Raw genomic sequence first — 57,671 nt, forward strand, 5'->3', positions numbered from 1 at the left:
GTACAGAATGTAGTTGCTGTTGCAGCAGTGATCGTTGCTGTTGGGGCCGGATTTACAGCTACAGTAGTTGCAGTAGAAGTAGAAGAGCAGCTGCCGTTAGAAACAGTTACAGTGTAAGACCCCGCAGCAGTTGCGGTATAAGAAGCATTCGTTGCACCGGTAATATTCGTACCATTCGACCATTGGTAAGTCAAACCTGTGCCGGTATTCGCATTCAGCACTACTGAGCTGCCTGCACAGAATGTTGTAGGACCAGCCGGTGTAATCGTTGCACCAGTGCCGTTCAGTACATTTACCGTAGTCGCAGCGGAAGTTGCCGTACAAGTACCGTTTGAAACTACTACTGTATAACTGCCCGCAGCGTTTGCTGTATAAGAAGCCGTAGAAGCGCCATTAATAGCATTAGCGCCGTTCATCCATTGATACGTAAGACCAGTACCAGTATTGGCATTCAATACTACAGAACCACCGGTACACAAATTCGTAGAACCAGCAGCCGTAATCGTTGCGGTTGGTGCCGGATTAACAGTGATGACTGTCGCAGCAGAAGTAGCAGAACAAGTACCGTTAGAAACTACAACCGTAAGCGTTGCTGCTGCACTGGCTGTAAAAGAAGCATTAGTTGCGCCTGTGATGTTCGTACCATTTTTCCATTGATAAGTAAGACCAGTACCGGTGTTCGCATTCAACACTACTGAGCTGCCTGCACAGATGGCAGTCGGACCTGCAGCATTGATCGTAGCGGCTGGCAGTGGATTTACCGTTACCGTTGTTGCCGTAGAAGTTGCGGAACATGTACCGTTTGAAACAGTTACCGTGTAGGTACCCGCTGCGTTTGCTGTATAAGAAGCGTTAGTCGCGCCGGTAATGTTGGTACCGTTTGACCATTGATAAGTAAGACCCGTTCCTGTATTGGCATTCAGAACAACCGAACCACCTGTGCAGAAAGTAGTAGTACTTGCTGCAGTAATCGTTGCTGTCGGTGCCGCTACTGTGAGCGCTACCGGAGTAGTCGTAGTGCTGCTGCAGGATGTAACCGCAACGGAATAGTTACCCGCATCGGTTGTTGCAGCACCAGTGATAGTATAAGAATTGGTATTGGCGCCTGTAATGGCGTTGCCATCTTTCATCCACTGATAAGTAAGATTACTGCCGGATGCCGCTACTGTAAAAGTTGCGTTACCGCCCACACAAGTTGATTGTGCTGTAGGCGCGGTATTAATCGTTGGTGCTGCACAGTTTGGCGCAAATGCAATGCCGCGGAACACTTTATTAGCACTCACCGTTGCAAGTGTCGTCACAGTTGTATTTGATGACGAGATAGCCGTATTAAGACCGTTGCCATCCACAATCGCTACCATTTTGGTACCGGAGGTGGCATATAAAAACACACTGTCGTTTCTGACATAACAAGTAACACCTCTGTAAGCATCAGAACTGCTGCCTACGCTGCCCTTTGCTGTCCAGGTACCCGAAATGTTCGAATATTTCATGATACCCACACCGTCGTCCGCTATGTAAATAATGGAACTGCCATTGCTTAATGTAGCCATTGTCGATTCATTTGGGCTACCACCGGAAATTGGCATACCTGTCAGGTTTACTATCGTCTGCCCGGCAGTAGTAGGAAGTCCTGTACCAACAGCAGCCATACGAATCGCCCCCGATGAAGATGTAGTGTAAAGCTGACCGTTAAATATATTTACGCAACGAACGTTATTAGATGTAGTACTGAGATTAACTGCTGTCGCAGATGCGGCAGTGCCATAATACACTCCCCCGCTTCCGCCGCCACCTATCCAGATATTGATGCTGTCGGTGGTAATCGCACTCCGGGTATTGGCGCCGGAAGCAATATTATTAAATGCAGCAGTCGTAGACACAACACCCTGACTATTTACAATACCCACCACACGCGCAACGCTTGCACTGGTTGTACTGGCAACCCCCGTAGTACCTACGGTTGCATCATAACCCGGAATAGCCAAATATTTACCGTCTGGGGATAAATGGAGAAAACCATCGCTGGTAGCACTTCCGCTTTCCGTCAGCATATGGTTGTTACCTGAAGTTGCCGTTGGCATGGCGATCGACTGAACTAGCATCCCTGCAGGTGTATACTCATCCAGAAAAACAGGGGCAGCAATCCCACTCAATGCAGTGGAGCCATCTCCTACACGTTCGATCACCAGGTTGCCGGCACCGAATGGCTGCTGGGCTTTCGTCACTAAAGAGCTAAGTATTAAGCATGGAAGCAGCCATTGCTTGATACGGGTAGTTTTAATATTCATAAAAGAGAAAATTCCGTCAAAACTATCCTCCCAGCATAACCATATTATTATTTGTGCGTTAACTTAAGGTTTCCAAAACAGGCTGTTATCGCTTGATCCGAACGCTTTTTTCACTATCGGCAAGCATCTGATCATTAAAATCAATAGAATGTCTCTCTAACAAATTACCTTTGCACCACTGTTTATAAGCATATAATACAAATGTCTGTCATTCAACCATTCCTTCGGCTAAGCGGGCTGGAACCGCTGGTTGTGCGTCCGGAAACGAATTTTGTCAACGTAGGGGAACGAACCAACGTAACTGGCTCCAAGAAATTCGCTCGTCTGATTCGTGAAAATAAATATGAAGAAGCCCTCTCTGTTGCTCGTCAACAAGTAGAAAATGGCGCCCAGATCCTGGATATCAACATGGACGATGCGCTGCTCGACGGCGTTCAGGCCATGACCACTTATGTGAATCTCCTGCAGAGCGAACCGGATATCGCACGTATTCCGATCATGCTCGATTCTTCGAAATTCGAAATCATTGAAGCGGGGCTCAAATGTGTACAAGGGAAATGTATCGTGAACTCTATTTCGCTGAAAGAAGGCGAAGAGAAATTCATCGACCAGGCATTTATCTGTAAAAGCTACGGCGCATCTGTTATTGTAATGGCCTTCGACGAAAACGGTCAGGCTGATACATTACAACGTCGGGTAGATATTTGTCAGCGTGCTTATGATATCCTCACACAAAAAGTAGGATATCATCCTGAAGACATCATTTTCGATCCAAACATATTTGCGATAGCGACCGGTATCGAAGAGCATAACAACTATGCGATCGACTTTATCGAAGCTACGCGCCAGATCAAACAACGCATGCCGCTCACCAAAATAAGCGGTGGCGTGAGTAACGTTTCTTTCTCCTTCCGGGGAAATGATGCGGTGCGTGAAGCCATTCACAGCGTATTCCTCCTGCATGCTATTAAAGCCGGTATGGATATGGGTATCGTGAATGCAGGTCAACTTCAGGTTTACGATGAAATCGAACCACAACTCCGCGAACTCTGCGAAGATGTGATCATGAATAAACATCCGGATGCTACGGAGCGACTGGTGACATTCGCAGAAACCGTAAAAGCAAAAGGCAAAGAAGAGAAGAAAGATGATGTATGGCGCAGCAATTCTGTAGAAGAACGTCTGAAACATGCATTGGTAAATGGTATCACAGAATTCATTGAGGCCGACACAGAAGAAGCACGTCAAAAATATCCGAAACCACTCGATGTGATCGAAGGCCCGTTGATGGCCGGCATGGATGTGGTCGGTGACTTATTTGGCAGTGGCAAAATGTTTCTGCCACAGGTGGTAAAAAGTGCACGCGTTATGAAGAAAAGCGTAGCCGTGCTGACTCCTTTTATCGAAGAAGAAAAGAAAAATAATCCGAATGCACAGGCCGGCGGCGCTGCCAAAATATTGATGGCGACTGTAAAAGGCGATGTGCATGATATCGGTAAAAATATTGTGGGTGTAGTTTTAGGCTGTAACGGTTATGATGTGATTGATCTCGGCGTAATGGTTCCGGCAGATAAAATCCTGGATACTGCACAAAAAGAAAACGTAGACATCATTGGTCTGAGCGGGTTGATCACACCATCGCTCGATGAAATGGTACACGTGGCCAAAGAAATGAAGCGTCGTAAAATGACGCAACCATTGCTGATTGGCGGCGCGACTACTTCCCGTACGCACACCGCAGTTAAGATTGCACCTGAGTATGAAAACGGCGTAGTATATGTATTGGATGCAAGTCGCAGTGTTACTGTTGCGGGTAGTCTTTTGAGTAAAGAACAAAAACCTGGGTTCCTTACCGGCATTGCAACGGAATACACAAAACTCCGTGAAGATTTCGCCAGCAAGAAAACCATCAAACAATATCTGAGCTTTGCGGATGCACAAAAAAATCCGGTAAAAGTTGACTGGAATAATTACACGCCACCGGTTCCAAATCTGAAAGGCACGAAAGTGTTCGCAGATTATGATCTGGCTGAGATCCGTCAATATATCGACTGGGGACCGTTTTTCATTGCATGGGAAATGCGCGGAAAATTCCCGGATATCCTGAAAGATGAAAAAGTAGGTACAGAAGCAACAAAACTTTTCAACGATGCCAATGCGATGATCGATAAAATCATTGCTGAAAAATGGTTAACCGCAAAAGGTGTAGTTGGTTTCTGGGCTGCTGAAAAAATTGCAGCGGATACCGTAGTGGTAAAAGACGAAGCAGGCAACGAACTGTATCATCTGGAATCATTGCGCCAGCAAATTAAGAAAGCAGCTGATCAACCAAATTTCTCACTCGCAGATTTCGTGAAGCCAACCAGCAATCCTGCAAAAGGCGAAGCACCGACAGATCACATGGGCGCATTTGCAGTGAGCATTCACGGCATCGAGCCACATCTGCAACGTTTCATTGCTGATCATGATGATTATAATAAAATCATGCTCCAGGCAATCGCAGATCGTTTTGCAGAAGCATTTGCTGAAGTATTGCATTTGCGTACACGTAAAGAGTTCTGGGGTTACATGAAAGATGAAAACATGCCGATCCGCGAACTGGTAAAAGAAGAATATCAGGGAATTCGCCCGGCACCAGGCTACCCTGCTTGTCCGGATCATACCGAAAAGATCAAATTATTTGAATTGCTGGGCGCCAATGAAAATGCAGGCATTGAGCTGACGGAATCTTTAGCGATGTACCCTGCAGCATCGGTTTGTGGCTGGTATTTCAGTCATCCGCAAAGCGTGTATTTCGGTGTGGGTAAAATCACAGAAGATCAACTTGTCGATTATGCGCAGCGCAAAAACATGTCGGTTGAAGAAATCGGCAAATGGCTCTCTCCAAATTTAGAAGGATAATTATTTATGTTTCCAGAACAACAAGAAGAACGCGTATATACAGCACCCGTTTCTACACAGCCGAAAGCAGTGCAGCTATTCGCAAAGATCATTTCTGTGGTACTGCACCCGGTGTTTATGCCAACCTTGCTGGCACTGATGCTTTACAAATTGGCACCAGTGAGCTTTGCAGGTATCACGCCAAAGGAATTCAACATGTGGTTGCTAAGCATCGGCATCACGACAATCTTTTTCCCATTACTGAGCGTGTTGCTGATGAAGGGCCTTGGCTTCATCAAGAGCATTCATATGTACGATCCGAAAGACCGTATCATTCCGCTCATCACTACCATGATTTTTTACTTCTGGGCCAGTCACGTATTTCAGAATTTACCGAAAGTGCCGATCATCATGAAAGTGCTGATGCTTGGCGCATTCTGGAATGTGATTGTGTTATTTATGGTCAGTATTTTCTTTAAGATCAGCATGCACGCATCGGCCGCTGGCAGTATGATCGGTATCATTATCGTACACATGATGATCAGCCCGATCAATATGAAAATACCATTGTTCATCGCTATTGGCGTTGCCGGATTAATGGGCACCGCACGTCTGCTGCTTAATGCACATAAACAAAGTGAAATCTGGCTGGGTTACGTGCTGGGGATATTGGTGCAGATTGCTGCGTATTGGTATTTGAAGTAACGCGGAAGGCTTAAGGCAGAAAGCTTAAAGCTGTATTATTAAATACAACCGTTTTATAAAAGCAAAGCCTCCACAATCCGTGGGGGCTTTTTACTTGGTTCTCGTATAAACTATGCTTTTTTTCACCTAAGAGCAGCAATTTGCACCTTTGAGCTAGCTTTTTTCACCTCAGAGCAGCAATGTTTCACCTTTGAGCTACCTTTTTCGAGCTCAGAGCACAAATGTTCCACCTCTGAGCTAGCTTTTTCTACCTTAAAGGTGCAATGTTTCACCTTCGAGCTGCATTTTTCCAGCTCAGAGCTGCAATGTTTCACCTCTGAGCTAGCTTTTCTTCCCTCAAAGGTGCAATTGGCAGTACACCATAAAAAAAATCCCGGCGCAAGGGCCGGGATGATCTGAAAATCTGTCTATTTGAAAATCGGTATAGATGGCTTCTGATTTTTGCCCCTTCTACTGCATCCAGGATGACAAAAAATCAGACATCTGCGATTAATTCGTCAAAATATCACCTGTCATTTCTTTCGGTATCGGCAGGCCCATATATTTCAGAATCGTTGGTGCGATGTCGCCCAGCTTGCCTGAATGTAATTCACCATGATAATCATTTGAAATCAGGAACAAGGGCACAGGATTCAGTGTGTGCGCCGTGTTTGGCGTTCCGTCAGCGTTTATCAAATAATCAGAGTTGCCATGGTCTGCCGTCAGGAAAATTGCATAACCGTTTTCCAGCGCTACCGGCACAATTTCAGAAACGCATTTGTCTACCGTCTCTACTGCTTTGATAGCCGCTTCCCAAACACCGGTATGCCCCACCATGTCTGCATTTGCGAAATTGAGGCAAATAAAATCAGCACTTTGTTTTTTGATTTCCGGCAAAATATCTTCGGTCAATTGGAAAGCACTCATCTCTGGTTTCAGATCATAAGTCGCAACGTCTTTGGGAGACGGCGCCATGATACGACGCTCGCCCTCAAATGGAGTTTCACGGCCACCTGAGAAGAAGAACGTTACGTGTGGATATTTTTCAGTTTCCGCAATACGGATCTGTGTTTTACCATCGTTGGCCAAAACTTCGCCCAGTGTATTTTTCAGATTGTCATTGTCGAAAATGATATCCACATTTTTATAGGTCTTATCATATTCGGTCATCGTTATATAATGCAGCGAAAGCGGATGCATGTTCTGATCCGGGAATGCTTCCTGGGTCAATACCTGCGTAATTTCACGGCAACGATCAGTACGGAAGTTGAAACAAACTACCACGTCGCCATCTTTGATCGTCGCCAGAGGTTTGTTTTCACCATCGCACAAAATAATCGGCTTGATGAATTCATCGGTTTCGCCTGCTGCGTAAGATTCTTTGATCGCAGCCTGCGCATCCGTCGCGTGGCGACCTGTACCTTGTGTCAATGCGTCGTAAGCCAATTTTACACGGCCCCAGCGTTTATCGCGGTCCATCGCATAGTAGCGTCCGGTAATGGATGCCAGAAATGCATCGGTGTTTTTAATATGATTTTGCAGGTCTGTGATAAAACCCAAGCCGCTTTTCGGGTCTGTATCACGACCATCGGTAAAAGCGTGAATCGCCACCTTTGGCACGCCGTGGCTTTGCGCCAGATCGCACAATGCCTTCAGATGATTAATATGCGAATGCACACCGCCATCACTCACAAGACCAATAAAATGCAATGTTTTACCCGCATTTTTTGCATCGTCCAATGCATTCATCAAATGAGCATTCTTTGCGAGCTCGCCGTTGCGGATAGCTACGTTAATGCGCTGAAGTTCCTGATAAACAATACGTCCGGCACCGATATTCAGGTGTCCAACTTCAGAATTACCCATCTGGCCGTCCGGTAAACCGACAGCTTCGCCGCAAGTAACCAGTTCAGAATTCGGGTATTTAGAATATAAAGATTTAACAAATGGAGCGTTTGCATGTGCAATAGCGTCTGCAGACGGTACCTGGCCTTTTCCCCAGCCATCCATAATGATAAGCATTACTTTCTTTGACATGGCCGCAAAGGTACATAAATATGCCCCGGGTCGATTTTTAATATTTCGAAATACGTGTGTACTTAATCTATTACTTATCTTTGCCCTGAGCAAGAATAATTTTTGGCACAGTTTTCGATAGCCTTATTTGTAGAGAAAACTTTGTGCCCGTTTTACGAATGAAAAAAATAGTCACTGCAGCTATCTTTATGGTAGTCGTATTTTTTGTATCACTGGTGTCCAGCTACGCGCAGGCCAATCAGTTTGCCAGCATCGCCACAGCTATTCGAAGCGGTGACGCTGTAGCGATTACAAAACATATGGACAACATGATAGACATTACGATCAATAACAGCCAGACTACCTACAGCCGCTCACAGGCTGAAATGGTGTTGCGCAATTTTTTCAGTAAAAACAAACCGAAAAATTTTGAAGTAGAACGCGCGGGCGCCAGCGGACAGACATCTGGTCATTTTAATATTGGCTCGCTCATCACCGAAAACAATGGAAAATATACAGTCTACCTGCTTCTAAAGGAAAAAAACAATGATTTTTACCTACAGGAAATAAGGTTTGTAAAATAAAAATTGATAAACGACTCCGAAACGGGTCGTTTCTTTTTTAGCTTCTATTCCATTTCGATCCTATTCGTTGGTAATTTCGTTTGCTGCATCAGTACTGGAAAAATATCGTTCACTGGCTGGAATCACATCTGCTCTCCTGCCCTTTCCGGCGGCTTACCGGCATTGACTGCCCCGGTTGCGGTTTACAGCGTTCAGTCATTAGCTTGCTGAAAGGTGATATCGCGGTTTCATTGCACCAGTATCCTGCCGGCATTTTTATCGTCACACTATTTCTTTTTCTCTTTTTACATCTATATTTCGACTTCAGGCATGGTGCACTGATTCTGAAAATTTTATTTCTGATTGTTGTAGCACTCATTATCGCTAACTATTTTTATAAAATATTTACACACCAACTGTTCTGACTATGGAAAATCAACACAACCAGACTAATATCTTTAATTCATCGCCACAGCCGCTGCCAAATGCAGTTGCCGTACTGATACTCGGCGTTATTTCTATTATCAGCGCCTGCTGTTACGGTATCGTCGGACTTATTTGTGGTATTATAGCCGTAGTGCTGGGAAGCAAGGATATGCGCCTATACCGTGGTAATCCGCAGGCTTATACGCTCAGTTCCTATAATAATCTACAGGCAGGCCGTATTTGTGGCATCATCGGTCTGATATTGTCTGTGCTCGTAATGGTCTTCTTCATTTATATTATTGCCGCAGTAGGCATCGAAAACCTACAGGACCCGGAAAAAGCACGGATGATTATTCAACAGAAATTTGGCTAACGATAGTTAAAATAAGACGGGACAACACCCGTCTTATTTTTTTATAGGCAGTGTGGTACGATTTTGTAAGCATCATTAGGAAAGAGATATTTTCCATAGATTACATAAATCGATCAATTAACTGTACTATGAATAAAGACAAAATCCAGGAACTCCCGTTTTACGCACGACTGGCATTCACTCTTATTTCAGTGGTGCTCATTCTGTTTTTATTAAAAGAAGGCAAAGGGATTTTAATTCCATTGTTTTTTGCACTCCTGGCTTCTTTGTTGCTATATCCCGTTACCCGCCGTCTGGAAAAATTACATATCGGCAAGGGTCTCGCGTCTATCCTTTCTGTGTTGCTTTTTCTGCTTTGCATCGGTGGATTTATTTTCTTCTTCAGTTTGCAGATTATCGGTTTTTCAAAAGATATTCCCATCCTTGAAACTAAAATCCAGGAACTGCTGCAACATGTCCAGCAGACAATTTCATGGCGCTATCATATCGATAGCACCCAACAAATGGAATACCTCACCAAATCCGCCAATAGCTTTCTTTCCGGCGCAGCCAATTCCATAGGCAATATATTCCTGAATGTGATCGGCATTGTCATCTGGACTGTCTTCATGTTTATCTACACGTATTTCATGCTCTACCACAAAGGCTTGCTGGTGCGCTTTTCACTTGCGTTATTCCGTCCGCATCACCGTGCCAAAGTATACAATGTGCTGACGCAAACACGTGCTGTGATCAATAGCTATGTGATGGGTCTATTGATAGAGATGGCTACTGTAGCCATTCTGAATACCGCCGGATTCCTGATACTCGGAATTAAATACGCGGTGTTGCTTGGATTATTGACTGCGGTACTTAATATCATTCCCTATCTCGGGATTTATACGGGTATGGCGATCTGTGCCTTGCTCACCTTTGCGAACGGCACACCACTGCAGGCGCTGGAGGTAGTAATTATGCTCGTCTTCATCCATTTCCTGGATGCTAATATTTTATTGCCGCGCATTGTGGGCGCCAAAGTCAATATGAATCCGTTCATTACCATTGTCGTAGTGCTGATAGGGCATGCTATATGGGGAATTCCCGGCATGTTTCTTTTTATTCCGCTTACCGCAATGATTAAAATTATCTGTGAACAGGTAGATGCACTGAAACCATGGGCAATACTGATCGGCACTGAAGAAAAAATCACAAACAAGTCCGATTTACCCGATGGAAAGAGCCAATTGGAGGAAGAAGGCAAAGCATAACAGATTTTTCAGCTATTATGACCGCTTTATCGATAAATATTGCCGGTTTATCTAAATGACTTTTCCCGAAAGCCGCTCCCACGTAATTTCACCGTGGGCTTCAATTCATAGGATTGACATCGCGCAGCAGCTTCTTTATTGGGCTGCTGCGTTTGTTTTATATATGCACTATTCCTACTACATACTGTTAATGCCGTTAAAATGGTCACAGTGTAGTAATTTCGCGGCAATATTCGATTATGAAGATAGTTCCAGGAGAAATAAAAACCGCTCAGCTGCATGCGTTACTGCTGGGTTCTGTAGCACCACGTCCTATTTGTTTTGCCAGCACAATTGATGAAGATGGTAATCCGAATTTGTCGCCATTCAGCTTTTTCAATGTATTCGGCAGCAAACCGCCAATCCTGATTTTCTCGCCTGCGCGCCGTGTTCGTGATAATACGATTAAGCACACGCTCGAAAATATTTACGCTACAAAAGAAGTGGTGATCAATATTGTTAACTATGACATTGTGCAACAAACCAGTTTGGCTAGTTGCGAATATCCAAAAGGAACAGATGAGTTTACGAAAGCAGGCTTTACGCCAATCGCTTCTGATCTGGTAAAACCATTTCGTGTAAAAGAATCTCCTGTACAGCTGGAATGTAAAGTGACGCAGGTAATTGAAACCGGTACAGAAGGCGGCGCAGGTAATTTAGTAATCTGTGAAGTCGTTTGTATGCACGTGAACGATGATGTTTTAGATGAAGACGGAAAAATCAATCCGCATAAAATAGATCTCGTAGCCCGCATGGGCGGCGATTATTATTGCCGTGCTTCCGGAAGCGCTGTGTTTGAAGTTCCGAAGCCAAATACTCAACTCGGCGTAGGTATCGACGTACTGCCGGAAAGAATCCGCACCAGCCGCGTTCTTACAGGTAATCATCTTGGCATTCTGGGTAACAGCACGTCTATTCCCGTGGTTGCCGAAATGCTGTATGATGACCGCCTGTCGCAGATTGTACGCGACTACAATAATGACGATAGCGCTAAACGCAATGCATTGCACGAATATGCTAAAGAACTGCTTGATTCTGGAAATGTGGAGAAAGCATGGCAGGTACTGCTGGCCGGGGAATAGTTTCAATTGACAGTGGACAGTTGACAATCGGTAACTGGACACAACGAATAACAAACTGAAATCTCGTTCTGACTGTGTTGGGACGAGATTTTAATTTTGAACAGATAAGCAAGCGAGTAAATCTCTTGCGCCATACAGATTTTCAAATTAAAAAACATTGAACTAATACTAAATTTGCTTTACAAAAATTAATTAGATGATCAAAAAGCTACTCTTTACTCTTTCTATCGGATTGTTTACCCAAGCAGTCTCTACTAAGGCCCAAATTATCAACACCATTGCTGGAAATACTACTATGGCGGGTTATTCAGGAGATGGCGGGCCATCTACATCAGCTGTACTCTACTATCCGACAGCAATCACTATCGACAAAAACGGAAACATCTATATTATTGATCAGGGACTCGGTGCTCAGAAATTGCGTAAGATCGATGCCAATGGTATTATTACTACAATAGCGGGGAACGACACGCTTACTACTTTCAGTGGCGATGGTGGACCTGCTATCAATGCGGGCTTTCAGACGATGGGAGCTTTGGCGGTAGATACATTTGGAAACGTATTTATTTCTGACCCTTACGACAACCGCATCCGTAAAATAAATACGGCCGGCATCATCAGCACAGTTGCTGGCAACGGTACCACAGGATTTAGCGGAGACGGTAACGCTGCGGTTAACGCAAATATCAGTTACCCGCTTGCCATGACAACAGATCTCGCCGGCAATTTATACTTCGCGGACCGCGGCAACCACAGAATCCGCAAGGTCACTACTTCTGGTACCATTTCTACATTTGCGGGAGATGGCAACATCGGCGTCTATCCGAATGTTGGCGATGGTGGACAAGCAACGGCAGCAAAAATGACACAGGTAACCGGACTCGTAATGTCGCCCTCCGGCACGATGTATGTTGCCGATGAAATATTGTACACAATCAGAAAAATCGCCTCGAACGGTATCGTGAGCACCATAGTTGGCGCAAGCGGCAGCCAGCAATTCGGTGCGCCGCGCGGCCTTGCTCTGGACAATAGAGGTAACTTGTATATTGATGATTACTCTTGTCATAAAATCCGCATATTCACACCTTCTGGCATTCTTTCCGATTTCGCAGGCTCCGGAAACTGTAACGGCGGTAGCTGGGGAGATGGCGGCATTGCTACAAATGCAGCACTTTGGGAACCAAATGGCGTAGCGCTGATTCAGATTGCTCCAAGTTGTGTTGCTGTTTGCATCGCCGATAGCCGTAACAACCGCATCCGCGTAGTGGTGGCCAACAATTCCAAACCGACCGTTCACATCAGCGCGTCACAAACGACGGTGACGACCGGTACATCTGTAACGCTCACCGCAACGCCGACCGATGCTGGTGCAGCCCCAACCTATCAGTGGTATAACTGGGGCACTCCTGTAGGATCACAGGCGTCAACTTACACTTATGTTCCGCAGGACGGCGACCAGATCACTTGTAAAGTGACGAACACGGATTGTAATAACGGAGTAGAATCAGTAGAAAGTAATTACGTAACGCTGAATGTAACACCAACACCATCATCAGTGACCGAGCAAGCAATGCAAAATACTGCCTTTGTATTGTATCCAAATCCAAACAATGGCGTAATGTCAATTTCGGGCAATTGGTTTTCCACCGGCGATAAAAAAGTCTCTCTAAAGATTTTCAATGCACTCGGTCAAAAAGTTTTCGAAGAAAGCGTATCCGTGGATAACAGTGTGAAAACGCACGCCGTTAATCTCAATGGTCAATTAGCACCAGGCACTTATCAATTGATCATTTCCGGAGCACAAGTAAAATCAACTCGATTCACTGTTTCGGGCAACCAATAATAGCTAATTATTGATTTATATAATCTCATCTCGATAGCAATATTGAGATGAGATTTTTCTTTTATTACTCGCGTCACTGTGGGGAAACCTTAAGCTAAAATTACCAAGCCGTTGCGACGACGTGAGAGAAAAAAAGCGCCTCTTTTGAGACGCTCTTCAGATAATATGACCACAGAACTTATTATTTATAAACCTGCACTACGCAAGTATAAGATTCCATTTTCTTGATTTGATTTTCGCGGGAAAGATTGTTCAGTTTATTCGCCTTCGGCAAATGAATCACATCTTGTTTTGGCAGTGAACGGATCAGCTGCATCATTGCTTTGCTTGACACCGCATAAGTAGTTCCCTCGCTTGCAGATTCTTTGCTGGTAACAATACCGAGTACGTTACCATCTTCATCCATTACGGGAGCACCGCTCTGACCTGGGGCAGCAGGCAGTTCCAGACGATATTGTACTGAGTCACCGCGCAGGCCGTTTTTAGCGCTGATATAACCTTCGCTATAAACGATTTCATCACCTGGGAAGCCCAATGTATAGACACGTGTACCTAAACCAGCTTTAACATTGGCAAATGTGTAAGGCACATCAGTTTTAGAGAAACGGAAATTTTTGTCTTCGATTTTCAGGATCGCCACATCGTTCTTCTCATCGTAAGCTTCAATGTATGCTTTATAATATTGGCCATCGTGTACCTGCACATACAAAGAATCAGCTTCTTTGGCAACGTGGTAACTGGTGGCTATATAACCGTTATTGGTAACTGCAAAACCCGTCCCGCTTACATTACCGGGCGCTGGCGGATTTGCTTTAATAGCGTCGATTTTCTGATTGAGCTGATGCTGATTGGTTTTAATAGCCTCCACCTCATTGTGCAACTTCCCTAATTGTACCACATCAGCTTTATGACTGTGATCAGCCTGGCGATAAATAGCCACCGAGGCGAAAGAAGTAACGAGTGCTATACCCGCTGCCACTGCTGCTGTGCGTAAATAATGAGTACGTAGGGGAATAGTGCGGGTTTTTGTTTCTTGTTTGGCTGTTTCCTGCTGGCTGATATCAGCGAGCATTGAGCGGAAGTTGGCCTGTTTTCCACTGTTTTGCAGGGAAGACAGCAAACTGACACATTCCTGAAAGGCCGCTGCAAACGCCGGATCTGCGTGTTGACGCTGTTCCAGCATTGCGACCTCCTGTTCCTGCATACTGCCGGAGAGGAATGATTCCGCTAATTGCCATATATGATTGTCTGTAGACATATTCTTTATTCTCTATTTCGACTGAACTCCGTAAAACAGTTTGCGGAGCCGGGTCAGGCATTTATATTTCTGCGTCTTGGCGTTGTCGGGATTGGTATATCCAAACTCACTGGCGATCTGCTGCATGCTTTTATCCTGCGTATAGAAAGCCCTCAACAACGAAGCACAAGGCTCACCCAACTGATTCAGCGCCTGATTTAACTGGCTGTAATGCGATTCCCTTTCTTCATGCACTTTAATCTCGTCTTCGTAAATCCAGTCTCGTCCTTCTTCACTGCCGGTATTTTCCGGGAGGTAACCCGGTTGGCGCTGCATTTGCTGCAACCGCTTATACCAGAGGTGTTTACTGATGGCAAACAAATAAGTACCGATTTTGCAGGTCAGCCGGAAATCTTCGCTTTGAGACTTCTCATATAGTATGACCATTGCTTCCTGATAAATATCCTCTGCATCACTTTCCGAGCCACCATTATTAATGATCCAGTGCACAACGGTAGGATGATGCTGCCGGTAAACCCTTTCCGCTGCAGGTCTGTTTCCTGCGGCCAGTTCTGCCAGTAATTGTTGTTCCGTATTTATTGGGTTGTACACTATTTATCCGTTTTTCTGCAAAAAGTAACCCTTGGGGTAAAAAAATACTTTTCAGCCCTAAAATTAAGCCAAGTAACCCTGGTTTTTTAAAACTTTATTTTTCGTCTAAACAATTGATATTGAATGAAAATTGACCGATACTCAAAAAAAAGAAAAAATTTTTCTGCTACCGCGGGTTACCTTTTTCTGTTTTGGGTATAAATGATAAATAACAAACAAAAAAAATCAAGTCATGAAATTTGCAAAATTAAGCATCTTCGCTCTGGCAATGGGTCTGTTCGTAGCTTCTTGCGGTAACTCAGAAACTAAAACTGAAACTACTACAACTGATACAACTGCTGTAGCTCCAGCAACTCCTGCTGTTGATACAACTGCTGCTGCTGCAACTACAGTTGACACTGCTGCTAAAATGGCTCCAGCTGCTGACACTACTGCTAAAACAACTACAACTACTACAACTGAAAAACACTAATTTTCAGCTTTAGTTAAGTTATAAAGTAAAACCACTCGAAAGAGTGGTTTTCTTTTTTTATGCTATTAAGACTGAAAGCCTTAAGTGCAAAGCTTAAAACGGTGTCATCTCTAGCGAAGGCGAAGGATTATGCGACTGCGCTAAGGGTTACAACCGCTTAAAGTTTTTAGGCTTTAAGCAAAAAAAGATCGCTTTTGGGCGATCTTTTTTATTATTCTTTTCCGGCAATGACCATTACAATTTCTCCTTTAGGCGGATTAGCTTCGTAATGTGCGGCCAGCGTTGTTAGACTTTCTACTCTGGTTTCTTCAAACATTTTGGTGAGCTCACGACATACTGCACCTTGGCGTTCGGGACCTAAAAAAGTAGCCAGCTCCTGCAGCGTTTTCACCAACCGGTGTGGCGATTCATACAGAATAATGGTACGTTCTTCTTCTGCCAATTTTTTCATGGCCGTCTGCCTGCCTTTTTTCACCGGAAGAAATCCTTCAAAAACAAAGCGGTTGGACGGAATACCCGACTGAACCAGTGCAGGAACAAATGCGGTAGCACCCGGCAAGCATTCCACCGGAATGCCATTACGCATGCATTCTCTTATCAATAAAAAGCCCGGATCTGAAATCCCCGGAGTTCCGGCATCGGTAAGTAATGCAAATGTTTTGCCTGCTTGCAGCTGCGATACTAAATGAGCTAAAACCTTATGTTCGTTATGCTGATGATACGGAGTCAGCGGTTTCTGAATATCATAATGTTTCAGCAGAAAACCACTGGTACGTGTGTCTTCACAGAGTATCACATCCGCCTGTTTCAAAACTTCTACGGCACGGTAGGTAATATCCCCCAGGTTGCCAATAGGTGAAGGAATGAGATAAAGGCGCATAATGATACAATATTAGATAGACAAACCGTTTGGAAACAGCAAATTAACCTTCGATGACGGATACTTCGAAAGCTTCCATTACCTGGTTAGCCAGCAATTTTTTGCAAGCGTCTTCAGCCAGTTGAGCTGCTGCTTCTTTGGTACCAGCTTCGATATTTAATGTAATGTGTTTGCCGATACGTACATCCTGAATCTGAGACAGGCCCAGGTTGTGAAGGCTGTTGTTTACTGCTTTACCCTGAGGATCCAACAGCTCTTTGTGCGGCATTACATTGATATGTGCTATGTATTTCATCGAAAAGAAAATTTTAAAAAGAAGTGCAAAGGTAAGTTACAAACTGGCTTCTGCGGTAGTTTTCTCTACAGGTTGTTTGTAAAACAGTGATAAAAGGATGTATAAAATAAATGCAAATGGAATAGCAGCACTTTTAACTGCAAAGAATAAAGCCACAGTGGCCACTATTAAAATCAGCTGCGGCCATGTATGCGCCATATCCCATTTCGCTGGCATCAGCTTGATGAAGCGAATCTTCGAAACCATCAGCCATGACAGCAACGCAATAATTAAATAAATCACCCATTTATTATACAGGAATTCGCCGATGCCATATGGATTATACCATAAAAGCAAAGGGAATGATGCTACAAAAATTCCGGCGGCGGGAATTGGCATACCAGTAAAACCACCTTTTTGCGGAGCAGAAACATTAAACCTTGCGAGACGCAGCGCACCAAAACATGCCAGCAAAAATGCAGGAGCCGTGGTAAGCATGCTTGCATTGAGCGCACCTGGTTCTTTCATTTCGGCAGCCCATAGCAATTTAAAAAGAATCATCGCCGGTGCTACACCAAATGAAACAAGGTCTGCCAGAGAATCAAGATCTTTTCCTATAGGAGAAAAAAGCTGCAGCGAGCGAGCTACGAAACCATCAAGAATATCACAGATCGCTGCAATACCGATCAGCAGGCTGCCCCAGTATAATTGTTCTACGCCCCAAACCGGCAGTGAGATACCGCCTTGTGCAATGTAAAAAGGCTGTGCATTTAATATAAAAGCAATGGCACTACAACCACAAAAAAGGTTTGCCAAAGTCAACAGATTCGGTAAATGCTTCATGAGGCACCAAATGTAATAAAAAAGCGTAAAGCTCATAGCCTAAAGCTTATGACCGAAAGCTCCCGCTCCGCTCACCAGACAAAATGAGCAGCTTTCTCCTTTTGAGCCTTCAGCGTTGAGCTTGCTTAACATCCGTGAAACGAGCTGATAACATTGCTTAACAAACGCCGGAGGTAGCTTTACATTGTAAAAAGAAACAAACAGATTGCAGTCTGTTATACAATACTCCAAGTGGAAAGGGGAGTTACAAAGCAAGAGCCGGGTTCGCCCCGGCTTTTTCGTTTTAGCCGATGTTCCATTCTCTCGTTACGATGTTTAATTACACAACCTGCCATCTGAAAGTGAACAAATGCAGTTACACATCAGCATTTGAGTACAAAAATTAATAATATATAGTATAACATTTGTAACAGTTAACAGCCCCCTTTCACAAGTTTAGTCGCCACAAATAAGTCCGGCCTTCCGGCACATTAAGAGAAGAGAAATTCATCCTCCGTGATCCCCTTTTGATTTTCCGTGAGATTCGCGGACCGGAGCTTCTTTGCGAAACCTAAACTTCAAATATGAAACAACCACTTACCAGCTGGCTGTTGATGATTTGTTGCCTGATGCTTCCCTGGTCCGTCCGGGCGCAGCAAAGCTCCAACGTCACCGTCAGCTCTATCCAAACGCCCGCGCTTACACCATGTTCCGGTCAGGGTACGTTTATTCTGCGGCTCACCAACATCAGCGCTTCGCCAATCAGCAACATTGTAATACGCGACTCCATGCCACCAGGCATCAGTTACGTAACCGGTTCCGTTTCCGGCACCAATGTTACCTTTGGCAGTACGATTGCCTCGAACGTGGTTACATTTAACGTCTCCAGCCTTCCTGCAAGCGGAACTGTTGACATCTCATTTACAGCTGCAGCCAGCTGTTCTGTATCAAACGTCGCAGCCAATATCAGCAATACGTACAAAGTAAGCTGGAGCACATTTTTCGCAGCACCATTGCAAACATCCAACTACAGCATTTTATTCCCTTCACTATCGATTACACCCGGCTCAACGGGCACTTACAATGCCAGTTGCCTGACACCTTTCGTAAGAGATATCACCATTTGTAACGGCGGTTTTGGCTCGGTAGACTCTGTAACATTTACTGATGCAGAAAGTAACAGCAGTCTGGTAGTTCAGGGTTTCAGTAACGGTGTTACAACAGGGCTGGGCACCAATAATGCGAAAACGGTTCTGAAAGCCGCAGATTTTGCAACAGTGGGTAATCACGATGGCAAGTTGGACCAGAACGAGTGTATTGTGCTGCACGATACAATGATGGTGGTAGGCAGCACCAGCCCTATTGCGGGAACATTAACAGCAAACTGGGGCTGTAACGGCAGCAACTGCAGCAACCCTACGAGTAATTCTACAACATTAAATACAACGATCAATGCGGCAAGCCCGCTTGCCCCGGCCCTGACCCGGACATTGTCTGTGCTCAGCCCGCCTGATAGTCCGAATCATATTTATGATCGACCAGTAACCTATATGGAAGTCGTAAAAAATAACTCCTCAGTTACCGCCCAAAGCGCTTTTATCAGGCCGTCGGTATATGGTCTCCGATATATCAACACAGATTCGATCTGGGCATCAAAAAATGGAGGTGCGAGATTTCACCCTGTTTTTTCTTCCACAGGCGGTTCACCTTATTGGAACACAGGCACACCTGCCGACTATGCTAATTCATTGACACCTTTTGCCAATTCATCGAAGCCTAATAACGCGTTGATCAGTCTGGGAAATCTTCTTCCGGGCGACAGTGTAGTCGTAACATTTGAAGTCCGAACAGCTGGCCCTCTATCCCGGATCAACGTAAGCATATTTGATCACTGTTTTTCCGAAGCGTCTTGTGGCGCTTGTTACCGGGCCTTGTACGGCCCTGCAATTTCGGGCGCGGTAGATGCAAATATGAGTTGGCAGGGCTGCCCTTCGGGAACTTATAATTCCTGTGCATTAAGCTTTCAGCAGAAATTATTTAACGGAACTAGTGCCGCGCTGATCAACGAATACAATCCAGTATCTGGTTATGGCAATATGATTGGGCGCTTCAACGGCTACAGCGGTTTTACGGACAGTACTAACCTTGATGGCCGACGCTGTGCTTATTTTGACAACGACACGCTGCGAATATTGATGCATGTCGACAATCTGGATCTTCCGTTCTACACAAACAAAAGTCAATTTTACATAAAGATCTATACCAATGGCGGCTCTAAATGGGATGGCAATTTAGCCCGCACATTTGGCCGGATTACCAGCTGGTCTGCTGCTCCATGGTATGCCGATCATGTGGTGGATAGTTCTGCCATTGACAGCACCATCAGGGTTTATTTCCGAAGGGGCAATTGTCCCATACCGGATTTTACAACTAAAGATGCGTCCAACAGTTATGGCGGTGGTGGCTGGGATTTAAACATAGGTTTCGTCAATACCTGTCCGGGGTCGGCGCAAAAAAGAGTGTACATGACTCGTGTCTACACCATTGACACAACTAGTGGTGAACCAGCGATCGAATCCGGAACGAATACTTTTCCATCTAACTATACCTGGAACAGTAAATGTGCAGGACCTTGTGCTGATGGCGTTTCTGTACTCGCCTACAATCAGGCCAGAACTACTTTCGGTGCACCAGATAACAATCAGGATGGTCTGCCTGATGCGACAGGAACTATTGACATGACCAAGGTAAAAACCAACATGATTACCTGGGGTGACACTATGCAATTGAAATTCCAACTAGTGGTGCATACGACCAATCCTGGTGGTGTGCCTTCGCTATATGTGAACAGTTCGATTAATTATTCTCCTACCAGCAATGCTATTATCTGCAATGGCTTTTTAAATAAAGATTTTCCAAAAATCACTTTGATAAGGCCCGGCGTTGGCACATTCACCGGCACTTCCAGTTCTATTCCGGTAAGTACAAATAATTTCTTCCTGTCAAACCTTTCGCTGCAGGGCACAGGCGGCGTCACCATTCCGGGCGTCACTACCTATCAGGAGGGTGATACCGTAATCATGACAGAGAATATATTTTACAATGAAGCGCACGGCGGCTGGGGCGACATAACCTGGAGTTTTTTGCATGTACCATATACCGCTACGGTGATAAACCCTACTGCGGCACAACAGATAAAATGCGACTCTGTAATCTGTAACTTTCATACAGTAGATTTTGATGTTGCCAGCAATACATCAAGAATAACGGCTAATTCCTGCAGTGATTCTGTCACCTTCCGATGGGGTATCCGCACCCAGGTATCTGGATCTGGCTGCGGCACTAATTATTTCCCTTATGAATCGCGCAATATTTACACACCGGCCTCAATTAAAATCAATATCCCTGCCGCCAGCAATTTTACATTCAGAAGTGTCAAACTTTATTGGACCCGGATTATTACCGGTTCGGGTAATCAATGCGGCACACCAATAAATGGAGTAACGCTTACGCCTGGCCAATATAATCTGGTCGGCGACACACTCTATCTTGATTTTCGCCAGCTGGTTAGCGCATTTGGGTTGGATTTCACGCAGAACAATATGTATTCTATCTTCCAAGTAGATGTAACCGTGAAATATAATCTTGCAGCAGCCGGTTGTACTAAAGATCATCTGAGTCCAGGCTATACATTTCCTGTTGTATACCGTTGTATCACCTCACGCCCAATGGATACAACGATAAACCCAACCAATTATAACGGCACAGGCAGTTCAGTAAATTCCGCCGTTTTAGGCTGGGCAGGCGCCAACGCCAATACTCCGGTACTTTACGCAGGCAGCACCATTACAGTCACTCAAAACAAAGTAATTGTGCCAGTGCGCTATACCGTCAACAACAACACCGGCCTCAACACCAATTGCTGGATGGCAATACCAGGTACAGCCGGTGTGAGCGTAGATAGTGTAAAAGAGCATGCGACCGGTATTCTGGTACCACAAACACCAGCCGGCAGCAACATCTATCAGCTAGGAACTGTAGGCGGCAACGGAGCTACTAAGGATTACGATGTGTACACACATGTTATTCTCTGTAACAACGGCAGCTTGACCATTTACACAGACCGTACACCTTGCACCGGATACCCTGCAAGCTGGGCCAGTTATGCCTGTCAGGCCAATGCACAGCAATCAACATTTAATTATGTAACGTTTGCCGGTGAACTGCAAATGGTAGATAGTTTGTTCTCTACATCCAAGGATATCTGTACCAATGACACGGTGCAATTTAAAGTCGTCAACAGCCAGACCCAAACCGCAAACACGCTGCGGGTCTCATTCACACTTCCGACGGCAATGTCACTCGTGTCGGGAGCAACTTATCTGAAATACGGCACTGGCAGTTTTGCATTGACGCAAGACCCCGTTTACAATGCAGGCATCTATACCTGGACCCAACCCGTAGGTGACACATTAGCGCCAATCAACACAGCTCCAAACAACCTGATGTATCTGCAGGTTGCACTTACAACGGATTGCGGATTTACTTCAGGCTCACAAATCAAAAGCGCTATTAACGGTAACGTAGCCTGCGGCGCCATCTCCAGCCTGTATAATACGAATCCGCCTGCGCTCAATATCAATGGCGCACCGTCACTCAGCTACTTCACCAATCCACAAGCAACTATTGAACAGCTGAGCTCTTGTGGTACAAGCAACGATAAGAACATCTATGTTGTACTACACATAAGCGGTGGCGCCACCAGAACGGGCGATACTGTAAAAGCAACGTTGCCGAAGGGTTATTATTTTACTTCCTATAATGCTGCCGCAACCGGCGCGCACAACGCACCTTCTGCTCAGCCGATACAAACGCTGATGCCGGACAGCACTACAGTGCTTAGCTGGTCTTACCCAGGTGGTGTAGCCGCGGGTGACAGTATTGTATTCAGCTTTAGGTACAATGAAATCAACAGAAGCAATAAATGCACGCCAAACCCTACCCGACTGGGTTATCTATCTACCTATATCAGCAGCGGCGTATTCTGTGTGAAAACCGGTGGCACCTGCGCCGTATCGATTGCGAACGGCACAGATACCAGTGTTCAGTTTCAGACGCAGCGACCTACGCTTTCAACCCGCATTGATAGCGTATTCTACGGACCAGGCGCAGCTCCTACAAGCCAACGCATCTATGCCAGCCAGCTCCATATCAGGGGAGTAATCAAAAATGCAGGTCCGGCAGCGGTTCCTGCGGGTACCCCAATCGATATGGAAACGTTTATCGACGTGGATAATAATGGTGTGATCAGCGCTGGCGACACGCAATACAACTCGTATATCTATACCGGCGGGCTTGCAGCGGGCGACAGCGTTACATTTGATTTCCTTGATACAACCAGTCACCGTTATTGCCTGCCTTGTTATCAGAAAAATGTGCTGATACGCTTCGCGGATTTGCCATCGCAACCATCGGGTATGTCTCAATGTCTCTGCGATTCCGTAACAGCAGTAATGCAACCGCAGGCGCTCGTTGTACTGCCGTTAAGTCTATCGATCGACGACTTCTCCATTACCCAGAAGAATTGTAATACGGCTGTGGTGCACTGGCGAAATCTGGAAACCCCTGCCCCTGGCGAGGCCTACAGCATTGAGCTTAGCAATGACGGATACCGTTTCAATTCGGTTCAGATGATTCCGGCAGTTGATCCGGCAGGCACGGCCTATACAAGAAATGTAGCGCTGCCGTCTGGCATTTCCTACATAAGACTGACGCAGATGCTCTCCAACAGAACTGTTTACAGTCCTGTATCAATGCTGCAAAATACCTGTGGCGGTGCTAAAGATGAATTCAGTGTTTATCCAAATCCTTATTACGATAATATACCGTTGATCGTGAAAGTGCAGGAAATTACCGCTGGAGTCATTCACCTGGAAGAAGTCAACGCAGCAGGTGTTGTATTAAGAACACTCGATAAAAATGTAACTGCAGGCAACACCGAGTTTGAGTTCCCTGGTTTTGGCGATCTGCCACCGGGCAACTATATCATTCGTGCAGTACATGCAGATGGAAATTTCGACAGCCAGAAAATCGTGAAAAAATAACGGGGATAGTAAGAAAGAATAAGCCCCTCAACATTGCGTTGAGGGGCTTTCTTTTTGCTTGTCTAAAAGTATTTTCTATATTACGGGTTGTACATTTTTAGTAGTACGTTATAAGTGACATCTTATAAGAGGTACTTATCACTCACAACTTATAACTTACTCAGGTACTACGAGACGGAAACCGTTACCGTGAATGTTTACGATCTCAACGGCAGAATCTTCTTTCAGATACTTACGCAGCTTGGCGATGTAAACATCCATACTACGCCCGTTGAAATAAGTATCACTACCCCAGATGCGCTTCAGCGCCGTTTCACGTGGCAACAGATCATTTTTATATTCACACAGCATCAGCAGCAGTTCGTTTTCTTTTGGAGAAAGTGTCTGCGTCTGGCCATCATGCTGCAGCGTACGAAGTTTGCTGTTGAAATGGTAGCTGGCAATATGAAATTCTACCTGAGAGTGTTGCTTCTCCTGCAGTTCCTGATTGCGTTTCAGCACCGCCTTGATTTTATGCAACAAAACCTCACTGTCGAAAGGTTTTGTGATATAATCATCTGCACCCAGTTTGTATCCGTTCAGGATATCTTCTTTCATGCTTTTCGCAGAAAGGAAGAACAAAGGTACATCCGGGTCTACATTACGGATTTCTTCAGCCAGCGTGAAGCCATCCATATTCGGCATCATTACGTCAAGCAGACAAATGTCAAATTTCTCACGACGGAAAGCGGCAAGGCCTAAAATACCATCGCGGGCCAGTTCTACTACAAAGTCATTCAATTCTAAATAATTCTTCAGCACCTGACCAAAGTTGGTATCGTCTTCTACCAACAATATTTTATACTTTTCTTTTTCCATAGTCTGTTAAATAACGTTTCCAAAAATAATGCGGTATTCTGAGTAAAGGTTCAATCTTTTGTTAAAAGAATCGTGGACAGTTATATAGTTTGCGTGCACTGCCGCCGCTTGTATAATGACCTTTATACACGATTCCGAATTCCAATGCGCCATTGCTCTGATTGTACGGAGCAAGTTTTGAGATGGTGAAATCATAGCTCACCATGGCACGCATCCCGCCCCATTCGTAGCCAAAGGTACCAATTACAGCCTCATTCCAGCGGTTAAACAAACCAAAGATCAATTGGCTGGCATCTTTTCCTTCGCCGCCGATATATACATCTGCGAGTGTTCCGTACACAAACTCGTAAGCTTTACTCTGGGTGGAAAAATACATGGACGGATTCAGCATAAATGAATTGCCCATCTTGAAAGTCGCATCCACATTGGCTGTTGGACGCATACCCAATTGATTATTCTGGCCGTAAAAACTTTCTTTCGGCTGATTAATCTGATCTACACCGGCGCCTATTTTGATGTACACATTATCGTTAGGGAAATAAGCATAGTTCAAACCAGCACCCACTTCCATATAATTAGTCTTCGCAACCCCTGCCTGTTCGCCATTCGGCAAAGAACCATTAAATGCAAAACCGTCCCACTGCATGTCAAAAGTGAGCTTGGTAAAGTCTACGCTTCGTTGCGCATAACTTCCGGAAAGCCCCATTGAAAGCATGCTGGAATTGCCCATTTGCAGGTGATAGGCAACATTACCCACTACCCGGTTAAGCGACAGGTTGCCATCGCCGGCCTTATCATTGAAAAATGCGACTCCGAATCCAAGCCAGTTACTTAACTGATCGGTATGCAGTGCCTGAAAATCAGCGTAAGCAGAAAACGTTTTATAAGGCACCGGAACAGAAGACCATTGATTACGGTAGTTGACGCCAACACGAAAATCGTTGTCGGGCATAAGTCCTGTATTCGCAGGATTGGTGAGCATCGGCGCATTATAATACTGCGAAAAATGAATGCCTTGTGCCATCGCATTTTGACCCAACATCAGACAAAGTACAGCAGGCAATATTCTTTGCTTTGCAAAACGAAACGTGCTTTGCAAACGGGCGGAGGTAATAATATTTTGAATGCTTTTCTTCATGATATTGTCTTATCGCAATAATGTAACATTTCCTTTTTTCTGCATTGAAGTGCCATCCACGAATGTAACGTTCAGCACGAAGGCGTAGGCATCTATTGGTTGTGGTTTACCCTGATAGGTACCATCCCAGCCTCTTTCCAGATCTGTACTTTCGAAAATCAGCTGTCCCCAGCGATTAAATATTTTCAGATCCATCGTTTCAATGGCGCCGCCGCGAACGTACAAAACATCATTGTTACCGTCACCGTTTGGACTAAAACCAGTAGGAATATCAGCTGCTGTATAAATTTCAGCGTCTACATATTTACAGACACTATCGGCACAGCCGTCGTTATTGCGCGCTACCAGGCAAACCTGATACTCGCCTGTCTTGCGGTAGAAATGGCTTGGATTTACCTCACCGCTTACTTTACCATCGCCAAAGTTCCAGGCATATATATCCGCATCTTTAGAAAGATTGGTAAACTGCACAGGTGTGTTCGGTATCGGTATCACCGGCGCAAAACTAAAGTCGGCGGTCGGCAAGGTTTTTATCGTCACCGTTTTCGTTACAGAATCCACTTTGTTACATGTAGCCGGATTGCTGGCAATAAGCGTTACGGTATAAGTTCCGGATGTAGCATACGTGTGTGAAAACGAAGTCAGTGCAGAAGTGCTGTCGTCACCGAGTTCCCACAACAAACTGCTCGCGTTGGTGGACGTGCTGGTAAATATTAATCCCGATTTCAAACAAACAGAATCTGGCACATCAATACCAGCTTTCACCAATGGATTATTAATCACAATAGTTCTGCTCATTGTATCCGGGCTGTTACACGCAGTAGTATCAATCATCACCAGCTGCACGGTGTAAGTACCCGCAGACGAATACGAATGCGTCGCTGGATTAAGACCATTGAACGAAGTGCCGTCACCGAAATACCAGATGAACTTCGTGAATGAAGCGGCACCTGGTGTGGTTCCATAAGTAGAATTATTCGTCAGCGCAATATTGAACGGATTACAGCTATCTGTCACTACTGCTGTAAAATCACTTTTCACAGAGTTAGTGTCTACAACAATTGTCAGATAAGCGGTATCACGTGTTTTACAGGCATTCGGATTGTAAATAGAAAGATAAGCATGGTAAACGCCGGCAGCATAGTATGTATGCGATGGAGAGAACGTTGTATCAACTGGTGTGTTGTCTCCAAAATGCCATGCGTAAGAGGTAGCGTTCAATGAACTATCTACAAAATGTACCGTAAACGGCGGACAACCTTTTGCATTCGGATTAGCACCTGCTTTTGCGTCTACCGCGCCGAGCTGAAATGCAATTTTCAGTGCGGCTTCGTTACAATTGAAACTACCATCAGTCGGGGCATAAACACCTGGTGTTGTCGGAAACGCCGGACCGGCACTGCCGCCACAATTAGCACAGATCGCCTGATACACTACACCGCTTTTATCAAATCGGCTGGTACCACCATCTACGTGTTCGCCATAACCTGCGTTCAAACTATATCTTCCATAATAAGTACCGTATAATAATGACTGCACGTTTTTGCTGAGTACAATAAAATAGAAATCGTACCCATCAGTTGTGCTTTGAGCAGCATTCGAAGTTATCGGCATACCAGTTGTAGTACCTATCGTGGCCGGCATCTGCGTAATCGCCAGATTACCGCCCCAGCCTGAGATATAGATATTCTGACAGGTATCAACCAGGAAAGCTACCGGAGAAATATTGGTATGGCTCGGATCGCCAGAGCCGTAAACAGTTGAGAATATATTGGTAGAAAGATTCTTATCCATTTTGATCACAAACTGCGAAGAGTTTGGATTGGAATAACCGGCATTCACCACCGGAAAAACACCACCGAGCGATTGTCCCATGGCATATAGATTGTCTTCCATATCCATTTGCAGACCATATACCTGGTCATAATTCGCAGTACCGATAGCAGTACATTTTTCCAGCGTATAACTACCGCTATTCAGGAAACGAGCGATGTAACCATCGGTACCACCGATATAGCTGCTATGATAAGTTCCGGTTGTAAATGGAAAACCTGTTGCACTCATTGTTCCGCCACCTACAAACAAATGCGTCTGTGCCGAATCGAGCGCCAGCACATAACCTGCATCATCAGAAGTACCACCGAGGTAAGTACCCCAAATCATGGACGTAAGCGTTGGATTCATTTTTATAACCACTCCGTCTTGCCCACCCTGCAAAGTTGTTTGCGTCGCGTTCACTGTCGGAAAATCGGTAGAATTCGTAGACGTTGTCACATACACATTGCCTTGCTTATCGAGGATCACTTCGCTACGTGCATCATCGCCATAGTTATGCTTCAGATTACCATACACATATTCGCTCGGGTCAAAATTCATACAGTCATTACCAGAACCGCCCACATAAGTAGAACCGATCAATGCGGTTGCAGTAGTATTGAGTTTTATAATTACTATATCTGCGTTGCCATTCATGCTGGTATCATACGCAGTAGCCGTAACAGGGAAGTTATGCGAATAAGTACGACCAGCGATCACCAGATTATTACTGGCATCCACCATCATACTCTGCGGCTGCTCGTTACTATTGCCACCAAGGTAAGTAGCCCATATTTTTGTTGTGCCTGTCGGGTTAAATTTCATGATACCCATATCACATGCGTATTCGCTGCCTGTGATATAATCACCACCACCATAGCTGATCTGAAAAGCCCCTGTCGAAACCGGATAGCCGGTACCGTTCACTAGCCCTCCTGCATAGAAATTACCTGCATTGTCGTACGTAGCTGTAAAACCCCAGTTATCAGCTGTAGAGCCCGTAAACGTACAAAACACAACAGTGGGATCGATGATTAATGGTTTGGTATGATCATAATCTCCGGTAACATCATAAGTAATCACATCGTTTTTCAATACATAACGACAAGCGATTTCTTTACGGCCACCATCTGTGTATTGATAAGTATATGGCTTCATTTCCTGTACCTCACCAACAGAAGTACCAATTACCAGATTGCCATTTTTGATTGTCAGTTTATCGGCGCCTTCATAACGCAGACGAATGATGTTTGTATTAGTCCCCGGCTGAATAATGAAATCGTATTTAAGGTTATTATTTTCCGAAGAAACGTGCATATCTACGCCCGGATAAAGACCCGTATAGTCCAGCATCAATGCAGGATGAATACCTGTTTTCCAGCGCGTGCTGTCATTACCCAGAAAATAATTGTAGTACCAGCTTTGCTCTTTACCCGGTTTGATCGCAGGTTTGGCAGCACCATCAAAATACATGCGGTATGCATGAAATTTCAGCATTTCAGGACCTTTCACCTGCCCATGCTTCACGGCATCTGCACGATCTTTATTAGAGGGATCGCCGATGAGATAAGTAAAATTATTTTCAGCAAGATAAACGTCACCTTTACCGGTAACCGATTTATAACGAAACGGACCATCCCATTGCCCACGGTTTTCGATAAACTCCAACGGCGTGTTTACAGCAGGTACTGCCTGCAATAGGGATGGAATGCAAAACAGTAAGGAAAATAAAAAGTAGATTTTCTTCATCGGAAAAAATAAATGTCTGAAGTGGCCAGAGTAGTAAATTTAATATTTTTCTGTCTTAATATAGAAGACAGATTTCCAGCCCGGAAAGTCAGGTTAATACATTCTACAAAAAGAATATATCTTATCGAAAAGGGGTAAAAATCCCGAAGGCAATGCAATTGCCTTAAAAAATGAAGGAAAAAGGGCAACAGGTTTAGTTTACCACCTTGTCTGCACAGCAGCTGCTGGCAAATGCCTCCGGTTTGGCCTTGAACGCAAAACCCATTCCGAGAATGTAGCCCATCGCTTCACGCAGGGCTTCATTGCTCTTAAACTGTGGATTAGTATTGATATCGGCATGGACCTCCATATCTACATCAAACTCATTAAATAAATCACACAGTTCGTAAGCGATTTCAATGCTTTTTGCCACCTCTACAAGCATTCTCTCTTTGATGGAATACGGCTGTTTCGTTTTTTCGTTGTGAATAAACATGAACCCTCCATGTTTCTCCCGCAGAAATACGATCACCGTCGCAAATTCCGTCTCTTCACCACGTACCTGAGAATCAGTCCCGATACACACCTTCAGATGAAAACCTGCATTTCGTTCTTTAATAATTGCTTCTTTTACCGCCGTCTTGATCGGCAAGTGGATGCTTTGTCCACTAAATGTCCGCCATTGCATGGGCATAAGTTTTTGCTTTTATTAAAGTTAAATACAATATTGTTACGAAATCATTAAGGAAAACAACAAATATTATAGAAATAAACAGTTTATCAACATTTTATATTCTAGCTGAAAGCCCAATGCTAAAAACCTAAAGCTTGCGCATGTTTTCACAATTTTAGGCGTTAGGCGTTGAGCTTTAGGCTAAAAAAAAACCGGAACACTGTTGCGTTCCGGTTTTTCTATGTAAACTGACCGTTGAACAGTCAGGAAATGTACAGCTACTAGTAGTCCATACCCATTCCACCACCGCCTGGCATTGCAGGTGCAGCAGATTTTGGTTCTGGTTTGTCAGCAATCACACATTCAGTAGTCAACAGCATACTTGCGATTGAAGCAGCGTTTTCCAATGCTACGCGGCTTACTTTAGTTGGATCGATAACACCTGCAGCCAGCATGTTTTCGTAAACTTCAGTACGAGCGTTAAAGCCGAAATCTGCACTACCTTCTTTCACTTTCTGAACGATGATAGAACCTTCGATACCTGCGTTTTCAACAATCGTGCGGAGCGGAGCTTCGAGTGCACGGCGGATGATAGCGATACCTGTGTTTTCATCGTTGTTATCACCTTTCAGTTCAGCCAGTGCATCGATAGCACGGATGAATGCTGTACCACCACCAGGAACGATACCTTCTTCTACAGCAGCGCGTGTAGCGTGCAGCGCATCGTCAACGCGGTCTTTTTTCTCTTTCATTTCTACTTCAGTAGAAGCACCTACGTACAGAACAGCAACACCGCCGCTCAGTTTCGCCAGACGCTCCTGAAGTTTTTCACGATCATAGTCAGAAGTAGTTACTTCCATCTGAGCTTTGATCTGATTTACGCGAGCTACGATATTTTCTTTTTCACCTTTACCGTTTACGATCGTAGTGTTGTCTTTATCGATAGTAATGCTTTCTGCCTGACCGAGGTAAGCCATAGAAGCATTTTCCAGTTTGTAACCCTGTTCTTCACTGATTACAGTACCGCCAGTCAATACAGCGATATCCTGCAGCATTTCTTTACGACGGTCACCGAAACCTGGAGCTTTTACAGCAGCGATTTTCAGAGAACCACGCAGTTTGTTTACTACCAGTGTAGCCAGTGCTTCACCGTCTACATCTTCAGCGATGATCAACAGCGGACGACCACTTTGAACTACGCTTTCCAGAATAGGAAGAATATCTTTCAGTGTGCTTACTTTCTTCTCATAAATCAAGATGAAAGGATTTGACAGTTCTACCTGCATTTTCTCTGTGTTAGTCACAAAGTACGGGCTCAGGTAGCCACGGTCAAACTGCATACCTTCTACTACTTCTACAGTAGTGTCAGTACCTTTTGCTTCTTCTACAGTGATAACACCTTCGTTACCTACTTTAGCCATTGCTTCAGCGATCAGTTTACCGATAGTACCGTCGTTGTTTGCAGAGATGGTAGCAACCTGCTCAATTTTCTGATTGTCGTTACCTACAGTCTGGCTTTGTTTTTTCAGGTTTTCAACTACAGAAGCAACTGCTTTGTCGATACCACGTTTCAGATCCATTGGATTAGCACCAGCAGCAACGTTTTTCAAACCTTCGCCGATGATAGCCTGAGCCAGTACAGTTGCAGTTGTAGTACCGTCACCTGCTACGTCAGCAGTTTTAGAAGCTACTTCTTTCACCATTTGTGCACCGATGTTCTCGATTGCATCTTCCAGTTCAATTTCTTTAGCTACAGAAACACCATCTTTAGTGATTCCGGGAGCACCGAATTTTTTTTCGATCACTACGTTACGACCTTTAGGACCGAGTGTTACTTTCACTGCATCAGCAAGCACGTCAACGCCTTTTTTCATTTTGTTGCGGGCGTCTGTATTAAAGAAAAGTTGTTTTGCCATTGTAATTAATTTGAGAATCCGACAATTTGCCTATTCGACAATTTGTCGATTTGTAAATGAAACTTGATTTTAAATAAGAGGCCGAATTGCCTCACTTGCGAATTGATTAAACGATCGCGAGGATATCGCTTTCACGCATGATCAGCAGATCTTCACCTTCAATGCTGATCTCTGTACCTGCATATTTACCATACAGAACAGTATCGCCCGATTTTACGGTCATTGGTTCATCTTTTTTACCAGGACCAGCCGCTACTACGGTGCCACGTTGTGGTTTTTCTTTTGCTGTATCAGGGATGATGATACCGCCGGCAGTTTTTTCTTCAGCAGCTGCAGGTTTTACGATTACACGGTCGTGAAGTGGTGTAATGTTTGCCATAGTTGTTCTTTATTTTTAAGATGATTAAATACTAAGTATAATAAAAGACTCATCATCTTTTATGCCAAAGCAAATGTCAGTCAATTTTGCAGCAAAACGGGGCGCCATTTATTATTTTATGGAAAAAAATTGGACAAAATTTCATACTCGGCTGAAATCCACCTGTTCATTTTGTCAGCAATCATCTGTCAGCTATTTTTGTCAAAAATTTCATTATGGCATTACCAATAGGACAACCAGCTCCGGATTTCAAACTTTTCGACAGTGAAAAAAATGAGGTAAAACTTTCTGACCTCCAAGGCAACAACGTAGTACTGTTGTTCTTCCCGCTGGCATTTACCGGCACTTGCACCACAGAACTGTGCTCTATCCGTGATAGCTACAATATTTACGAAGGCCTGAACGCGAAAGTACTCGGCATTTCTGTTGATTCGCTGTTTTCTCTGGACAAGTTCAAAAAAGAACAAAACCTGAACTTCCCGCTCCTGAGCGATTTCAACAAAGAAGCATCTGTTGCTTACAACTCTCTGTATGAAGATTTCGCTTTCGGCATGAAAGGTGTTTCTAAACGTGCAGCATTCGTTATCGACAAAGCTGGTAACGTTCAGTACTCAGAGGTATTAGATAAGGCATCCGATCTGCCGAATTTCGACGCAATCAAAGAAACACTGGCTACACTGAACTAATCGCCGGTGAAACGTCAAACGTCAGTGGGCCTATCGTAACAATCTCAAGTCGACGCAAGAAGACACTCATAAACGGTCGGGCGACTCTACGTTGTCTGACCGTTTTCCTTTTGATAACCACAAATCGACCTTGACGTTTCACATCTGATTTCAACCTAAAAACGAAAAAGCTGCCCTGGGGCAGCTTTTTCTGTTTATAACTAAACAATTCTCTATTTCTTCGGAGCTGGTTTGCTCATGATACCTTTCATCTGCTGAACGAAGCTGTTTGTCGGCTCAATAGCAGCAACTTTATCCAAATAAGACTGAGCAGTCGCTTTATCACCTTTATTGTAGTAATACAAAGTCAGGTATTGATAAGCTTGCATCAGATCCGCCTTTTTATCGTAAGTAGGACCTACTTTTTCCAGCCATTTTGTGTAGAATGGAGCAGCAACACCTGTTTTACCTTCGTTGTCTACCGCAGCAGCAACGCGGCCACGCCAGTAAGTGGCTGACGGCTGATCAGGATATTTAGTTTCCATTTGTTCAAATGCTTTGGCTGCTACATCGTAATTTTTAGAGTAGTATGCCATCGCCCCCCACCAGAAATAATCCAACGGTTGTGTTTCCGGATAAGTTGTTACGAGTTTACCATACCATTCTGCAGATTTTGCGTAGTCTTTAGCATCTTTAAAGCTTTCCGCGATCTGACGTTCCACATCAGACTTGTTGCTTGCAGTATCTGCCTGATCGGCTTTATTATAATAATAGTTAGCGGAGTCAGGCATATTGCTCTGGTTCATGATTTTTGCGTAGTACAGATAGTCCGAGTAAATAATTTTAGACGGTTCCTGCTTCGCAAAGAAAGTTCTCATGTTCTGCAGCGCATTTGGATAATCTTTAGTTTCATATTGACTGTAACCAAGAATACGATACAGATACGCTTTGTTTGCACCGCCATTGATCAGCTCCTGCAGTTTGCTGATTGCAGCAGGGTAATCTTTTGACAAGTACAAAATATTAGCGTATTGCATCTGATCTTCGATAGATTTATCAGACAGTTGCAGGTATTGCTCAATGTTTTGTTTTGCGAGATCGTATTTACCTACCCAGAAGTAAGCATTCGCGAGATCACGGTAAGGCAGTGGGTTAGACGGATCAGCATCTTTTGCTTTACCATAGCTTTCCAGCGCCAGTTTGTAGTTTTTCGCAGCATACCAGAGTGCACCGATACGAGAGAAAGCCAATGAGTTTTTAGGATCTTTACTGGTTACGCTTTCCCAGTTGTTCATGGCTTCACCACCGCCACCTTGTACTTGTTGGTAAGCATCGCCTAAAGCGATATGTAAGTCTGCGTTGTCATTTTTTGCCAGAGCAGCTTTGTACCAGGTAATCGCCTGTTGCTTGTCGCCGCCTTCTGTATAAGTGATCGCATCAGCAGCATATTTCAGCGGCTCCCATTCTTTCTTCTTCGTAGCATCTGCCACTTCTTTAGCAATACGGGACCCCTCTGCAACATTCTTTTCTGTAAATGCTACACGTGCCATACCGGCTTTGTTTGCCAGATCTTCCGGAAATTTCGCGAAATCGGCTTTAGCGGCAGCAGGGTTATCGAGTCCCAGCTCGGCGATACCTAAATAATAGTTTGCAGTAGCATTGCTTCCGGCCAATGGAGCGAGAATCTTTTTGGCTGATTCATAACGCTCGTACTTAATCATTTTAATGCCGTCTTCAAGAGATTGTGCCTGTGCGCTGAAACCAAATGCAACAGCAGCTACAATAGCAATCGATTGTTTCATCATTTTCATTATGTTTTTCATTGCAGGGCAGGTTTATCGCTACCCTTTACATGTACATTTTATTCTATAGAACTAATTTTTATGTCGGTTATTGCCCACTGTTCACCGTAGCTTCCCTTATGACAATATTCATACGAAGCGGAAATAAGTGAGAATGCGCAAAGATAAGTTGTCCACGCTCTTTACTTAAAAAGTTAGCAAATCCCGTGCCTAAACCCGGATAAGTCTCACTAGTGATAAAATAAAGATTGCGGGTTAATGGGTATAATTTCATTGCGATCCAGGCCTGATATGGCTGATAAAACCGCTGTGTACTATCGTTTTGTATAGATGCAACTTTTATCTTTTTCATAAAGGATTCGGTAGCCGAATCGTCTGCACCACTTACATAACTCAAACCAATGAAGCCGATCGCATCGGGATTTTTTGCCACATAGTCCACAACCTGACTGTTGCTTTTTGCCGCAAAAACGTTGGCACCGAGCTTATCCGACTTCAGCAGGGAATCTGTCATATAACGTACCGTGCTGGAACCCTGATTATCAAATACCACTGTATACTTCTTCTTATACTGACCAGTCAGAATGCCTTTTATCTGTTCTACACTTAACAGACTGTCGGGAGAAGAAGGATTTATGATGACTGCCACAGCATCTTTTGCCAGCGCCATTGAAGTTGGTACAAGTTTATTCTGCTCGCAGATCTGTTTTTCACCGCCGTTCAGCTCGCGCGTTACGAGAATGAGTCTTGATTTACGATCAAGCAGGTCTTTGAAACATTCTGATTCGGGCTTGTAATGTGCAGTGATATGCGCATCCGGAAAACTACTGTCGAATACCCGGAGTTGCTCGGCAATAATTGGCTGATATGTTTCATCTACCGAAATATCAATATTACCGCTTGTAGTTGTGTCAGTCGGCTTTTTAGTATCATCCTGGCAGGACGAAAAAAATAAACCGGCGGCCAGAGCCAGTGATATGGTCTTAAACCATTGCATGGGCGCAATTTTAGTTATTATTTAAAAGAAAAGCATGACCTCACATTCTGTTCTAACAATAATTTAACAGCAGATCAAAAAGTTATGTCAAATTATCTTTTGTTGATGTCATCAAATTGTTTGCGGACTTTATCCAGCCGCGATCTTCTGATATCCATAAAACCTCTCCACAGCCGAAATACACCATAAACAATCATAAGTCCGCCCAATGTATAAGCCAGGCCGGGCCCTAATGGCACCTGACCATAAACTTTCATATACACGATGGTAATACCAACAAGCAGGTAGACCAAACCCATGCCAATATTGAGCGTTGACTGGAAACGGCTGTAAGTACCATTACTATTTTGCTGACGCTCTTCGTAGCTCATCTGTTGCATAAATTTTTGCGATTTAAAATTAGGCATTAATACAGAAATCTGCCAGAAAGGATGAAATTAAAAACAGTACATATTAAGCAAATACTGTTCGTTTTCTGAAGAATCCGTTTTTGTTTTATAAGACACAAACGGCCGGGAAATGCATAATCTTAAAAGTCAATTCTTTGGTAAAATAAAAAAAGAGACTGCGGGTTAATACAGTCTCTTTTTTAAATACGCTAAAAATTAAAAACTTATTTCTTAGCGGCTGCCTTTTTAGGCGCAGCGTTTTTAGCAGGAGCAGCTTTTTTAGCTACTGCTTTCTTTGGTGCTGCAGCCTTTTTAGCTGCTGCTTTTTTAGCAGGAGCAGCTTTCTTAGCTACTGCTTTTTTAGCAGGAGCAGCTTTCTTGGCAGCTGCTTTCTTAGCAGGTGCGGCTTTTTTAGCTACTGCTTTTTTAGCCGGAGCTGCTTTTTTTGCTACAGCTTTCTTAGGAGCTGCTGCTTTTTTTGCTGGCGCCGCTTTTTTTGCTGCGGCTTTTTTTGCTGTTGCCATAACCTTTGTGAATTTAAGGGTTAAAAAAAAAATCTTTATGGCAAAACAGCCGAGCGGGTTAGGCTTCGGCTGTAGCTGTTACTGTTTTTACAGAAATCAATGTTTTTGTACGTGTTTTGCGGAACTCGACGATACCGTCAGCCAGCGCAAAAATGGTAAAATCTTTACCTACACCTACATTTGTACCAGGATGGTAAACAGTACCACGCTGACGTACGATGATGTTACCAGCAACGGCAGGCTGACCACCATAGATTTTCACTCCAAGACGCTTACTACGCGAGTCCCGGCCGTTCTTTACACTACCTTCACCTTTTTTATGTGCCATTTTTTATTATCTCTTTACGAATTTACAAAAATAAAATTAATAAATCAATGATTAAGCAATTTCACTGATCTTGATCTTTGTCAGATACTGACGGTGACCATTGCTCTTCTGATAACCTTTACGGCGCTTTTTCTTAAACACGATAACTTTATCGCCTTTGAGGTGATCAATGATTTCAGCCTGTACTTTGGCAGTACCACCGAGAGTGACGTTACCTTCTGCACTGGTCATCAGTACATCAGAAAACTCAACCTTATCGCCTACGTTTCCTGACAGGCGGTGAACAAACAGTTCCTGGTCCTTTTGAACTTTAAATTGCTGACCAGCTATAGATACAATCGCAAACATGACGCTCCTAAAATATTTCGCGCAAAGTTAATACTCTTTCGGTTTTAGACAAATTAATTTTTCTACTTTAGTCAATTCGCCCTGTAAAATACCAGTTATAACATTTCTTCCTCACAAGTTTCTGGTTCAGAATTGTACATTTGCCGTCCACGTTTTAAGAGAGAGATGAAGATAAAATCTTTTCTGGCCAAGCCGTATGCCGCCATCATTCATGGCAAAATACGCAAGGGAATGGCCACTGCAGTTGCCGATCAGCAATCGATTTTACAAAATCTGCTGAAAATAGGCAGCGGCACTACCTTCGGGAAAGACCATCATTTACAGGAAGTCAAAACCTATGATGCCTATAAAAATGCTGTGCCGGTTCGCGATTACGAAACCTTCAAACCATATATTGAACAAATAAAAGCTGGAGGCCAAAACATACTCTGGAAGGGCAAACCAATCTATTTTGCCAAAACTTCCGGCACTACCAGTGGTGCCAAATACATTCCGATTACAAAAGAGTCGATTCCCAATCATATCAATACAGCCAAAAACGCGCTGCTCTGCTATATGGTGGAAAGTGGCAACACTTCTTTCGCCGACGGCAAAATGATTTTTTTATCAGGATCCCCTGAACTGGAGCGTGTGGGCGGCATTCCAACCGGACGACTCAGCGGCATTGTAAACCATTTTGTACCAGGCTACCTGCGCACGAATCAGCTTCCTTCTTACGAAACCAATTGTATCGAAGACTGGGAAACCAAGCTGGACCGTATCGTCAATGAAACGATGAACCAGAATATGAGTCTCATCAGCGGTATTCCACCATGGATGCAGATGTATTTTGACTGGCTGAGCGAAAGAAGCGGTGGTAAAAAAATCAAACAATTATTCCCCAACCTGCAGGTAATTGTGCATGGCGGCGTAAACTTTGAACCTTATAAGGCCAAATTATTTGACAGCTTGGGTGGGAAAGTAGATGCCATTGAAACTTTCCCTGCTTCGGAAGGCTTTTTCGCCTTTCAGGATACACTGGAGAACGAGGGTTTGCTGCTGAATACTAATTCCGGCATCTTCTACGAATTTATTCCTGCAGGAGAAGTTTTCAACGAAAATCCAACACGTCTTTCACTGGCAGATGTGAAACTCGGTGAAAATTATGCACTGATTGTAAACAGCAATGCCGGCCTTTGGGGCTACAATATCGGCGACACCGTACGTTTCGTAAGTCTGAATCCTTACCGTATTCTGGTAACAGGTCGTATTAAACATTTTATCTCTGCCTTCGGCGAACACGTCATTGGCGAGGAAGTAGAACAAGCCTTACTGGCAGCTGCAAAAGAACAACATGCGCACATTATAGAATTCACGGTAGCGCCACAAATTCAGACCTCAGGTGAATTGCCATACCACGAATGGTTTATTTCTTTTGAGAAAGCTCCTGACAATCTGGAAGCCTTTGCCAAAGCGATCGACAATCATCTGCGCAGCAAAAATATTTATTACGACGACCTGATTACGGGCAGTATTCTACAACCGCTGAAGATTCGCGAAATGCAGCCGGACGCGTTTATTGAATACATGAAATCGATCGGAAAACTGGGCGGGCAAAATAAAGTGCCGCGCCTCAGCAATGACCGAAAACTGGCGGATGCACTGCAACCCTGGAGAAAATAAATGATTTTTTAAGCGGGAAGTTTCGAAAGAGCTTCCCGTTTTTTATTTCGGTTTCTTCTTTCAAATTTTACCTTTGTCGCCAGAAATAGATTGTTTTGTTAAAGGCATATTTTCAAAAGACGATTGTGGAAGCAGGCTGTGATGAGGCCGGACGCGGCTGTTTGGCCGGTCCTGTATTTGCAGCAGCGGTAATTCTTCCCAAAAACTTTCGTCATCCTTTGCTCAACGACAGTAAACAGCTGAAAGAATCGGACCGTGAATTATTGCGCCCGATTATTGAGAAAAAAGCAATCGCGTGGTCGGTACAGCAGGTAGATCATGAAGAAATAGACCGAATTAATATTCTGAAAGCTTCATTCAAAGCCATGCACCTGGCAATCGATGAATTGATGGTTCGCCCCGAATTACTATTGATCGATGGTAACCGTTTTTCTCCTTATTTCGGCATTCCGCATCAATGTTTCGTAAAAGGCGATGGCAGATTTGCCTCTATTGCAGCAGCAAGTATTCTGGCCAAAACCCACCGTGACGAGTACATGCAGCAACTGCACACACAGTTTCCAGATTATGGCTGGGATGCCAATAAAGGCTACGGCACATTAGCGCACCGTCGTAAGATCGTGGAGATCGGCTTTTCACCATTTCACCGTAAAACTTTTAAAGTGGATCTCAATTTTGAGAACGCTGCAGCAGAAGAAATTGCGGAAGATTAGCCATACAGGCATTAAGCCAGCAACAAATTGATCTCGAAAATTGTCCCCACCGGATCGTTATCTTTTACACCAATACTTCCCTTATGCTGTTTTACAATTTTTCGGGTAAGATATAAGCCCAGACCAGTTCCTTTACTTTTTCGCGTGCTTTCATTACCGATGCGGTAGAATTTATTGAAGATTTTTTTCTTCTCGTTATCGGGAATTCCCTGCCCTTCATCTGCCACTTGAAACGCAAGCTGATTGCCATTCTTTTTCAGATAAACGGTAATCAGCGTTTTAGAAGGCGTGTATTTGATGGCGTTTTCCAGCAAATTATTGATGGCCATTTGCAGCAGCAAACGATCACCATTTACTTGCAAGTTTTCATCCATTTCGGATTCGAATCTGCCCTGATAGCGGATATTATATTCTTTTACCGATTGCAGCAAAAGTTCAGAGAAATCAAATTTTTCACGCGCGGCTACGTACTGGTGCCCTTCCATCTGCGAAGCAATGAGCATATTATTGCAGAGATCGTTCAGCCGGTTAGATTCGGTAATACACCGTTCCAGTAGCTTGGCTTTTTTATCTTCGTCAAGCGCATATTTCTCCAACGTCTGTAAATTCAGTTTCATGGCCGCAATTGGAGATTTTAACTCATGAGTCACGGAAAGCATGAAATTATTTTGCTGCCGCGAAAGACGGATACTGCGACGAAAGGAAGTATACACTACAGCAGCGCCGATAAAGATTACCACCAAAAAGGTGAAGCCTTCACCGAAATACTGCGCTCTCCTGCTTTCTCTTTTTTTGTTGAGTACTGCCAGATTGGCTGCGAATACCTCAGGATTGCTCACACTATCTATGTGTTCTTTTAATGCGAAACGCTCCTGCTGATATATAATCTGGCTCTGGTGCTCCAGGCTGAATCCCCAAAACACAAGCGCCGCAATGATATAGGCCAGCAACAAAAGGTATACAGTATTAAAAAAACGCATGCTAATTAAAAGTCAAAGGTCAAAAGGAGCTTAATGCTCAAAGCCTAAAGGCTTGTCCCCTTCGACTCCGATCAGGGTGACAAGCCTTTATTATGTTTTAATTTCGTGCAACATTGCGATCCGCGCCTCTTTCCACGCGCAGGCCTACCTGCAATACTTCAGACAATGGATTGACGCGCATATTTTGCTGCAATTTTATTTCGTAGGTTCCCTTTTTTCGCAAAATAGAACGATCGCCCGGTTCCGTAAGCGGAATACGCTGTTCCCAGATTTCACCCATGCCACGGCCCATCCATTGGCCGGTACTAGCGGCCAGTGTCACCTCAATTGGCATTTTAGAAAATGAAGTATCACCCGGCTGCTTCATATAAATGTTCATCCAGATATTTGAAAACTGGTAAGCATCGGTATGACGAATGATAAAATACATATCATACAGTGACGTCGTGTCTGTCACATCAATCTTAAATGTTGGCTGATAACTGAACTGCCAGGCATTTTGCGGAATGGTGTATGACTTTTGATAATAGGGCGATGGCATACATCCTGCCAGCATTAAAAAAGAGATAAATATTAAAGCGTAGAATTTCATTTAAGTTTTTATGATTTTCGGAGCAGCCCCGCTATAATTTAGTTTGCCTAAACGAACAAACTACAAAATATTCAATACTTGTTCTTTTGCTTTTTCCAGTTCGTCCTTCATCTGTACCACGATCTGCTGAATATCGGCATCGTTGGCCTTTGCGCCCAGCGTGTTGATTTCGCGGCCTACTTCCTGCAATACAAAGTTGAGCACTTTACCTTTTGAGATTTCCGGCTTAGAAAGAATTTCACTGAAATACGTGCAGTGCAGTTTCAAACGAGTTTTTTCTTCAGAGAAATCGCTGCGCTCGATATAATAAATCAATTCCTGTTCCAGACGGTTATTGTCGACCTTCTCAACAGAGATATCTTTCAGTGAACCCATAATGCGCGCACGAACGCGTTCTGTACGCTGAGCCTCGAGCGGAAGAATTTTTTCAAGCAGTGCTTCAATATTAGCAATTCGTTGTGCCAGATCTTTTTTCAGAACTGCGCCCTCGTTTTTGCGATGTTGCATCAATTGCTCCGCAGCCGCTTCGATTACTTTTTTCACTTCAAACCATTCTGCTTCCGGCAATACATCCTGGTCAGCAGAAACAATTTCGGGCATACGCATCAATGTAGACAAAATATTATCCTCTGCGGTAAGATTCAGCTCATCGGCAATCTGCTTCATGCTTTGATAGTAGAAGCGCGCAAGCGATGTATTGACAGTCATCGGACGGGAAGCACCTTCCTGCTTTACAGAAACCGTGAGATCCATAGTTCCCCGCATCAAAGCTGTATTGAGCAGACTACGGATGTCCAGTTCATAAGAACGTAAAATGGGCGGAAGCTTGGTCATTACATCAAATTGTTTGCCGTTGAGAGATTTGATCTCTACGACTACCTGGCGTCCGTTAACGTCAGCTTCTGCGCGGCCAAAGCCTGTCATCGAATACAGCATACTCTTTTCTTCTTTGAAACAAAAGTCTATAAAGGTTTTACAATAAAAAAACTTCTGACAGGATTTATGCAAAAAACTATGTAAAATCGTCTTAAAAGTATTAGAAATATCGGGACGGGGAATATAATTCGGTTATTTTTGTCGTTCATCGTAAAAATATTTTACGCATGCGATTTGCTGCAACAATCTGTTTACTCATCATATCATTTTCTGTTTTCGCGCAGCAGCCAAATGCGTCGAAAGCGGATCTGGAAAAGCGTCGCCAGGCGATCATCGAATCTATTAAAGAGACTCAGGCACAACTGGAGATCACCAAGCAAGATAAGAAAGCTACGCTTACACAGCTACGCGCATTACAGGCCAAACTGGATGCCCGTCAGCGACTGATCGGCAATATTAATGAAGAAATCGGCCAGATTGACAACACGATCCATACGTCTTCTAACGAAGTAACGAGTCTGCAAGGTCGTCTGGAAATGTTGAAAGCCCGTTATGCGCAATCACTGCGCTATGCCTACCGCAACCGGAATTCTTACAATATGCTGGCATTCTTGTTTTCTTCTGCCGACTTTAATGAAGCCGTGCGCCGCATGAAGTATCTGAAAAGATATCGTGATTACCGCAAGGAACAAGCCGATGAAATCCGCTATACGCAAGGCCAGATCAAACAAAAAATCACTGTACTGAATACGCAGAAAACGCAGAAAAGTATGTTGTTGTCTGCTGAAGAACAGCAAAAACAAACTTTGCAGCAAGAAACCAATCAAACCAATGCTGTTGCCAAAGAATTGAAAGGCCGTGAAAAGGAGCTGGCATCGGAAATTCAGAAAAACGAAAAATCGAAACGTGAGGTAGAGCACGCCATCAGCCGTGTTATCCAACGTGAGATTGAGCTGGCACGAAAAAAAGCAGAAGAAGAGGCTCGTAAAAAAGCGGAAGAAGAACGCAGACAAGAACAGCAAAGACAAGCCGCCGCTGCTGCTGCCAACAAAGGCAACAACGGGGTGAAACTAAATACAGGCTCCGGTATGCGTGGTGAAAGCGGGAATACATCAACAGGAAATTCTCATACTGCAACTACGCCTAACAATAATAATGCAGGTACTGCAGTCGCCAGCAACGTGCCGCCGCCACGTCACAAACCTACAGAAGACGTATCCTATAAAATGATGCTGACGCCGGAAGCAACAGCATTGTCTAACGGATTTCAGGCTAATCAGGGCCGTTTACCATGGCCTGTAGAAAAAGGCTTTATTTCTGCACATTTCGGTAAGCAGCAAAGCCCGCTGGCAGAAAAAGTATATATCGATAATCAGGGTATCAAAATCACAGTGCCTGCGGGCAGTACGGCAAGAGCTGTATATGATGGCGTAGTGACTGGCGTGGTTTATGTTGCCGGCAAACAGCTCGTCATGATAAACCATGGTGATTATTATTCGGTTTACATGGGGCTTTCTTCTGTAAACGTAGCTAAAGATCAAAAAGTACACGCCAAACAAGTGATCGGTACCATAGGTCAGAATGACGACGGCGCTACAGAACTTGATTTTCAGATCTGGAAGGTGAATGCGAAAGGTCAGTCAACCAGAGTGAATCCGGAAGGATGGATCGCGCACTAATTATTATGGCGAATGGTCAACCGTGAATCGTGAATGACCCCTAAAACTTCATAAAAATTCAACAAAAAACCTGTGTCGAAAAATGCAGGTTTTTTGTTTAGTTACTGGCTTGCATAAACGTAGCCGGGATCGATGAACGTATAAATATAAGTGACTTCGCGGCGACGTTTTGTTACATCCTTGCCGGAGATATCATATGATTTTTCATTGAAAATATTTCTCAGGGAAGAATTGCTATAATGCTTATTGGCACTATCTGCCGGGGAATTTAAATAGCGGCTAACGCGATAATTCCCATCGAAAACTACTTGTGCCGAATCACAAACATAACGTCCGTAGTCGCTCGTAGATGCGACCGCAAAATTAGCTTCTCGCGAATCCCAATTGACTTTCTCCAAAGTGCTGCCCGGCGCTACGCGCAACGTATCAACCTCTCGTGTGCCATCTTTTGGATAATAATACAATATCGCGATTTCATGAGCAGTTTCATTTTTGAAATAAACATGGGTAGTGGTAGAATCTAAATCCGGATGCAAAAAGCAAGATGCAAAACACAGGGTTAGTAATACAAAAAATAGTTTCTTCAAAAAAATCCCGCACCAAAATGATGCAGGATTTTCGATACAATTCAGATAACGTTATTTTTTCTACTAAGGGAACAACATACCATTATACTTATTCACGTCCACAGACGGAATAGACGAATGATAATAAGCATTGATCGTGCGAATCATTTCATTGGCAGCCAGCGCATAACCACGCTGTGTCAGGTGCACGCCGTCGAGTGAAAACGTGCCACCGCTTACATAAGTAGTGGTAAACGTTACACCATTGAACACAACGCCGTTGGTAAATGTTTTCAGATAAGCATTGATATCCACATAGGCGAGCTTATAAGTCGCAGCAGCGTTCTGTATAATCTGATTGAATGCAATTGTTGCAGTCTGCACATTCGAAATTTCGGTTGCATCCAGCACGTATTGTTTTGGAATTGGCTTAAGACTACCCCATCCTGCGCGCAATGAATCCTGTGGCGTAGTCAATATCAGCAATTCACCGTCTTTCGCCTGGCGGAAACCTACCGGAGAATTTACATCCTGGATGATGAAATTATTCTGACCTAAAGTAAACGTAATACCAAGCGGTGCATAAGCTGCATTCAGCGAATCTACCTGCCCTTGTCTTGTCAGCACTAAGCCATTGATCGGAATAGTAGTAAAATATGGAATGGTGGTTACATCCGGAATATTCATCAGTGCACCTTTCGCCCCGTGTGCGATCAATGCTTCCACTGTCGCGTTATAGCTTGCTTCAAAAGATGTAGTGCTTGAAATGTCGGTAAGGCCAATGCCACCCACGATACCTTCGCCGCCCGCAGTTGCATAACCGAGCACATCATTGCTCCCCAGCCACATGGTAAAGAACGTTGCATTTATTTTCAACGCTTCATCTAATGGCCTTTCCGTAGGACTGGAATAGAATCGTGCTGCATATGGATTTAATGTACCGTAGCCCGGATACAGATAATCAATACAACGGATACCTGGCACACCTGTATTATTAAATGGCCCTTGCGCGGCAATATTAGTGGAGCTACCCGCGGTATCGTTTTGCGTTGCATCAACAGGCGCAAGCGAGCCATTTACGATAGCCAGTACTTTTTTAGGTTCAGGCCAACCGCTTTCACCTGGCAATAAAGGCTCTTTAAAATCACCGCCGCCAACGAGCTTAAACTGACCCGCCAGCATAGCAGGGTAAGAATTGACCTGCCCGCTGCGATATAATGACCCATCAGAATAGCCTGAAGTAAGCGAGTTACCCACCGCGAGGTAAGTAGAAAAATCAGCGTCACCTTTTTGCGGCGTAACTGGTTCTATTTTGGGTTTGCAAGATGCTACAGACAATGCAAGCAACCCGAGTATGTATGTTTTCTTCATTGTAATTGCTTTTTGTGTTTACTTAAAATCATACGAAACGCCTATACCCGGAGTAATCGCTTTTGTCTGATATTGTCCGCTAAGGCCGGCAGGAATGAATGTGGAATTTCTTTTTTCAGATGTCACATATTCTACAGCCGCGAGGATGGTCAATTTTTTTGCTGGCTTGTAAGAAAGACCACCGGTTAGCACCAGACGATTGGCATCCGGCAACTCAGGAGAAACATAACCGTCACGCACCGGAGAAGGATCATAAGCAATACCCGCCATCAGATTGAATGATTTACAGATTTTGTAGTTGGCACCCGCACGCATTGCCAGTGTGTTTTTGTACAATCTTGGCGTGCGTGTGTTCTGCAGTTGCGCCGTTTGCTGATCATAGTCAAAACGCAGTGTATCGTAAGATTTCCACCCTACGAGATCAAAGTTTGCCGTTAGCACAAGACGTTCACAGATTCTGTAACCCACACCAACAGACAATACCTGAGGCAATGGCAAGGAAGTGGAAAAGCCTGTGTTTGGAAATTCAGAAGACAATGATGTCGGCACATTAAATGTTGCGTTACCACTGTTTACTTTCATCTTTACTTCGGAACGGTAAGTAAGACCAAACTGAAGATTTGAATTCGCCTGAATATGAACACCAAGATTATACCCTAAGCCATTTGCATTTCCTTTCAGCTCAGCTTCGCCGTCCGCGCCGGTTTGATCCTGCACCGGAAGCGCCTGTCGCAGATCCACATTACCTGTTGCATACACAAAACCTGCACCCACGCTCACGATATCGGAAACGCGATAACTTACTGTTGGCTGGAAGAAAATACTTTGCAATTTGATCGACTGATTTACATAACGGCCAGTCCAATCATCGTCCCATTTCAATCCACTACCAAATGGCGTGTACACACCGAGACCAACGCCCAATCTTTTTTGCTTACCTACAGTACCGCCTACATAAACATTGAACGGAACAAACGTCTGTTCTTTTGAAGTGTAGGAATAGCCGCCGGTTGGTTGCTGAATGTACTTAGTAGACGGCATAATGAACAAAGCACTACCGTAGGCCTGTATACCGTCCATCCGCGACAGACCGGCCGGATTGTAAAAAATGGTAGATGCGTCCCAAACCCAGGCTGCGCCGCCGCCGCCCATTGCCAATTGTCGAAGCCCTTGCAGATTTAACTGATAGCCCGCGCCAAGGCTCATCACTGCCGGGAACAGCATGGACGTCGCCAATAGTGCATGTTTCTTCATAACGAAGTTGTTTTTTGTTGAGAATACAATGAGGAAAAACGAAACTTAACTAAAAGTTAAGGGGAACAAATGTAATAAACAACAGACATGATTTATCCACGATATAAAAAAGGCTCCATCAACTTGCAATCGCGATGGTCACAAAACTCGTGCCAACAGCACCGGCTTCCAGTACTGCTAAAGATGCGGCTTCCAGCGTTGCGCCGCTCGTAAGTACGTCATCAATCAGCAATACATGCTTTCCTTCAATCGCAATATTCGGTTTAAATGCCCCGCTCACATTTTCAAGTCGCTCCAAACGCGTTTTCTGTGTCTGACTTTCTGTATGCCGCACACGCAGCAATCCATTCTCGGCAACTGGTATTTGTAACAATTTGCCCATTGCAGCAGCCACAACGAAGCTTTGATTAAAACCACGCTCCCGTTCTTTTTTCGCATGTAGCGGAATAGGAATAATAAGGTCAATTTCATTGATCCATGAAGTAGTACGCAGCTCTCTTGCAAATTCCGTTCCGAGAAAAACACCTGTTTTTTTCTTGCCTTTATACTTGAGCCCATGTAATAAATGTTGCAACAAACCTTTTTCCGTAAAGTAAGCAAAAGAAGTACCGTAACTATAAGGGACACGACCAGCCAATCGCATTGCGGACTCATTTTCGGGGATATGATGATAGGCGGTGCGTGGCAATAATTGTTTGCAATGCAAACACAGAACCGATTCATCAGCCACCAGCGAGCGGCTACAGCCTTCACATAAATTGGGGAAGAACAGATGCACGAAGCCTTCGTACATCTGCTTTATTTTTTCTTTCATAGAGATAGCAACGAATGTAGTTTAAAACAACATCCCGTAAACTTCCTCTATTTTGTTGACTGGTTTGATTGCAATATTGTAATTCGCCTTTGGCAAACCCTTGGCATTTGCCTTTGGAATGAAGATAGCGTCCATGCCGAGCTTTTCAGCTTCGGCAATTCGCTGATCAATTCGATTTACGGCACGGATTTCTCCCGACAAACCAATTTCTCCGACCAAAGAAATATTTGATGGCAATGTTTTGTCTTCATACGAAGAAAGCAATGCACAAACCACGGCAAGCTCAATAGAAGGGTCTTCTACTTTGATGCCACCTGCAATATTGACGAAAACATCTTTTACGCCGAAATGAAACCCGCCGCGCTTTTCCAGTACAGCAAGCAACAACTGTAAGCGACGCAGATCAAGGCCGCTTACGGTACGTTGTGGAGTGCCATAAACAGCGTGTGTAACCAATGCCTGCACTTCGATCATCAGCGGACGAAGCCCTTCAATGGTTGCAGCAATAGCAACACCACTCAGCGGTTCGTCGTGCTGTGACAAAAGAATTTCGGAAGGATTACTCACGGGACGCATTCCCTGGGTCACCATTTCATAAATGCCCAGTTCCGAAGTAGAACCAAAACGGTTTTTAAGCGTGCGCAAAATACGGTAGGCATAATGACGGTCACCTTCAAACTGAAGCACAGTATCAACCATATGCTCCAAAACTTTTGGGCCAGCAATGGAACCATCTTTAGTAATATGACCGATGATGCAGACCGGGATATTGGAGGTCTTTGCAAAACGTTGCAGCTCGGCCGCACATTCGCGTACTTGCGATACACTGCCCGCTGCCGAAGACACATAAGGTGATTCTAATGTCTGGATAGAATCAATGATAAGTAATTGTGGTCTTACTTTTTTCGCTTCCTGGAAAATCGTCTGTGTATCGGTGGCAGTCAGCAGAAATAAATTCGGATTGCTAATACCAAGACGGTCGGCGCGTAGTTTTATTTGTTGGGCGCTTTCTTCACCAGAAACATAAAGTGTGCCACCGGCATTTTGCCATTGCATCGCTGCCTGAAGGAAAAGCGTAGACTTACCAATACCAGGTTCGCCGGCAACCAATACTACCGAACCCGGCACAATTCCTCCGCCTAATACCCGGTTCAATTCCGGATCAGGCAATATCATTCTTATTTCTTCTTGTGTGATGATTTCGGCAATGCGATGTGCTTTCTTTTTTTCCTTGGGTTCTTCGTCCCAGATGGTCGCCGATTTACCATTACTGTCTTCTTTCTGGATCACTTCTTCCACCATCGTGTTCCACATGCCGCAGGCGGTACATTTACCCACCCATTTCGGACTTTCATAGCCACATTGCTGACAGAAAAAGGCCGTTTTCGTTTTTGCCATAGTGAATGCTAAAATACCTAAAAACAAAAGAGCCATCGGAGGAATCCGGCGGCTCTCACTTACTAACCCATTAAATTCACAACTTGATACAAATGTAGTAAACCCGTCCGAACGAAAAAAATGGATTTAAGGCATTGATCTATTGTCAGTTTGTCGCAGCAAGGGGTTAGGGCTCAATTTCACTTTATTGCATATAATTACCAAGATGAAATTGCGCTAAATTTTATCCTTTCATGCCAAAATGGCAAGTATTAATAACAAAACGGTAAAACCGGAGCACAAAGAAAGTGACACTTATAGATAGTAAAAATTATACATAACTGACATTTCCTTTTGGGTACGTATTTTGCAGTGTTTTAGTATAAAACAGACCACATTATGAATGAAACAACCGTACAGATAGAAAAAATACAACGACATTTTCTTCCGGAAGATTATACTGTAACCACCTGGGAAACACTTCAGCCTTATTTCGACAACCTGATTAACAGGCAGTTAGACTCTAAAGCAGCCTTAGACCAATGGTTGCTCGACGTGAGCGAGCTGGAAGCTGTTGTGAGCGAAGATGTTTGCTGGCGCCAGATCCGTATGACCTGCGACACAACGGACCCTAAGCTCGAGGAAGCATTTACCTATTTCGTGATGGAAATTGAGCCAAAAATGAAGCCTTACGGCTTTGAACTCAACAAAAAACTGGTTGCATGCCCATTTGCGAAAGACCTCGATCATGACATGTATTTCCCTTACCTGAGAAGTGTAAAAAATGCAATTGACATTTATCGTGAAAACAATGTGCCAATTCAGGCAGAGTTAAATGTACTCGCACAACAGTATGGTGTGATTGCCGGTAAGATGACCGTGCATGTAAACGACAAAGAATACACTTTACAACAAGCGGCAAAATTCCTCCAGAACCCGGATCGCGCATTGCGTCAGCAAGTGTTTGAAAAAGTTTCAACACGTCGCATGCAAGACAAAGATCAAATGGACGAACTGTTTGACAAACTACTGGTCCGTCGCCAGCAGGTAGCTGTAAACGCAGGTTTTGAAAACTACCGTGATTATAAATTCCGCGAGCTCGGCCGTTTTGATTATACACCGGAAGATTGCTTTGCATTTCATGATGCTGTACGTGAGCACATTTTGCCATTGCAAAAAATACTGATCGAATATCGCAGAAAAAAACTGGGCATTGATGTAATGCGTCCATGGGATACCGATGCGGAACCAGAAGGCATACAACCGCTGCATCCTTTCACTGGTGGAAAAGAACTGACAGAAAAAGCAATTGAGGTATTCAATAAACTGCGTCCATTCTTCGCAGAATGCCTGAACACTATGCGCGAAATGGGACGTCTGGATCTGGAAAGCCGCATCGGTAAAGCACCGGGCGGTTATAACTGTCCTTTGGCAGAAACCGGCGTTCCGTTCATCTTTATGAATGCTGCCGGAACAATGGGCGATGTCATCACTATGATGCACGAAGGCGGCCACGCCGTTCACTCTTTCCTTTCGCATGAATTACCACTGAGCGCGATGAAGGAATATCCGATGGAAATTGCGGAACTAGCCAGCATGAGTATGGAATTATTTACAATGGAACACTGGGATACTTTCTTCCCGGATGTAAATGAACTGCACCGTGCACAACTGGAAGAGCTGGAACGTGTGATTGATGTGCTACCATGGATTGCTACAATCGACAAATTCCAACACTGGTTGTACACAAATCCGGGGCATACCAAAGAACAGCGTCAGGAAGCATGGATGCGTATCTTAAATGAATTTTCTACTGGCACCGTTGATTGGACTGGTTTTGAAGATTATCGCGCGCATATCTGGCAAAAACAACTGCATTTGTTTGAAGTACCATTCTACTATATTGAATATGGCATTGCACAACTGGGCGCTATTGCAATGTGGCGTCAATATCGTGGTAATAAAGAACAGGCGTTGGATAATTATTCAAACGCATTGAGCCTCGGCTATACCAAAACGCTAAAAGAATTGTATGCAGCGGCTGGTATCAAATTTGATTTCAGTCCGGCTTATGTAAAAGAACTGGGAACTTTTGTTCAAGAGCGCATGAAAGAAATGGGAGTGTAAATATTGGCGATTGAATATTTGAGATTTAAGATTGGCTTAACGCGAGTTCGTACTCGAGCTGCTCATCCATCCCGACGCAGGAGGGATCCCGCGAAAATACAAAGCCCATGTTGCGCCGGACGTTTCCTATCGTCGACGTGACACCTGGAAATACTTAAAATAGAAAAGGATTTGTGAGTTAACTCACAAATCCTTTTCTATTTTATACCACAAATAAATCAGACATCAGGAAATCAGCGATCAAAATGCTACTCCATTATCTGGAACTTCACAGTTTGTCTTCCTTCGAGCTTCAGAAAATACATACCAGACTGAAGATTATTTAATGAAATTTGAAGATCATTTTCTCCTTCCTGAACTGCCAGGCCGCGAGTCATTACTACGCGACCAACGATGTCTGTAATAATCAACGACTGTGATTCGGTTTGCGAAGCCGTGAAACGGATATTGATCGCATTTCTTGCCGGATTCGGATAAATTGTCAAATCGTTTTCATCCAGTGTACTGAAAGCTGTTGACTTTATACCTTCAGTACTGTCTTCACCGTCATCCAAGAGCTGATTAACACTGGAAGTGCCTACGTGCAAAGTATAGCATGCATTGGCACTATAGGCTCCCGCATAACCATAAACCTGCAGATAATAACTGGCGCCTTTAGTTGGTGTGTTGTAAGTAATGCTTTCCGATGTTGTTCCTCCATTTTGCGAAATGCCCAATTGCTTTCCGTTACTATTATACAAACGGATATCGTAGTCAGCCGGCAAATTGGTAAGTGTAACTTTAAATTTAGGAGCTGCATTTGTAGTCGTAAACTTAAACCAATCTTTATCGGTAGTGGAACTGATTAAAGCAGCGATGTCCGTATTTACAGGAATTGATTTTGCAGTATTCTGCGTGTTGTTGCTTTCGTAATTATCTGCACAAGCCGGTGGAGGTGGCGTAGTGTTACCTAGCCCCACTGCGGTCCATGCATTAGTCACCTGCAGTACTTCATTACTGCCGGCTCCATACAAATCCGTCGCGGCCTTGATTGAATAAGTACGGGTATCTGCATATTGGGACGTAGGTGTTAAATAAAGCGTCAATGTCCGGTAAAGTATGGCTGCTGCTTTGCCTATTCCTATCCCGGAAACACTATAAGAAGTACCGTTATCATTTACGCCACTATTGCCTGCAGACACCAGAAAATACCAATAATTAAGTACACCGCTGTTCGTGTGAACGCCGCCATTATCAGCGCCTCCGGTTGCCCAGTTAACACCTTTATAGGTATTGGGCTGCCCATAACTTTTCGGATCACTCATGGAACGGAGCGTGTAGAAATCAGAACCGATCAGCCAGTTCGCGTTATTCGGTCTTGCATAAAATTCAATGCTAGTGCCCATACAATCACTAATTCCTTCATTAAGCGCACCGCTCTCATAGCTGTAATTCAAATTTGCAGTAAAGGACGTAAGACCATGTGTAATTTCATGGCCGCAAACGTCCAGCGCGGTTAATGGCTTATTTCCATCAGTAGCATTGCCATCTCCATAAGTCATGCGCGTACCATCCCAGAAAGCGTTAAAATAATTCTGGCTGTAGTGCACATAACTGTTGATTGCATAGCCATTTCCATCAATACTGTTACGATTAAAATTATTCTTATAAAAATCATAAGTCATTTCAGCACCCCAATGCGCATCTGTGGCATATTGATCCAAATTGGCGTTTACATTATTCCAGATATCGTCCGCATCCGTAAAGTCAACGGCGTTACTATAATTGGTAGTCTTTTTAAGATTGTACGTCTGAACACCGTTACCACGAGTCGCCTCTCTTAAACGATAAGAGCCATTATAACTATCTGTCTGAATCGTTTGGGTTCCGCTATACCCAGTCTGCGCAGTGCCCGTTGCAGCTGTATTATGCATCAGCTCTCTTGCTCCTAATACAGTTCCCGTCTCTGCATCTATAAAATAAATCCGGCGGCCGACAGGATCCTGAGCATAAATGTCCAGCTTATAAGCGAGCCTCATTTTAGCAGGACTAATTTCGTTTTCTCCCGCGTAATAAACCAATGTGGCATTGGGGTAAAAAGTAGCATTCGGATTGTTACTTTCCCTTTTAAGGAAGGCTTCTTCCTCGGCGCTTTGCCATTTATAAGACCTGGCACCAAACGCGTGCATGGCCTTTTGCAAAGCATCTTCTGCAGTCAGTGCCGGTTTAGTCTCCAGGTTATTCTGAGCGCCATCAACCCATGCTCCATTTTGGCTCAAAACCTTTCCGTCTCCTACATGAACAATATACAATGCACCCTCGACCGGAATTCCGTTAAGTTGCTGCTGATACCGATAATGTTCCTGTTTTAGTTGCGGGTCAGCATCCACCCGCATCAACGAAGCAGGGGTTTCCGTAAATCCGCCATTTTGTTGCAACCAAATTTTACCCTTCACAAAAGGAGGTTCCTGACCTTTTTTAAATTCTACAACAGAAGGGTACATTCCTTCATTTCCCGGTTGAACTTTTTCAGCAGTTTGCCCAAAAACTAAAGTTGAGCTTAAGCCGGAGAGAAAAAGCAGCGTAATTTTTCGTTTCATACTATATGATTTTATTAAACTAATGTTATCAAAAAGCGTTCCACTCTATTAATGAATTAGTTACAGCATCAGCAAAATGCCCACATTACATATTTTACATATACGAATTTAATAAAAAACATCATCGTCTTTCAGAATATGTGAAATGTTTTTTTCCCCGTTCAGATTACCGTAATCCAAAAAAAATCCGTTTTTTCCGGGAAGAGTCGAAAAATGCTGGTGGTTAACAAAACAATCGGCCGGCTTGAATCGTCAGACCAATTTGCATTAAAACAAAAAAGGACTTATGAGTAACTCATAAGTCCTTTTTTATCCAGCGAGATGCCGCATGATTGACAGAAGAAATCTCTTGTAATGGAGGCATCTGTTCTGTCTGAAAGATTCAGCGATCAGCCATTTAAAAGATTTGCTGCTTTTTCGAGACTTTCCGGTTTCCCGACGTCAATAAAAATATCACCAGTATGATTGAAGCCTTTGATGACGTTTGTTTTCGCGAAAAACAAATACACATCGATCATAGAAAATTTCCCCTGAAAAGGCATATTTAAGATTGCAGGAGAAAGTACCTGTACCCCACTGAATGCATAGGGGTGCAGCGAAAGGACTTCACGGCTAATTCTTTGTTCACCGGTATTATTATTTGCCCAGCCACAAAGCAACAGATGATCATCAAACAAAAGCTGTCTTGACGAGGTACGTTGCATCACAGCCAATGTAGCCATCGCATCAGATTGTTTATGCTGATCGATCATTTTACCAAGATCGAGGTTGGTGAGTACATCTACGTTCATCACCACAAAAGCTTTTTCATCCTTGAAGTAACTACCGGCTTTCCGCAGTCCGCCACCAGTTTCCAGCACAACTTCACGCTCATCAGATATCGTTACATTGCTGCCAAAACCGTTATTTTCTTCCAGCACTTTTTCAATCTGATCGGCAAAATGATGCACATTAATGATCACATCTTTGATGCCGAACGATTGCAGGTATAAAAGATTATGTTCAAGCAGGGTTTTTCCATTTACCTCAGCCAGCGCTTTGGGATGATGGTCCGTAAAAGGCTTCAGACGGGTGCCAAGTCCCGCCGCAAAAAGCATCGCTTTCATTCTCGTCAGTTAACTATCACAATAATACGTTAGAAATGCATACAACCATCACCCTCAGGAAGCTGTCGGTTTTTTATTTTTTGATGAACAGCAGGGCGTCAAGTGCCCAAATCTTTTACCTTTGCTCAAATTTTAAAAACACGATATGTCATTAATAGTAGTGGGTACTATGGCGTTTGACGCGCTGGAAACCCCGTTTGGAAAAGTGGACAAAATCATTGGTGGTTCTGCAACATATGTGGCATGGTCTGCCTCCAATTTCACTCAGCCGATCAAACAGGTATCCATTATTGGCGGTGATTTTCCGCAATCTGAAATTGATGCCCTGAAAAAACGCGGTGTAGAATTTGATGGTGTAGAAGTCGTTCCTGACGGCAAAAGCTTCTTCTGGAGCGGCCGCTACCACATGGACATGAACACACGCGATACGCTGATCACAGATCTGAACGTACTGGCTCAGTTCAACCCGCAAATCCCGGAAAACTATCAGGATTGCGAATTTCTGATGCTTGGCAATCTTGCTCCTGCCGTACAAATGAGCGTGATCAACCAAATGAAAAAACGTCCGAAACTGATCGTAATGGATACGATGAATTTCTGGATGGAATCTGCAATGGATGATCTGCACAAAGTATTGGGCATGGTGGATGTGCTGATGGTAAATGACAGCGAAGCACGTCAGCTCAGCGGTGAATATTCTCTGGTGAAAGCTGCGCTGAAAATCCAGAAAATGGGTCCGAAATACCTGATCATTAAGAAAGGGGAACACGGAGCATTATTATTCCATGGCACAAATGTATTCTTCGCTCCGGCATTGCCGCTTGAAGAAGTATTTGACCCAACTGGCGCTGGTGATACATTTGCTGGCGGTTTCATCGGTCACATAGCACGCACGAAAGATATCTCTTTCGAAAACATGAAAACTGCAATCATCGTAGGTTCTGCAATGGCTTCTTTCTGCGTGGAAAAATTCGGCCCGGAACGTCTGGTAGAACTGACGCATGCCGAAATCGAACAACGCATTGAAGAATTCGTAGAACTGGTGAATTTTGATATCAACCTGGTACAATAAAATTTCATTTTGATAAAATGAATAGCCCCCACAGTTCTGCGGGGGCTATTTTTTTACCTGATTTTTGACGCTTTGCATTTGACAAATGGCTATCATTGCCCATTCACCCGAAAAACCGGCTTAATATTTGATCTATAATTATTAAAGCTTAGTTTAGTAAGCACTATTCACCCATAAAAACCACAGCTTATGCGTCAAAAGATTCAGTTTACCACCCTTCTGCTGTTGCTCCTGGCATCATTCAGAACATTGGCGCAGGAATCTTTTTCTGAAGGCTCCATTGTTTACAATGTGACTATGCAGGCGACGCCGGGTAACGTCGCCAAACAGATCGGCACTTATACAATAACGATCAAAAATAAGATGGTGCGTAAGGAATTTGTGCTCGACAATGGTTTCTCAAACACACTCATCTTTAATATCGCCGCCGGCACTGCTGTTTCTCTGAAAAATATTCCTGATCGAAAATATGCCATTCAACTCAACATGGCCGATTTGAAGGAGCAATACAAACAATATGAAGGTTTCAAACTAAATGAATCCGCTCAAACCAGTGCCAGCGCAGGTTATAATTGCAACCAGGCCACAGCGACTTACCGCAACGGCAAATCTGTGAATGTTTGTCTATCCAAATGGTCGCTCACAGACCCAATGATCTTCGAATATTTTCCTTCCATAAAATACCTGCCTCTTTCTTTTGAATTTATCAACGAGGAAGGTAAAGTGATTGTTTTCGACGCTAAAGAAGTACTGCGTACGCCGGTAGAAAGCTCTTTATTTCGCATACCAACAGATTACAAAATTATTACAAACGAAGAGTACAAGAAGATGAGTCAATAGGATCGGATTTCGTAAATTTAGATATGCTCCGGTATATCATTATAAGTATACTTTTCCTGGCAAGCCAGTGGTGCCTCGGCAACCCGCCCGATGAGGTTTACCATAGCTGGGAGGATGCGCTGGCCAATAAAGAATCGGTATACAGAATTAAGATGAACTATAAAGGCATCGATGAGATTCCAGATATACTCGATCAATTCCCCAATCTTGAAGAACTGGATCTGGGCAATAATAAAATCAAACACCTGCCCGCGTCTTTGTATACATGTGCCAGATTGAAAAGACTGATTCTGGTAAAAAACAAACTGAAAGAAATTCCCAATGCCATTGTTCGCTTACAAAACTTGCAAAGCCTTACCATCAGCTATAATAATCTCGACAAGCTCCCGGATTCTATTGGTTATTTGAAAAACCTTACGGAACTGGTCATCACGGGGAATAATATTGAACGATTGCCTTTTAGTATCGGGCATCTGCACAAATTAGTGCGGCTCAAAGCCGGGTTTAATGCGCTGGATAGTCTGCCGGCGTCTATCACTTTACTCAACAGACTGGAAGTTCTGGATCTTAGCCAGAATCAGCTCAGTGTTTTACCGGAGAATCTCGGTGACCTCACCAATTTAAAACTGCTTTATCTCAATAAAAATCAACTGGAGGA

Annotated in this window: 47 protein-coding genes (1 of these 47 cut by a window edge); 18 read left to right on the forward strand and 29 right to left on the reverse strand. The window is 44.0% G+C overall.

All coding sequences use genetic code 11. The annotated features are described in order from the left end of the window. A partial coding sequence (locus tag DN068_RS14375; protein ID WP_165836404.1) for a beta strand repeat-containing protein occupies window positions 1-2,291 on the reverse strand: 2,291 nt, incomplete at its 3' end. 201 nt (window positions 2,292-2,492) lie between these two features. On the opposite strand from DN068_RS14375, the gene metH reads away from it, so the two are divergent. Continuing rightward, window positions 2,493-5,192, forward strand: a complete 2,700-nt coding sequence (metH, locus tag DN068_RS14380; RefSeq protein WP_110999629.1) for a methionine synthase — start codon at window positions 2,493-2,495, stop codon at window positions 5,190-5,192. 6 nt (window positions 5,193-5,198) lie between these two features. Then, on the forward strand, window positions 5,199-5,876 hold the full coding sequence (locus DN068_RS14385) for a hypothetical protein (protein WP_110999630.1): 678 nt from the start codon (window positions 5,199-5,201) through the stop codon (window positions 5,874-5,876). Between the two features lie 489 nt (window positions 5,877-6,365). Here DN068_RS14385 and gpmI read toward each other — a convergent pair whose 3' ends face one another. Then, the gene (gene gpmI, locus DN068_RS14390; protein WP_110999631.1) at window positions 6,366-7,892 is read right to left on the reverse strand and encodes a 2,3-bisphosphoglycerate-independent phosphoglycerate mutase; all 1,527 of its coding nucleotides are present in this window, start codon (window positions 7,890-7,892) and stop codon (window positions 6,366-6,368) included. 158 nt (window positions 7,893-8,050) lie between these two features. On the opposite strand from gpmI, the gene DN068_RS14395 reads away from it, so the two are divergent. From DN068_RS14395 to DN068_RS14420, 6 genes are all read left to right on the forward strand, one after another. Further along, on the forward strand, window positions 8,051-8,455 hold the full coding sequence (locus DN068_RS14395; RefSeq protein WP_110999632.1) for a DUF4783 domain-containing protein: 405 nt from the start codon (window positions 8,051-8,053) through the stop codon (window positions 8,453-8,455). A gap of 80 nt (window positions 8,456-8,535) precedes the next feature. Then, window positions 8,536-8,859 carry a DUF2752 domain-containing protein gene (locus DN068_RS14400; protein ID WP_110999633.1) on the forward strand — a complete coding sequence of 108 codons (324 nt, stop codon included), beginning with the start codon at window positions 8,536-8,538 and terminating at the stop codon, window positions 8,857-8,859. 2 nt (window positions 8,860-8,861) lie between these two features. After that, entirely contained in the window at window positions 8,862-9,233 is a 372-nt protein-coding gene (locus DN068_RS14405; protein WP_110999634.1) for a CCC motif membrane protein, read from the forward strand. 128 nt (window positions 9,234-9,361) lie between these two features. Beyond that, the gene (locus tag DN068_RS14410; RefSeq protein ID WP_110999635.1) at window positions 9,362-10,480 is read left to right on the forward strand and encodes an AI-2E family transporter; all 1,119 of its coding nucleotides are present in this window, start codon (window positions 9,362-9,364) and stop codon (window positions 10,478-10,480) included. A gap of 239 nt (window positions 10,481-10,719) precedes the next feature. Then, on the forward strand, window positions 10,720-11,601 hold the full coding sequence (locus DN068_RS14415; RefSeq protein ID WP_207798949.1) for a flavin reductase family protein: 882 nt from the start codon (window positions 10,720-10,722) through the stop codon (window positions 11,599-11,601). A 196-nt stretch (window positions 11,602-11,797) separates the two neighbouring features. Next, complete coding sequence (locus tag DN068_RS14420) at window positions 11,798-13,444, forward strand: NHL domain-containing protein (RefSeq protein ID WP_110999637.1); 1,647 nt, start codon at window positions 11,798-11,800, stop codon at window positions 13,442-13,444. A gap of 181 nt (window positions 13,445-13,625) precedes the next feature. Here the strand turns inward: DN068_RS14420 and DN068_RS14425 are convergent, their stop codons facing one another. Then, entirely contained in the window at window positions 13,626-14,702 is a 1,077-nt protein-coding gene (locus tag DN068_RS14425; protein ID WP_110999638.1) for a S1C family serine protease, read from the reverse strand. Window positions 14,703-14,714: 12 nt separating this feature from the next. Next, complete coding sequence (locus DN068_RS14430; RefSeq protein WP_165836405.1) at window positions 14,715-15,293, reverse strand: RNA polymerase sigma factor; 579 nt, start codon at window positions 15,291-15,293, stop codon at window positions 14,715-14,717. Window positions 15,294-15,525: 232 nt separating this feature from the next. Between DN068_RS14430 and DN068_RS14435 the strand changes: the two genes are divergently transcribed. Beyond that, window positions 15,526-15,765, forward strand: coding sequence for a hypothetical protein (locus DN068_RS14435; RefSeq protein ID WP_123985356.1), 240 nt, complete (start codon window positions 15,526-15,528; stop codon window positions 15,763-15,765). Window positions 15,766-15,976: 211 nt separating this feature from the next. On the opposite strand, the gene rsmI is transcribed toward DN068_RS14435, so the two are convergent. From rsmI to pssA, 3 genes are read right to left on the reverse strand one after another with little or no spacing between them, the layout of a single operon-like run. After that, a complete protein-coding gene (gene rsmI / locus DN068_RS14440) occupies window positions 15,977-16,645 on the reverse strand; it encodes a 16S rRNA (cytidine(1402)-2'-O)-methyltransferase (protein ID WP_110999641.1) in 669 nt (222 codons plus the stop codon). Between the two features lie 43 nt (window positions 16,646-16,688). Next, window positions 16,689-16,940 (reverse strand): phosphoribosylformylglycinamidine synthase subunit PurS, encoded by a 252-nt coding sequence (gene purS, locus DN068_RS14445; RefSeq protein ID WP_110999642.1) that lies wholly within the window; start codon window positions 16,938-16,940, stop codon window positions 16,689-16,691. A 36-nt stretch (window positions 16,941-16,976) separates the two neighbouring features. Next, the gene (pssA, locus tag DN068_RS14450; protein ID WP_165836406.1) at window positions 16,977-17,762 is read right to left on the reverse strand and encodes a CDP-diacylglycerol--serine O-phosphatidyltransferase; all 786 of its coding nucleotides are present in this window, start codon (window positions 17,760-17,762) and stop codon (window positions 16,977-16,979) included. A gap of 563 nt (window positions 17,763-18,325) precedes the next feature. Here pssA and DN068_RS14455 point away from each other — a divergent pair. Continuing rightward, window positions 18,326-23,845: a T9SS type A sorting domain-containing protein gene (locus tag DN068_RS14455; RefSeq protein WP_110999644.1), complete on the forward strand. Its 5,520-nt coding sequence runs from the start codon at window positions 18,326-18,328 to the stop codon at window positions 23,843-23,845. 156 nt (window positions 23,846-24,001) lie between these two features. Here DN068_RS14455 and DN068_RS14460 read toward each other — a convergent pair whose 3' ends face one another. The 6 genes from DN068_RS14460 to DN068_RS14485 form a co-directional block, all read right to left on the reverse strand. Further along, window positions 24,002-24,703, reverse strand: a complete 702-nt coding sequence (locus DN068_RS14460; protein WP_110999645.1) for a response regulator transcription factor — start codon at window positions 24,701-24,703, stop codon at window positions 24,002-24,004. A gap of 61 nt (window positions 24,704-24,764) precedes the next feature. Then, window positions 24,765-25,841 carry a PorP/SprF family type IX secretion system membrane protein gene (locus tag DN068_RS14465; RefSeq protein ID WP_110999646.1) on the reverse strand — a complete coding sequence of 359 codons (1,077 nt, stop codon included), beginning with the start codon at window positions 25,839-25,841 and terminating at the stop codon, window positions 24,765-24,767. A 9-nt stretch (window positions 25,842-25,850) separates the two neighbouring features. Next, window positions 25,851-29,405 carry a DUF7948 domain-containing protein gene (locus DN068_RS14470; RefSeq protein WP_110999647.1) on the reverse strand — a complete coding sequence of 1,185 codons (3,555 nt, stop codon included), beginning with the start codon at window positions 29,403-29,405 and terminating at the stop codon, window positions 25,851-25,853. Window positions 29,406-29,598: 193 nt separating this feature from the next. Further along, window positions 29,599-30,072, reverse strand: coding sequence for a ribonuclease H-like YkuK family protein (locus tag DN068_RS14475; RefSeq protein ID WP_110999772.1), 474 nt, complete (start codon window positions 30,070-30,072; stop codon window positions 29,599-29,601). Window positions 30,073-30,338: 266 nt separating this feature from the next. After that, a complete protein-coding gene (groL, locus tag DN068_RS14480) occupies window positions 30,339-31,973 on the reverse strand; it encodes a chaperonin GroEL (protein WP_110999648.1) in 1,635 nt (544 codons plus the stop codon). A 106-nt stretch (window positions 31,974-32,079) separates the two neighbouring features. After that, window positions 32,080-32,352 (reverse strand): co-chaperone GroES, encoded by a 273-nt coding sequence (locus DN068_RS14485; protein ID WP_110999649.1) that lies wholly within the window; start codon window positions 32,350-32,352, stop codon window positions 32,080-32,082. A gap of 215 nt (window positions 32,353-32,567) precedes the next feature. Between DN068_RS14485 and DN068_RS14490 the strand changes: the two genes are divergently transcribed. Continuing rightward, window positions 32,568-33,038 carry a redoxin domain-containing protein gene (locus DN068_RS14490; protein ID WP_110999650.1) on the forward strand — a complete coding sequence of 157 codons (471 nt, stop codon included), beginning with the start codon at window positions 32,568-32,570 and terminating at the stop codon, window positions 33,036-33,038. Window positions 33,039-33,250: 212 nt separating this feature from the next. On the opposite strand, the gene DN068_RS14495 is transcribed toward DN068_RS14490, so the two are convergent. From DN068_RS14495 to rplU, 6 genes are all read right to left on the reverse strand, one after another. Further along, window positions 33,251-34,840: a tetratricopeptide repeat protein gene (locus tag DN068_RS14495; RefSeq protein WP_110999651.1), complete on the reverse strand. Its 1,590-nt coding sequence runs from the start codon at window positions 34,838-34,840 to the stop codon at window positions 33,251-33,253. Between the two features lie 67 nt (window positions 34,841-34,907). Then, window positions 34,908-35,816 (reverse strand): PstS family phosphate ABC transporter substrate-binding protein, encoded by a 909-nt coding sequence (locus tag DN068_RS14500; protein WP_110999652.1) that lies wholly within the window; start codon window positions 35,814-35,816, stop codon window positions 34,908-34,910. A gap of 92 nt (window positions 35,817-35,908) precedes the next feature. Further along, window positions 35,909-36,187, reverse strand: coding sequence for a hypothetical protein (locus DN068_RS14505; RefSeq protein WP_123985357.1), 279 nt, complete (start codon window positions 36,185-36,187; stop codon window positions 35,909-35,911). A 242-nt stretch (window positions 36,188-36,429) separates the two neighbouring features. After that, window positions 36,430-36,729 (reverse strand): hypothetical protein, encoded by a 300-nt coding sequence (locus DN068_RS14510; RefSeq protein WP_110999654.1) that lies wholly within the window; start codon window positions 36,727-36,729, stop codon window positions 36,430-36,432. A gap of 58 nt (window positions 36,730-36,787) precedes the next feature. Beyond that, window positions 36,788-37,057: a 50S ribosomal protein L27 gene (rpmA, locus tag DN068_RS14515; protein WP_110999655.1), complete on the reverse strand. Its 270-nt coding sequence runs from the start codon at window positions 37,055-37,057 to the stop codon at window positions 36,788-36,790. 51 nt (window positions 37,058-37,108) lie between these two features. Further along, on the reverse strand, window positions 37,109-37,405 hold the full coding sequence (rplU, locus tag DN068_RS14520; protein ID WP_110999656.1) for a 50S ribosomal protein L21: 297 nt from the start codon (window positions 37,403-37,405) through the stop codon (window positions 37,109-37,111). Between the two features lie 165 nt (window positions 37,406-37,570). Between rplU and DN068_RS14525 the strand changes: the two genes are divergently transcribed. Next, on the forward strand, window positions 37,571-39,067 hold the full coding sequence (locus tag DN068_RS14525) for a GH3 auxin-responsive promoter family protein (protein ID WP_110999657.1): 1,497 nt from the start codon (window positions 37,571-37,573) through the stop codon (window positions 39,065-39,067). Window positions 39,068-39,162: 95 nt separating this feature from the next. After that, entirely contained in the window at window positions 39,163-39,780 is a 618-nt protein-coding gene (locus DN068_RS14530) for a ribonuclease HII (RefSeq protein ID WP_110999658.1), read from the forward strand. Between the two features lie 11 nt (window positions 39,781-39,791). On the opposite strand, the gene DN068_RS14535 is transcribed toward DN068_RS14530, so the two are convergent. The 3 genes from DN068_RS14535 to DN068_RS14545 form a co-directional block, all read right to left on the reverse strand. Further along, a complete protein-coding gene (locus DN068_RS14535) occupies window positions 39,792-40,760 on the reverse strand; it encodes a sensor histidine kinase (protein ID WP_110999659.1) in 969 nt (322 codons plus the stop codon). A 97-nt stretch (window positions 40,761-40,857) separates the two neighbouring features. Further along, a complete protein-coding gene (locus DN068_RS14540; protein WP_110999660.1) occupies window positions 40,858-41,352 on the reverse strand; it encodes a gliding motility lipoprotein GldH in 495 nt (164 codons plus the stop codon). A gap of 60 nt (window positions 41,353-41,412) precedes the next feature. Beyond that, the gene (locus tag DN068_RS14545; RefSeq protein WP_110999661.1) at window positions 41,413-42,288 is read right to left on the reverse strand and encodes a YicC/YloC family endoribonuclease; all 876 of its coding nucleotides are present in this window, start codon (window positions 42,286-42,288) and stop codon (window positions 41,413-41,415) included. A gap of 167 nt (window positions 42,289-42,455) precedes the next feature. Here DN068_RS14545 and DN068_RS14550 point away from each other — a divergent pair, with 167 nt between their 5' ends. Next, window positions 42,456-43,907, forward strand: a complete 1,452-nt coding sequence (locus DN068_RS14550; protein WP_110999662.1) for a murein hydrolase activator EnvC family protein — start codon at window positions 42,456-42,458, stop codon at window positions 43,905-43,907. 101 nt (window positions 43,908-44,008) lie between these two features. On the opposite strand, the gene DN068_RS14555 is transcribed toward DN068_RS14550, so the two are convergent. From DN068_RS14555 to radA, 5 genes are all read right to left on the reverse strand, one after another. After that, on the reverse strand, window positions 44,009-44,494 hold the full coding sequence (locus DN068_RS14555) for a hypothetical protein (protein ID WP_123985358.1): 486 nt from the start codon (window positions 44,492-44,494) through the stop codon (window positions 44,009-44,011). A gap of 63 nt (window positions 44,495-44,557) precedes the next feature. Then, window positions 44,558-45,844 (reverse strand): SGNH/GDSL hydrolase family protein, encoded by a 1,287-nt coding sequence (locus DN068_RS14560; protein ID WP_110999664.1) that lies wholly within the window; start codon window positions 45,842-45,844, stop codon window positions 44,558-44,560. 18 nt (window positions 45,845-45,862) lie between these two features. Further along, the gene (locus tag DN068_RS14565; protein ID WP_110999665.1) at window positions 45,863-47,098 is read right to left on the reverse strand and encodes an OmpP1/FadL family transporter; all 1,236 of its coding nucleotides are present in this window, start codon (window positions 47,096-47,098) and stop codon (window positions 45,863-45,865) included. A gap of 118 nt (window positions 47,099-47,216) precedes the next feature. Beyond that, complete coding sequence (locus tag DN068_RS14570) at window positions 47,217-47,912, reverse strand: ComF family protein (RefSeq protein ID WP_110999666.1); 696 nt, start codon at window positions 47,910-47,912, stop codon at window positions 47,217-47,219. A 21-nt stretch (window positions 47,913-47,933) separates the two neighbouring features. Next, window positions 47,934-49,310, reverse strand: a complete 1,377-nt coding sequence (radA, locus tag DN068_RS14575; protein WP_110999667.1) for a DNA repair protein RadA — start codon at window positions 49,308-49,310, stop codon at window positions 47,934-47,936. A 378-nt stretch (window positions 49,311-49,688) separates the two neighbouring features. Here radA and DN068_RS14580 point away from each other — a divergent pair, with 378 nt between their 5' ends. Beyond that, window positions 49,689-51,416: a M3 family oligoendopeptidase gene (locus DN068_RS14580; RefSeq protein ID WP_110999668.1), complete on the forward strand. Its 1,728-nt coding sequence runs from the start codon at window positions 49,689-49,691 to the stop codon at window positions 51,414-51,416. 248 nt (window positions 51,417-51,664) lie between these two features. Here the strand turns inward: DN068_RS14580 and DN068_RS14585 are convergent, their stop codons facing one another. Both DN068_RS14585 and DN068_RS14590 read right to left on the reverse strand, forming a co-directional pair. After that, window positions 51,665-53,995, reverse strand: coding sequence for a M4 family metallopeptidase (locus DN068_RS14585; RefSeq protein WP_110999669.1), 2,331 nt, complete (start codon window positions 53,993-53,995; stop codon window positions 51,665-51,667). Between the two features lie 389 nt (window positions 53,996-54,384). Beyond that, complete coding sequence (locus DN068_RS14590; RefSeq protein ID WP_110999670.1) at window positions 54,385-55,101, reverse strand: nucleotidyltransferase family protein; 717 nt, start codon at window positions 55,099-55,101, stop codon at window positions 54,385-54,387. 145 nt (window positions 55,102-55,246) lie between these two features. Between DN068_RS14590 and DN068_RS14595 the strand changes: the two genes are divergently transcribed. From DN068_RS14595 to DN068_RS14605, 3 genes are all read left to right on the forward strand, one after another. Next, window positions 55,247-56,173 carry a PfkB family carbohydrate kinase gene (locus tag DN068_RS14595; RefSeq protein ID WP_110999671.1) on the forward strand — a complete coding sequence of 309 codons (927 nt, stop codon included), beginning with the start codon at window positions 55,247-55,249 and terminating at the stop codon, window positions 56,171-56,173. Between the two features lie 189 nt (window positions 56,174-56,362). Continuing rightward, the gene (locus DN068_RS14600; RefSeq protein WP_110999672.1) at window positions 56,363-57,013 is read left to right on the forward strand and encodes a hypothetical protein; all 651 of its coding nucleotides are present in this window, start codon (window positions 56,363-56,365) and stop codon (window positions 57,011-57,013) included. 23 nt (window positions 57,014-57,036) lie between these two features. Next, window positions 57,037-57,671: the 5' portion of a leucine-rich repeat domain-containing protein gene (locus DN068_RS14605; RefSeq protein ID WP_110999673.1), read on the forward strand. 220 nt of this gene lie beyond the right edge of the window; only the first 635 of its 855 coding nucleotides appear in the window; the start codon lies at window positions 57,037-57,039; its stop codon lies off the right edge, out of view.

Origin of the sequence: Taibaiella soli (assembly GCF_003236175.1) — a bacterium.
GTDB lineage: Bacteria > Bacteroidota > Bacteroidia > Chitinophagales > Chitinophagaceae > QKTW01.

What these genes read in the sequence shown, in the direction of transcription:
- metH (WP_110999629.1), top strand. Translation starts at nt 2,493, where the DNA reads ATGTCTGTCATTCAACCATTCCTTCGGCTAAGCGGGCTGGAACCGCTG.
- DN068_RS14385 (WP_110999630.1), top strand. Translation starts at nt 5,199, where the DNA reads ATGTTTCCAGAACAACAAGAAGAACGCGTATATACAGCACCCGTTTCT.
- gpmI (WP_110999631.1), bottom strand. Translation starts at nt 7,892, where the DNA reads ATGTCAAAGAAAGTAATGCTTATCATTATGGATGGCTGGGGAAAAGGC.
- DN068_RS14395 (WP_110999632.1), top strand. Translation starts at nt 8,051, where the DNA reads ATGAAAAAAATAGTCACTGCAGCTATCTTTATGGTAGTCGTATTTTTT.
- DN068_RS14405 (WP_110999634.1), top strand. Translation starts at nt 8,862, where the DNA reads ATGGAAAATCAACACAACCAGACTAATATCTTTAATTCATCGCCACAG.
- DN068_RS14410 (WP_110999635.1), top strand. Translation starts at nt 9,362, where the DNA reads ATGAATAAAGACAAAATCCAGGAACTCCCGTTTTACGCACGACTGGCA.
- DN068_RS14415 (WP_207798949.1), top strand. Translation starts at nt 10,720, where the DNA reads ATGAAGATAGTTCCAGGAGAAATAAAAACCGCTCAGCTGCATGCGTTA.
- DN068_RS14420 (WP_110999637.1), top strand. Translation starts at nt 11,798, where the DNA reads ATGATCAAAAAGCTACTCTTTACTCTTTCTATCGGATTGTTTACCCAA.
- DN068_RS14425 (WP_110999638.1), bottom strand. Translation starts at nt 14,702, where the DNA reads ATGTCTACAGACAATCATATATGGCAATTAGCGGAATCATTCCTCTCC.
- DN068_RS14435 (WP_123985356.1), top strand. Translation starts at nt 15,526, where the DNA reads ATGAAATTTGCAAAATTAAGCATCTTCGCTCTGGCAATGGGTCTGTTC.
- rsmI (WP_110999641.1), bottom strand. Translation starts at nt 16,645, where the DNA reads ATGCGCCTTTATCTCATTCCTTCACCTATTGGCAACCTGGGGGATATT.
- purS (WP_110999642.1), bottom strand. Translation starts at nt 16,940, where the DNA reads ATGAAATACATAGCACATATCAATGTAATGCCGCACAAAGAGCTGTTG.
- pssA (WP_165836406.1), bottom strand. Translation starts at nt 17,762, where the DNA reads ATGAAGCATTTACCGAATCTGTTGACTTTGGCAAACCTTTTTTGTGGT.
- DN068_RS14455 (WP_110999644.1), top strand. Translation starts at nt 18,326, where the DNA reads ATGAAACAACCACTTACCAGCTGGCTGTTGATGATTTGTTGCCTGATG.
- DN068_RS14460 (WP_110999645.1), bottom strand. Translation starts at nt 24,703, where the DNA reads ATGGAAAAAGAAAAGTATAAAATATTGTTGGTAGAAGACGATACCAAC.
- DN068_RS14465 (WP_110999646.1), bottom strand. Translation starts at nt 25,841, where the DNA reads ATGAAGAAAAGCATTCAAAATATTATTACCTCCGCCCGTTTGCAAAGC.
- DN068_RS14470 (WP_110999647.1), bottom strand. Translation starts at nt 29,405, where the DNA reads ATGAAGAAAATCTACTTTTTATTTTCCTTACTGTTTTGCATTCCATCC.
- DN068_RS14475 (WP_110999772.1), bottom strand. Translation starts at nt 30,072, where the DNA reads ATGCAATGGCGGACATTTAGTGGACAAAGCATCCACTTGCCGATCAAG.
- groL (WP_110999648.1), bottom strand. Translation starts at nt 31,973, where the DNA reads ATGGCAAAACAACTTTTCTTTAATACAGACGCCCGCAACAAAATGAAA.
- DN068_RS14485 (WP_110999649.1), bottom strand. Translation starts at nt 32,352, where the DNA reads ATGGCAAACATTACACCACTTCACGACCGTGTAATCGTAAAACCTGCA.
- DN068_RS14490 (WP_110999650.1), top strand. Translation starts at nt 32,568, where the DNA reads ATGGCATTACCAATAGGACAACCAGCTCCGGATTTCAAACTTTTCGAC.
- DN068_RS14495 (WP_110999651.1), bottom strand. Translation starts at nt 34,840, where the DNA reads ATGAAAAACATAATGAAAATGATGAAACAATCGATTGCTATTGTAGCT.
- DN068_RS14500 (WP_110999652.1), bottom strand. Translation starts at nt 35,816, where the DNA reads ATGCAATGGTTTAAGACCATATCACTGGCTCTGGCCGCCGGTTTATTT.
- DN068_RS14505 (WP_123985357.1), bottom strand. Translation starts at nt 36,187, where the DNA reads ATGAGCTACGAAGAGCGTCAGCAAAATAGTAATGGTACTTACAGCCGT.
- DN068_RS14510 (WP_110999654.1), bottom strand. Translation starts at nt 36,729, where the DNA reads ATGGCAACAGCAAAAAAAGCCGCAGCAAAAAAAGCGGCGCCAGCAAAA.
- rpmA (WP_110999655.1), bottom strand. Translation starts at nt 37,057, where the DNA reads ATGGCACATAAAAAAGGTGAAGGTAGTGTAAAGAACGGCCGGGACTCG.
- rplU (WP_110999656.1), bottom strand. Translation starts at nt 37,405, where the DNA reads ATGTTTGCGATTGTATCTATAGCTGGTCAGCAATTTAAAGTTCAAAAG.
- DN068_RS14525 (WP_110999657.1), top strand. Translation starts at nt 37,571, where the DNA reads ATGAAGATAAAATCTTTTCTGGCCAAGCCGTATGCCGCCATCATTCAT.
- DN068_RS14535 (WP_110999659.1), bottom strand. Translation starts at nt 40,760, where the DNA reads ATGCGTTTTTTTAATACTGTATACCTTTTGTTGCTGGCCTATATCATT.
- DN068_RS14540 (WP_110999660.1), bottom strand. Translation starts at nt 41,352, where the DNA reads ATGAAATTCTACGCTTTAATATTTATCTCTTTTTTAATGCTGGCAGGA.
- DN068_RS14545 (WP_110999661.1), bottom strand. Translation starts at nt 42,288, where the DNA reads ATGCTGTATTCGATGACAGGCTTTGGCCGCGCAGAAGCTGACGTTAAC.
- DN068_RS14550 (WP_110999662.1), top strand. Translation starts at nt 42,456, where the DNA reads ATGCGATTTGCTGCAACAATCTGTTTACTCATCATATCATTTTCTGTT.
- DN068_RS14560 (WP_110999664.1), bottom strand. Translation starts at nt 45,844, where the DNA reads ATGAAGAAAACATACATACTCGGGTTGCTTGCATTGTCTGTAGCATCT.
- DN068_RS14565 (WP_110999665.1), bottom strand. Translation starts at nt 47,098, where the DNA reads ATGAAGAAACATGCACTATTGGCGACGTCCATGCTGTTCCCGGCAGTG.
- DN068_RS14570 (WP_110999666.1), bottom strand. Translation starts at nt 47,912, where the DNA reads ATGAAAGAAAAAATAAAGCAGATGTACGAAGGCTTCGTGCATCTGTTC.
- radA (WP_110999667.1), bottom strand. Translation starts at nt 49,310, where the DNA reads ATGGCAAAAACGAAAACGGCCTTTTTCTGTCAGCAATGTGGCTATGAA.
- DN068_RS14580 (WP_110999668.1), top strand. Translation starts at nt 49,689, where the DNA reads ATGAATGAAACAACCGTACAGATAGAAAAAATACAACGACATTTTCTT.
- DN068_RS14585 (WP_110999669.1), bottom strand. Translation starts at nt 53,995, where the DNA reads ATGAAACGAAAAATTACGCTGCTTTTTCTCTCCGGCTTAAGCTCAACT.
- DN068_RS14590 (WP_110999670.1), bottom strand. Translation starts at nt 55,101, where the DNA reads ATGAAAGCGATGCTTTTTGCGGCGGGACTTGGCACCCGTCTGAAGCCT.
- DN068_RS14595 (WP_110999671.1), top strand. Translation starts at nt 55,247, where the DNA reads ATGTCATTAATAGTAGTGGGTACTATGGCGTTTGACGCGCTGGAAACC.
- DN068_RS14600 (WP_110999672.1), top strand. Translation starts at nt 56,363, where the DNA reads ATGCGTCAAAAGATTCAGTTTACCACCCTTCTGCTGTTGCTCCTGGCA.